Below are 42,225 nucleotides of genomic sequence, written 5' to 3'. Positions count from 1 at the left end.
ATTTGGACTTCTCCTCTGTGAACTGAATCGTTTCATCACTCTTCAGTTTGGCACATTTGATGCCGTAAGGGGAGGAGTCCATTCCATTGCCCTACATCCATGCATTTGCTGCTATGTCGGGTGTGCTGCGCGCGGACCATCTGCGTCATCATTCGCAAACGATGTGCATGGGCACCTTACACAGATCCATCATTTGCGACCAGCAAAAGCGGTACTGAGCCGCTTGATCAAATCACGGTTCATGGCCTTGGTATCCTTACTCCAATGCTTCATGGTTTGCTGGATTTCTGTGTAGAGCTGGTCGGCGATGCTTTGCTCGCCTGCTTGCAAAGCCCAGATCGCATATTCCACACGTATCTCCATGCTGCCAAAATGATGGTTTGCATGCGCAAACTCTGCACCTGCATCCTGCATGCGCCCGTCTTTACTATAAGCCTGTGCCAATAACGTCGACACCTGTTCCGGACTGAAGTCAGGGGTGCTTTTGCGTATGCCTTCCAGCAATTCAATGGCTCCCTGTGCCTGCCCATTGAGGATTTTTGCATGTGCCGCACCCAGGCGAATATCCGGTGCATTGGCAAATGGGCCTTGCAGACAAATATCATAATGATGAATGGCTTGTGCAGCGTCGCCGTTGGCCATATAGGCTTTTGCCAGGGCAACCTGATTTTGTGCTGTCGGGGTAAAGTCAAAGGCCTGCAATGCTTCACGCAAATCACGACCTGGATCAAGTGACTTTGCGGCGCTGGCAACTGTTTTGTTCAACTTATGCGTGATGCGGCTGTCCGGCAGATAGATTGCGAAGAAATAGACGATGCTTCCAAGGCCAGGGAAGAAAAATAGTATCATCAACCAGTAAATATCCCTGCCGCTACGCACGGCATGGATAGCGAAAAACAGGGCGATAAATAGGTGCAAACCTACTCCGATATAAGGCATGATTTGATTATTTAAGAGTAATGTTAAGGGCAGCGTGTGCAGGTTTGCACTAAGGCTGATACAGAGAGCAAAAGAAGGCAGTTTTCTTTCGGCCTGTGATTTTAACAATTTTCGGTCAGAATTGAAAATTTTTGTTACATGATGGGTGTTGATTTAATCCACCTGCAAATCAGCTGAGTTGCCAACGCAGATAGATAAAAGCGGGAGCAGCCAGCTTGTGACTACTCCCGCTTTTTTTCGCTTCGTGAGGTTTTTCGGCGATCACGACTAGCTATTCAGGATGCTATGCGCGTCAACGGAAATTAATTTGTGAGCGACATGAACAGCTAAAGCGGATATTTATTTATAAACCCCGCAGGCAAAATAAATATCATCCACTCTTTCCACATAAGTGCTTTTTGGCTCCAGTGCCTTGGTGACAGGGTTCACCCATTTATAGTCTACCCAGCCCTTGCCAGCCTTGCTGGCTGCAACTTCATTGATTTCCCTGACAAAGAATTTGCCGTCACCATCGCGCATTTCACCCAGGGATTTTCCCAGCAGTTTGGGGTTGCCGCCATGCGCCAGGGTCACGCCGCCGGGTTTGACTGCACCGGCAAACACATACAAATCCTTGTAGATAAACTGGCCCTTGGGGTCGTTGACTGCAGCAAAGGTTTTTTCAGCACCATTGGCTTTATAGTAGGCGATGACCTTCTTGATCATGTCGGTCGCTTCTTGCGCAGTGGCGCGTTCAGCCGCAAAAGCCATCCCCTGGCTGAACAGGGCCAGGGAAAAGGCTAGGAGTATGCTTTTGAAAAACTGTCTCATGATGTCTCCGGTAGGTGTTTTTATCTAGGACCAATTTTGGTTTATAGCAACAACACATCCAGAGTAGACTTTGAGCGACATTTTTGCAATACAAAGGCAGTATTTACTTTCCCGATTTATCTGATATCGAAGTCAGACAGCTCAGGCAGGTTTTTGCTCTGCACTAAATGCCTGGATATCCGTCAGCAAACCCGTCACTGCGGTATTAATGATTTGCTGGCCCAGTTCTATCGTCGCCAGGCTGGAATCTGCACCTATGCGGCCATCCGGGAAACGGGCGCGGTAGTCAAGTGCGTCGAGGATGGGGCCGGTAGGCGGGATTTTTGGTGTCAGCTCTACATGGCGTACCTGCTCAGGATAGGCGGCATAGGTCACGGCGATTTCTGAAGGTGTCGCATGTGAGCCATGACCCACAGGGAACATCTGGTTGCACAGCGTGATAACGCCAGGCAAGTCCCACCAGTTTTTCAGTTTCAGCGTCAGCGGGCAGGTCTTGTTGTTGTACGAGTAATGCGAATAAATCTGCGAGAAAGCCGCCTCAATGGTGGAAATATTGCCGCCGTGGCCGTTCAAAAAATAAATGTGGTCAAAGCCATGCCGCGCCAGTGACAAGACCCAGTCTTCAATTGCCGCCATGAAGGTTGAAGGCCGCAGCGAAATCGTGCCGGCAAAGCCCAGGTGATGCTGTGCCATGCCGATGTTGAAGGTGGGCGCCAGCATCATGTCCTGGCCGTTTTTCTGGGCGATTTTTTCGGCAGCGGTGGCGATGATCTCGGGGCACATCCAGTCCGTACCCAGCAAGCCCATGGGGCCGTGTTGCTCATTCGAGCCTATGGGGATGATGACGGTTTTGGAGTCGGCCAGAAAAGCCGTGATTTCGGGCCAGGTGGAGTAGGCGAGACGCATGGGGTTTCTTTCAAATCGGGGTTGGCAGATGCAGCTGATTCGTCCGCTGTGGGCGTGGTACGGACGACAAAATTCGCAGCCATCATCTTGCCGCAAATTTCGAAAATCGCCAAATTTTTTTATCTCAAGCCTCATCGCGGAGTTTGCGATGGGATATAGATTTAAGGAATCAATAACCAGGAATCAGGATTAAGGAATCAGCCGGATCAGTATGGTGCTGCTTTAGTACAAGTACAGTACACTTACAGTACTAGCACCAGAGCGCTCTGGTGCAAACTCAAGTTGATGTTTTTAAAGGTAAATTTCGTGAAAATTTATTTGGCCTGCTGAAAAAATAAAATTAGCCAGTTCAAAAATGGTAGACTAAAATTCTGCCACAGCAGCAAGTGAGCTTGTGCATTTTTTTGCTGCGTACGGCCCTTGAATCCACCCGTTTTATTCCTTCATCCAGCCTCGCCAAACCAGGAGTTTTAGCATGAAATATGTCGATGGATTTGTACTCGCTGTCCCCAATGCCAACCGTGAGGCTTACAAAAAATATTCAGAAAAATCCTCGCCGATTTTCAAGGAATACGGCGTGCTCAGTGTCGTCGAATGCTGGGGCGATGATGTGCCACCCGGCAAGCTGACCTCCTTCCCGCTGGCCGTGCAATGCAAGGAAGATGAAACCGTGGTGTTTTCCTGGATGACCTGGCCATCGAAAGAAGTGCGCAATGCCGCCTGGGAAAAAGTCATGGCAGACCCACGCCTGAATTCAGAAGACAATCCCATGCCCTGCGACGGCAAGCGCATGATTTATGGTGGCTTTGAGGTGATGGTGGATTTGTGATTTGTTGACGGGGGCCGGATGCAAAATAGGGCCGGCATGAGAGCGTAGATTGGGCCGCGAGGTGGTTGACTACGCGTCGTAGGTTGGGCTACGGTTTACCAGCCCAACACTCGGCCTCAGCCATCGTATACGTCATTTGAAGGCACAGTGTTGGGTCGGGCCTCGCTAGGCTGGTGAAGCGTAGCCTAGCGAGGCCCGGCTCAACCTACGAGACTACACATCAATAAGCAGGTAATCACCAAAGCTATCCTTGAGCGCGACAGCTCTTGCTATCAATGATTTGATACCCTCATTTTCCTTGATCAGGAGTTTCTTGCGCGTGATGTATCGATCGCTTTGATGGTAGGTGGCAAAGCTGAGATAGTGGACAAATAGTTGATCTCCCTCCTGTTGAAGCAGGGTTTCGTAATGAATTTCATAGCGATTGAAAATCAGGTAAATGTAGTTACCTGCCTTTGCTGTGCCTGCCCAACGTACTTGTGCCCATTCTGTGTCGCTAATATGGTTAAACAAAGTCTCACTGTTATTCTGAGCTTGCAACATGCCTGAAAGTGTTTTGCTGCCATAGCGTTCTTGCCATAGCTCTGGTTGCATCATTTTCACTGCAGCACACATCTTGAGAAAAGGCTGTACATCTGTGATGAGCAACTCATATTCCAGGCTTTTCTCTACCATTCTTTCCAGCGGCGTTGCGTCCTTATCACCTTGCAGGACCTGACGTACAAATGTCAATTGCCCTGTCACAATGTAACTATGCAAAATATCACTGGGCTGCTCGCTCCAGCCATTCATTTCGGTCACAGGCGGCTTCCACAGCACATGCGGGTTTTCTTTATAAGCCGGGCTATCATCTTCAGAAAAATAGACGTTAATGGTCTGTCCTGTTTTGGGCAGGATCTCTGAAAGCTTTAGCTGTTTTGCACCGTAATCAACATCAACAGGCCGGCCCCACAAGACTGGTAAACGAATTTTCGTCAGCTTATTTCTCCTTTCATTGCCACAGGCAAGACTCCAAACTTCTGCTCATACAAACCCACCAGCCAATCCACAAATACCCGCACGCGTGGTGATAGCTGGCGGCGGTAGGGGTAGAGTGCAGTGACTGGCAGGGGCGGGCTTTGCCAGTCGGCCAGCACTTCTACCAGGTGGCCATCACGCAAGGCGTCGGCGATGTGGAAGCGGGGCAGTTGTATCAGGCCGCAGCCGGAGAGGGCGGTGGTGACATAGTTTTCGGCATCGTTGACGGAGATCCAGCCGCCTACATCAAACTCTTTTACCTGGCCATCGATATCCAGCACGATGGGGTAGTCAATTGCCGTCGTGCTGGAAAAGAACCTGACAGCCTGGTGCAGCATCAGATCATCAGGCTGATGTGGTGTGCCAAATTTTTCCAGATAGGCCGGGCTGGCGCAAATCACTTGCGGCATCAGCGCCAGGCGGCGTGCGACCAAAGTTGAATCACGCGGGTTGCCACCGCGTATGACGCAATCGACACCTTCACGTACCAGATCAACCAGACGGTCACCACTGCTGACGACCAGGTCTATGCCAGGATAACGGTCGCGGAATTCGTGTATCCGCGGCAGCACCACTTGCGTGGCATGGGTGCCATGCATGTCTACCCGCAAGACTCCGCGCGGATTGGCGGCCACATGCCGCATCGACGCTTCTGCATCATCGAGTTCACTGATGATATGTACGCAACGCTCATAAAACGCCTGGCCGTCCAGCGTGGTGCGTACCTGACGGGTAGTGCGCTCCAGCAGACGCGTGCCCAGGCGTGTTTCCAGTTGCTTGATGGCATGGGTGGCACTGGCCCGTGGGACATCCAGCATATCCGCCGCCCGGCTGAAACTGCCGGTTTCAACGATGCGTGTGAATAGTTGCAGGGTATCGAGGCGGTCCATGATTGTTGAGCTGTATTGAATTATGTTCTGAGTTTATCAGTATTTATCTTGCTGGGTTGAATGGTTAAAGTGTATTCCATGCAGACATATCAGTCTGGATGTTCTTCACCAAGGAGAGAAAAATGAGTAAAGAAATAACTAAAACGGCCATCGTCACCGGTGGCTCGCGTGGCATAGGCCAGGCCATATCCCTGCGTCTGGCGGCAGATGGCTTTGCTGTTGTTGTCAATTACGCAGGCAATATCGCCAAGGCGCAGGAAACCGTCAGTGCGATACAGGCAGCGGGTGGCAAGGCGATTGCAGTGCAGGGCGATATCAGCAAGCCTGAAGACGTGGCGCAATTGTTTGCTACCGCCAAAGAAGTATTTGGCCGTATCGACGTGGTCGTCAACAATGCTGGCAGCATGACCATGTCTACCATTAATGGCAATAACCTGGATGCGTTTGACAAAGTCATCGCTACCAATTTGCGCGGTGCTTTCCTGGTGCTGGCGCAGGCAGCGCAGCATGTAGAAAAAGGCGGCCGCATCATTGCCCTGTCGACCAGCGTGATTGCCAAGTCCTTTCCTGCCTACGGCCCGTATATCGCCAGCAAGGCAGGGGTAGAGGGCCTGGTCCATGTGCTGGCCAATGAATTGCGCGGGCGCGATATCACCGTCAATGCCATCGCCCCTGGCCCGGTGGGCACAGAGTTGTTTTTCCATGGCAAAACCGAAGAGCAGGTCAGCAATATCGCCAAAATGGCACCGATGGAGCGCATAGGCACGCCAGACGAAATCGCCTCTGCGGTGGCCTTTCTGGCTGGCCCTGATGGTGTGTGGGTCAATTCACAAGTGTTACGTGTTAACGGCGGTTTCGCCTAATCTATTTTAAAGGAAATAATCATGCCATTTGCTAATTTCAAATTCCCTGAAGGCATCATTGATGCCAGCCGTAAAGAAGAAATCATCCACCGTACCACCGCCATGTTTGTCGAGTATTTTGGCGAAGGTGTGCGACCCTATACCATGGTGCTGGTGGAAGAAGTGGCCGATGGTGGCTGGGGCAGGGCGGATGAGACCTTGACGCTGGAGAAGATGGGGATGAAGGGGAATAACTCTTAGCTTGAGTTTTTTGTAGGTTGGGCCGGGCCTCGTCAGGCTACCAGTTGTAGGTTGGGCTACGCTTCATCAGCCCAACACTCGGCCTCAACAGACGTATACGTTATTTAAACGACCAGTGTTGGGCTGGTAAACCGTAGCCTGGCGAGGCCCGGCCCAACCTACGATACTGATACCTCCACAGCCTAACCTACGATGTTGATGCATTCTTGAATTCACCCCGGCTCATAACTAATCACCACCAGCGCCGACGCCTGCACTTTACCCACAGACCGCAAACGGTGCGGCAACATGGCATTGAAATAAATCGCATCGCCTTTCTTGAGCTGCTCGCTATGCTCAGGAAATTGTATCTCCAGGCTCCCCGTCAATACGTATAAAAATTCTTCGCCTGCATGGCCAGCGGCATGTGGGCCGTCAGACAATACGCTGGGTGGGTAGACCACAAATGGCTGCATGCGCTTGCTGCTGATTTCTGCTGCCAGGGCTTCGAGACTGCTGCCTTCGCTGGTGGGCCGGGTGATGCGCAGGCGTTCATCATGGCGCACCACAGACAACATATCGCTGCTGCTGACCGGGCTGAACAATTGCCCGACATCGACTTTCAATGCTGTTGCAATCTTGATAGCCGCAGCAATCGACGGCATGCAGACGCCACGCTCCACCTTGGATAAATAACTCTTGGTCAGGCCGCTGTCATCGGCCAGGTCTTGCAGGCTCATGGACATTTGCTGACGCAGGATTTTGATTTTTTCTGTCATTTTTCTTGTTGATGAAACTCTTGATGACAATTAGTGTAATATATGACACGGTGTGTCATTTCTATTTAATCAATGCATTTGTAAAATTCAAGCCTATATTGTCACTTGGGCTGGCGCAAAATTAATCTGACTGGATTTGTCTTTCAGCAACAGTGGTTTTGTGCAAGCACTATTCTTCGCCAGGAGCCAGCATGAAAACAGCCTTACTCATACACCACGTCGCTTTTGAAGATGCAGGCAGTTTTCTTGCCCCATTGAAAGAGCAGGACTTTGTCATCCAGGAAGTCAATGCCAGTACCGTCGGCTGGGAAACGCTGGACCCGCTGGCGGCGGATGTCTGCATCGTGCTGGGTGGCCCTATAGGGGCTTATGAAGATGATAAATATCCCTTCCTGCGGCAAGAAGTCCACTTTCTGCAACAGCGCCTGCATGCAGACTTGCCCACGCTGGGCATTTGCCTGGGTGCACAAGTGATGGCGCGGGCGCTGGGGGCCAGTGTGTATCCGGCTGCCAGGCAAGAGATAGGCTGGTATCCGCTGACGATGAGCAATGAAGGCAAGGACACGCCTGTACGGCATTTTGATGCACGTCACTGCAATATGTTCCACTGGCATGGCGACACCTTTGATCTGCCACATGGCGCGCAATTACTGGCATCGAGTGAAGCCTGTAAGAACCAGGTCTATAGCTGGGGCAAGCATGCGCTGGCATTTCAATGCCACCCTGAAGTTCTCGCTGCCGGGCTGGAAGCCTGGTATGTGGGCCATGCCTATGAGATGGCACATGAGAAATTGTCGGTGCATCATATGCGCCAGCAGGTAGCAGCACATGGCCTTGATCTGGCGCATCAGGCACGTTTGTTTTTTACTGAGTGGCTCAGAGTGTGTGAGGTGTGATGAGGACGAAAACGCAGATGCAGATTTCCAGTAGCATCATAGCTGAGATCTTTATCGGTCAGCCTTGCGCCTATGGTCCCAATAGTGAAGCCAGCGCCATACAAAAGCAAAGCATCAACCATGCTGTAAAAGTGACTACAGCAGGCTTGCATGGCGATGAGCAGGGTGACAAGTTGTACCACGGCGGGCCAGACAAAGCCGTGCATCACTACCCGGCAGAACACTATGCCCTGTGGCGCGCGCAACTGGGGCCAGATGCAGCATCCACTTTCCAGCCTGGCGGCTTTGGTGAAAACATCTCCACCACAGGCTGGACTGAGCACACCGTCTGCATAGGTGATGTGTTTGCCATGGGCACAGCCCTGCTGCAAGTCACGCAAGCCCGCCAGCCTTGCTGGAAACTTAATCTGCGATTTAACCATGATCATATGGCCAGCATGGTGCAAAACAGTTTGCGCACAGGCTGGTATTACCGCGTGCTGCAAGCCGGTGTAGTGGCACAGGGCGACAACCTGCGCCTGCTGGACCGCGTAGCTCCACAATGGCCGCTGGCGCGTTTGCTGCATTATCTCTACCTGGATACGATGAACCAGCATGCCTTGCAGGCCATGGCTGAACTGGGTGCGCTCACGCCATCATGGCGCAAGCTGGCCCAGAACAGGCTGGAGCGCGGCAGGGTAGAAGACTGGAGCCGCCGGTTGATGACACCTGCCGTTGAGTTTGCGGCATCATCAACGCAGGCTTGATTTTTTTGTAGGAGCGGCTTTAGCCGCGAATCGCCGATGCAGTGAAATAATGTTCGCGGCTGAAGCCGCTCCTACAGGCGTAGCAAATTTCTTCGGTTGTCAGGTGTTCGCACATAAACTTCCTTTTGCTTCCGCCTGCAACCACGTAAACACCTGCATGACAATATCGGCCCTGGGCTCGTTCACCATGGCAGACAAGTACCAGGTCTGCCCCGTGATTTGCGGATAGCCATCCAGCAGGCATAAGCTGCCATCCTGCAAGGCTTCATCTACCAGTAAACGTGGCAGGCAGGCAATGCCGCGACCGCGTTCAACTGCATCCAGCAAGAGGCGGGCATCATCAAATAGCGCCAGTTTGCGAAACTTGCTCAGCTCATGCAAAAACAGGGTCGCAGTTTTTTCATCTGTCAGGCTTTGTTCCAGGCATAGCAAACCTGCATGCAAATGATGTTCACTGGCTGGCAAGGCATTGAGGCGGCCCGCCAGCGTAGCATGGGCCACCACTACCCAGCCATCCTGCAACCAGGGCAGCTCAGTCAAGCCTTCCTGCAACAGGGGCCGGTCGCTGATGCTGATATCAACATCAACCTCATCAACAAAACGCGCTGTCATGTCGGTGGACAGCATCAGGCATAAATCAGGGCTTTGCTCTTGCAGCCCAGCCAGACGGGCTTGCAGCCAGCCTTGCGCGATATGCTCAGGGCAGGTCAGCACAACCAGGCCGGGGTCCAGATAGGTGGCGATCTGCCCCAGGCCGCTGTGCAATACCGTCATGGAGCGCTGCACGCTTTTCAGCAAGACTTCCCCCGCAACATTCAATTCCACACCCCGGCCAACACGACGGAACAAGGGTTGTTTCAGTTGCTCTTCCAGTTGTTGTACTTGATGGCTGATGGCCGATTGGCTAAGGTGAAGCTCATCAGCCGCCCTGGAAAAATTGCCGTGACGGGCTGCCGCTTCAAAGCCAGCCAGCAAGGTCAGCGAGGGGAGTTTCTGTTTTGACATGAGTAAGACATTAATAAGATATGAGAAAACTTGAAGGTATGAGAAAACTTGATTAATAAGCGCAAATAATATCGCTTTTTCTCATGGTTTGATTCAGAGACAATCCTGTTCATGCCCTGACCGGTGATATGTCTTGCTTTGATTGCATGTTTTTGCCGGTTTTATTGATTTTTTGAGAAGTTGTAGAAAACAAGACCAGAGAAAATGATGAATACCAAACGCAGAAATTTTTTGACCAGGACTATACACACCAGCGCCATTGTGCTCGCCCCGAGCTTGCTGTATGCCTGTGGCGGTGACGCCAGTTCAGAAGTTGCCAATACGCCTTCTGGCCAGACTGGGGGCAACAATAGTGCACCGAGCCAGACGGCTGAAGTCTGGCGCATGCCCGATGAAGCAGAGCCACATGCGGCAACCTGGATGGCCTTTGGTGCATCAGAAGCTATCTGGGGGCGCCGTTTGCTTAACCCTGTGCGTGACAGCCTGGCAGGCATCGCCAATGCGATTGTCGCGTTTGAACCTGTGAACATGCTGGTACGCCAGCAAGACCTGGCACTGGCAAGACAAAAATGTGATCCGCGCATCAAACTCATCGTGCAAGAAATCAATGACTTGTGGTTGCGTGATACCGGTGCTGTATTTGTACTGGGCAGCAATCGCAGCAAAGCAGGGGTGGGTTTCAATTTCAATGGCTGGGGCAAAAAGCAGGCCTATGCGCTGGATCGCCAGGTGGCTGCAGCCATGGCCAGACAGACATCCAGCAGCTTCATCCAAAGCAGCCTGACGCTGGAAGGTGGCGGCATAGAAGTCGATGGCAAGGGCACGGCCATCATCACCGAGAGTTGCGTGCTCAATGCCAATCGCAATCCGGGGGTGACAAAAGCAGAATGCGAAAAAGAACTCTTGCGGGTGCTCGGCATCAAAAAAGTCATCTGGCTGCCGGGCATCGCCGGGGCCGATATCACCGATGGCCACACTGACTTTTATGCACGCTTCGTGCGGCCCGGCGTGGTGGTAGCCAATCTGGATGATGATACTTCTTCGCCAGAATACCAGGTCACCAAGCGCCATCTCGACATCTTGCGCAATAGCCGCGATGCACAGGGCCAGGCCTTGCAGGTTTTTCCTATTCCCGTACCCAGATCAGTGCGGCCAGAATTTGAGAACAAGAATTTTGCCGCAGGCTATATCAATTTCTATGTCTGCAATGGCGCTGTCATCCTGCCAGAATTTGGTGATGCAGAAGCAGACAACTACGCCAAAAAACAACTGGCCGATCTGTATCCGGGCAGGCGTATCGTGCAATTGAATATAGACCCGATTGCTGCAGGTGGTGGCGGCATACATTGCACGACGCAGCAAGAGCCGCTGGCTTGATCGTAGGTGAGCAGCAGCATGTAGGAGCGGCTTCAGCCGCGAATCGTCGATGACTATGGCAGATTTTTCGCGGCTGAAGCCGCTCCTACAGAGAATCAAATTACCATGGCTGGCTGGCAAATTCTTCCACCAAAAAATCCAGCAAGGCCCGCACCGCGGGCGACAAGTGACGGCGTGATGGAAATAGGGCATAGATAGTCATGGGCGGTGCTGTCCATTCCGGCAAGATGATTTGCAAATCACCCTTGTCCAGATGATCGCCCATGAGATAAGTCGGCAGCAGGGTAATGCCTGCACTGGCCAGCACAGCCTGCAACAATACCGTCGCATCATTGGCACTGAAGTGGCTGGCGATATCGACTTGCACGCTTTCATTTCCACCCTTATCTCCACCCTTATCCCCACGCACAAAGCGCCAGGTATTGCGGCCATAATTGGCATGGCTTAAACAGCGATGGGCAGGGAGCTCTTGTGGATGTTGCGGCAAACCTGCGGTGCGTATGTAAGTGGGAGCCGCCACCAGCACAGAATCACAAATCGCCAGTGGCCGTGCTATCAACAAAGGATCAGGCTCGCTGCTGATGCGTATCGCCAGGTCTATGCGTGCCTCAACCAGGTTGACCGTGCCATCACCGACATGCAGATCTATCTTCAGCAAGGGATGTTGCGCGAGGAACTTGCTGATGACACGCGCCAGATGACCAAAGGCAAATGAGGTGCTGCAAGTCAGCCGCAATTGCCCGCGCAATTCTGCATCATCGCTGCGGGTCTCTTCTTCTATATTTTCCATCAGCGCCAGCATTTGCTGGCTGCGGCGCAGGCATTGTTCACCCGCATCCGTCAGCGTCACGCTGCGCGTGGTTCTTTGCAGCAGGCGGGCATTCAGCCAGCTTTCCAGCTCACTGACATAACGCGTCACCATGGCACGCGACATATCCAGCTTGTCAGCAGTCGCACTAAAGCTGCCACTGCTCGCCACCTCACAAAACACCCGCATTGCTGTCAGTCTGTCCATGATTTATCTGCCATTTGCTCGAATATTGAAATAGTAATGTGCATTTTACCGAATTTATCTGCTTGAAAATTGAAATTACACTGCAAGCACTGAATCAATACAGATTCAAAAACCTTTCATCTGGAGCTCACCATGCTGCGCACAACCATCCTCGCCACTACCCTTGCCCTCACTTTCGCCTCTGCCCAGGCAGCCACACTCTTGCAAGTCAAAGTCTATAACGCTGACGGCAATAGCTTTAATGTCAATTCCACCCTGGTCTATGGCGAAAAAGAAGCCATGGTCATCGATGCCGGTTTCACCCGCGCTGATGCCTTGCGCATCGCCGCCAATGTGCTCGACAGTGGCAAGCAACTCAAAACCATCCTGGTCAGCCAGGCTGATCCTGATTATTACTTCGGCGTAGAAACCCTCAAAGAAATTTTCCCGCAAGCCGATGTCGTTGCTACCCCAGCCGTGCTCGAAAAGCTGACAGCCAAAGTCGCAGGCAAAGTTGCCTTCTGGGGCCCAAAAATGGGCGCGAACGCACCTCGCAAACCTGTCCTGCCCAAAGCCCTGAGCGGCAATAGCCTGACTGTGGATGGCGAAGTAGTCGAACTGCGCGGTAACCAGGGCGTGCTGGCACACCGCCCTTATTTCTGGATACCTTCCATCAAAGCCATCGTCGGCAACATAGGCGTGTTTGGTAACCTGCACGTGTGGACAGCAGATACCCAAACCGTGGCAGAACGCAGCGCCTGGGTCGCACAACTCGATGAAATGGCCGCCCTGCAACCAAAAATCGTCGTGCCTGGTCATATGAAATCTGGTACTGCTGTTGATATCAGCGCCATCACTTATACCAAGGCTTATCTGCTGTCGTTTGAGAAGAATGCAGCGGCGACCAAAACAGGTGCCGAGTTGATTGACGCGATGAAAAAAGCCTATCCTGATGCGCCTCCAGGTTTGTCTTTGGACATTGGTGCCAAGGTGAATAAGGGTGAGATGAAGTGGTGAGATTTAAATAAACCACTACAAGCTTTGAGTAATTTAACCGTAGCTTGAACTAAAGTGCTTTGAAGGTGACCGAAGTTAAAAAAATATGGTGCCTTCAAAATACCTGTACTGCAATATTTAGTCTCTAAAGCTGCCTGGAGACAATACAAATGCTCATTTGATGATGTGCATTTGATTGTAATAGATTTGATTGTTATTAATTCTTCTTACCGTGACACAAGGAATTTTAAATTTGGCAAAATGCGCTGAATAGCTATTCCTTTGATCATGCCACTTGAGATATCACCTCCAATCACGAGCGCAACTATTTTACGATTGAAGTCAACTATCGGCGAGCCGCTACATCCTTGAAATTCATCATGACCAGGATGCGATTCGGGTAATCGGAAATAGTGAACTTCATCCTCTGAATGCGAATATATGAGTCCAGAGTGGGTGACCATATCGGATACGAATACATCATTTCCATGCTTTTCAGATCTTATCCTTCCTGAGAAGCCATAAATTTGCTCAACGTCGGGAATACCAATGCAAGTCGTATTAAATATCTGATGGGGTTTTTTATCAAAAAGACCGCGAGGTGTGCGATATTCGTACCAAGTTTGCAAATCGGGTGAAACTTGGGCTGCACATAAATCAAGCAGACGAATTTCACCTGAGGTCTTTCGAATCTCGCCAGGGAACGTAAAAGCTTGCGGACGGTAGTACTCAAGTTGGCCATATCCATCTTGCTGTATTACGGCGGCCCAACCCGTCGATTCACTATTTACCACGTGTTCAACACTTAGAATAAATCGATTTCCATGATGATCTATCATGGTTCCACTACCAAGATTTACTATAGTTCCGTGAGCATCAAATTGCACAAGTGGGATACTCGTGATGAGTATCCACTTGAGCCAATCACTACCTTCTTTTTCTGTGATGTTCATGTGAGTGCTGAAAAGATTTGAGATTCAATCAAGCTAGAAATTATCACGAGAATTTCTTATCTTAAAAAACATTATTTAAGTGATTTATTGATACGGTCGATCAAACTTGAAAATTGTTGTCTTTCTTTTTCAGATAGATCATTTGCTTCATGGTCCTTTGTCCAACGAATATATGCCTTTGCTAATTTATACTTTGAGAAACCAGAAACTTCTTTAGTGAAAATATCTATAATTGGCCGTGATGGATTTTGATTCGCAATTGTTGAAACATCTTTCCCAAAAGTGCCATTTACAATATTTATCAAGGTGGGCCTTAGTAAATCTTCAATCTCAGGTTTTAAGACATCGGCACAAAAATCTTTGGTTCGTAAAATATTTTTATTACCTAATGTATGGACAAGATTTTCTTGTTGAGCGGCTTGGTCACCTGCTGCGTCAGAATCTAACAGTGCTGCAACCTTTAGTTTATGGGCATGCAATATGGTTGCGTAATAAACTACTTTTCCTGCCGAATTTGCAAAAACTAAGGCAATCTTTTCATTCAAATCAGCAGTGTTTGAGGATCGAAGCAATTGTGCGGTCGACTCAATATACCAATAATCTGTAATTCCTTCTAAGATCAAATTTCTTTCTTGGGCAAACAAGCTACTAGCTAAGTCATAACCTAATGCTTCTTGAAGCGGTAACAAGCCAGCGGGGTCACTTGAAGAAATAGTTGTATGAACTTTGGTTCCTTCCGTGCGATTCTTCATTTCAACAACACGAACGATATCTAATTCGTCAGGCCCTACAAGAAATGGCGAGTGAGTCGTAAATATGGTCTGGTTTGTTGCTGCAAGTCTTGTAATTGTTTGTCGGAAATCTCTTTGTTTTAAACCATGCAAACTTGTGCCAGGTTCGTCCAGTAATAAGATTGAGTTAGAATGCTTGTCCTTTGCTTCAGCGAAGAAAACAACAAAAAAAGAAACCAACCATTGAAAACCTTCAGAGCGTTGGTCAAGTTCAACCTCAACGCCAAGATCGTCTTCCACGACAACTTTTAAATACTGTCCGTCACAGCGAACTTGTAATTTATCTGCTTCGGCTCTTTCAGAATTGGGATGCCAAACAGAACGAATCTCGCTAGTAAGTTTGAGACTCGCAGCATTCAGCTTATAGCTCCTAGTATCGAGTCGATCTCTATACACTTTAAGTGCATCGGAATCGTGTAAATCTGGAGATTTCGTGTTTCCTAGTTCTGATAATTCTTTTGCAGTAAATCCCAGCAATTTCAACAGACATAAATTTCCATAGTCATACGCTTCATCATCTAGGATTTTTTGCTCAATTCTTAAAGCTAAGTGTGCGAGATGAATTGATGGTTTAACCTTGAAGTAATTACTAAATAGGATGAATACCGGAACCCTTTTCCCCAGAATATCTAAGACACTATCTCGTTTTGCATTGAATTGAATTTTATTTATTAGATCCTCGAATCTTTGCTCTTCACTTTTATTACCCTCTTGAAGAAAATGATAGTGATTCTCCAGCCATTCCTTTAAGAAACCCGCAATAGGTCCAGAAATATCAGTCGAATCGGTTAATTTTTCCGTAATTATTTTCAGTGCTTCTGATGGTTTTTTCGAAGGATTCTCGCTGTCTTCTACAGTAAACTGCTTATCCATATGCGCAGAGAGTCTTAATAAATCTCCTCGCAATTTTGAATAAACAATTCTCTCAGGAGCATCTATTAGTTTATGGTAATGTTTATGGGGACCACCATATTTGCGCCATAACTGATATTTGCAAATATGAAATTCTGGCGGTATAAGAGCCTTATCGGCTTCGTCCAACGTAAATTGACCAGTCACAAAATTTACATTTTCTGGTTTTATTACGCCAGTCGTAATGTCATTGTATTTTGCTCGAGGGAAGTCTCTCAAAAGATCAAAATCAGGCACATCATTTGGTTTCTGAAGAAGTTGAATAGCTCGCAATAAAACCGTTTTTCCGGCTTCGTTAGGACCAACCAAAATTGTCTTTAAAGATTCTATGTCTATTTCGCCAGAATCAATAATGCTGCGAAAGTTCTCGACTCTTACTTGTGCCAGTCTCATCACGTCTTCCTTCCAATTGCTATAGATATTCTGAAAGCTTAAATCATAATAATTGCTGTCATTTTAATCATTTCAATTTAACATGAATTTTTAATGTCAAAATAGAACCACATAATTCCACAACAATATTTTGCAGTTTTTAGCAATATTGTTGCCAATTCGTTCTTATTCACAATAATTCGGTCAAAAGCGCAGTGACACTTTTGTCAGTGGCAACTATTTTTGCTCTGAAGATGCAGGTTTTTGGTTAGTTACCCCCACGCCGTTCACTCAAGCCCTGCATAATCTCATTCGCCAGACACTCCGCCGCAGGCGAATTATTTTTCCGCCCCTTGATGAGCACAATATCCAGCGGCGCTATCGGTTTCAGGCCTTCCGCTTTCCCCAGTCGCACCAGATGTGCAGGGGCGCTGCATTCTGCCAGTGCGGCGATTGCCAGGCCTGCTTCGACCATCGCCAGTATGCCCAGCAGGCTGGGGCTGCTGTAGGTGGAGTAATAGGGCAGGCCGCTTTTTTCCAGTGCGGCGAGGGTATGGGCGCGGGCGACGCAGCCCTTGTCGTACAGGGCGACTGGCAGCGGGCTTTTCTTCCATACGGCGTGTTTTTCTGACCCTACCCAGACCATGGGTTCGCGGCGTATGAAGGCGCCGTCGAGACCTTCATCACGGGTGACAAAGGCTAGGTCGATGGCACCTTTCTTTAGCAGCGGTCTGAGCAACAGGCTTTGCAGGCATACCAGTTCTATTTCTACACCAGTAAATCTTTTTGAAAACCGCTCCAGCACGGCGGGCAGTAACGAGGATACATAATCATCGGGTGAACCCAGCACCACCTTGCCCACCACTTGTTGCGTGCGCAAGGCATTCAGCGCTGCCTGTTCTGTCTGCAATAGCTGGCGTGCATATGGCAATAAAGTTTCGCCAGCCAGCGTCAGGGCGATGCGCCGGGTATGCCGTTCAAACAGGGGCTGGCCCAGGCTGGATTCAAGTTTGCTGATCTGCATGCTGACCGCTGCCTGTGACCTGTGCACGGCTTCAGCCGCGCTGACAAAGCTCAGGCGTTCGGCGGCCAGCACAAAGGTGCGCAACTGGCTGAGGTTGAGTTCAGATAAATTCATGATTCAGTTTTTCGAATGTATGACTTCAATTTAATCAGCTTGTCTGATGCATGGACAAAATTCATGATAGCGCAATAATCAACCTGAGAGCAAAATATGTCTGCGCCATCAGCCGCCATTCCATACAACCGCAAGGCCACACTGGCTTACATTGCCGCCATGCTGATGCTGGCAACCCTGGGTATCTTTATTCATGAAGCTGGCCTGGATGCAATTACCACCGTTTTCTTCCGCTGCCTGTTTGCCGCCATCGCGCTGGCGCTGTATTGCGCCTGGAAAGGCATGTTTGTCGCTGCTAATTTCTCATGCAAGAATTTGGGGCTGGCCGTATTTGGTGGCGTGCTCATGGTGGTGAACTGGGTCACTTTTTTTGCTGCGATACAGCGCATAGGTATTTCGGTTACCACCATAGTTTTTCATGTGCAGCCGTTTATTGTCTTGTTGTTGGGGGCAGTGCTGTTCCGTGAAAAAATCGCTGCCAACAAACTGGCCTGGATATGTCTGGGTTTTATCGGACTGGTATTGGCTTGTGGTTTGAAAACAGGAGGTATGCAAATGAGTGAACAATATCTGCTGGGTTTGCTGCTGACACTGACAGGTGCCTGCGCCTATGCCGGTGTGACCCTGACCACCCGCGCCATGCGCAATATGCCCGCGCATCTGATTGCACTGATACACTGCCTGGCTGGCCTGGTTTTGCTGGCCGCCCTGATCACTATCCCTGCTGATGGCATCAGAGTGCAGCAATGGGCCTGGCTAGTCGGTCTGGGCCTGATACCTACCGCACTGGCTTATGTATTGATCTATGGTGCTTTGCCAAAAATGCCAACCCCTGCCATTGCCGTGCTGACTTTTATCTATCCGGCGATGGCGCTGGGCATGGATTATCTGGTCTATGGTCAGCGCATCAGCTTGCTGCAAATGGCCGGTCTGGTACTGATTGTACTGGCCAGCCTGGGTGTCAATCTTGACTGGTCATGGCGGCCCGCGAGTCAAAAGACTGCATAGATGCAGATGTGCATCTGCTGCTTTTGAGAGATTCAGGAACGACGCTTGTTCAATACCGCCCAGGGCACTTCATGATCATGCCTGCCCGCCACCACGACATTACCATCGACATCGCTGACGCCGCACAGGCCCACCCCATGGGCTTTGAAGCCCAGTCTTTCCTGGTGTTTGCTGTAGTCAATGCGGTCATGGTGGTGGCCATGAAAAGTGCGGCTAACACGCATGCTGCGTGCCAGTTCATCAATCACACCAAAGCCATGCGGATGGGCGCTGGGGGCTTCGTGGGTGACGAGTATGTCGGCACGCTGGCTGGCGAGGTAGTTGTAATCGGTAGGGAAGATGGAACTGTAATGCTTGCGCGGCAAGCCTTCACGCCAGCGGTTTTCTTTACCGGCCTTGATGGCGTATTCCCTGTGCGTATGAAAATTCTTTGGCCCCGGTGGCATCCAGATATGGCCGCGAAACACGCCGCCCAGACCGGCTATCTTATAACCCGCTACCTCGGCCACGCGCCCATGCAGGTTGCGGTGGGCCAGGGCTGAGCCAAACAGGTGATCGTAATCGGCATCAGTATCGGTGTCATGGTTGCCGTGGATAAACCAGATCTCGGTCAGGTCCATGATGGCTGACAGTTCCACTTCCAGTGGCTGCCTGGCTTGCAAATCGCCCAGAAAAACGATGGCAGCAGGGCGCTTTTCCAGCACGGCATGAATCACATGCTGGAAATTACCATGGGTGTCACCGCAAAAAAAGATATCTGGCATTGGCAGTTTTGGTCACATGAATGTCATTTCAAGACAATACCTGAAATCATCTCTACACTCTACCAAAACCTGTTTGCGCATGCCCCCGATGCACCTGGCCTGAAGAAAATTTGTCTAATGTTTTTCAAGGATTTTATTTGCATCTCCCCGCCAGTCAATGTCGGATCTGGCACCTGACATGAGTACAGCCTTGACTTCAGTCAGTGTCGGTATCAGTGCATTATCAACAAGAACTTACATCTCATGAAAATTCGCCTGATTCCCGTATATTATGCTGGTTTGTATAAGCTGCAGTTTTTTTTTATGGGATGTCACTATGTTTTCCTGGCGCTGGCTCATTGTTGTCATCATCGTCATCTTCGCGGTACAGCACTGGCGCAACCGTCCCTTGCCTGTACCTGCTGGCAGCATTGCTCCTAATGATCCAGTACAAACCATGCTCAGCAAAGGCACGGTCTACGAGCAAAACAATTACAAACTGACAGCCCTGGCTGACTTTACGGTAGAGGCGCGGGTGCTGTCGAAGCAGACCTATTCTTCTGACCGCGAAGCACAACTTGCCCCGGTGGACCTGGCGCTGGGATGGGGTGCCATGTCAGATACTGCCGTGCTGGATAAATTGTCGATTGGGCAGAGCAACCGTTTTTACTTTTATCGCTGGGATACAGAACCACCCCGTCCAGCCTCAGAAATTGCCACACATAGCGCCAATATGCATTTGATCCCCACCAGCTCAGCGGTGGAAAAAACCTTGAGAGAGGTGCGGGTAGGCCAGGTTGTCAAAATACGTGGTCAACTTGTCGAGGCCACTGCCGCCGATGGCTGGCGCTGGCGTTCTTCCCTGACCCGTGAAGATACTGGGGCAGGTGCTTGCGAGCTCATAAGGGTAGAGTCAGTAGAAGTCCAGTAAATGCCCGACGGCAATTTCGCATGATTTGGTACTGTTTTTTAATACCTTGAGTCCAAAAATTTAATGCTTTGTCCAAAAATATAGCCGCTTCTGGCAAAAATGGTGACACTTTGCATTCTTATCGTTGCTGAGCCAGAAGATATATGCTGGCGTGGCAGGATTACTCAAGGATAGTTCACTATGCACGCTGCTGTTAATCTTACTGCTTCCGTCACTGCACCCGCCGCCGCCCCCGTTCGCTATGCGGCGATACTCGCTTTCCTGCTGGCATCACTGAGCCTTGTATCTGGCCAGGCGCATGCACAGTCCAGTGCATCTGCTGCAAGCGCATCTGCAGCCAGTAATACGGCCAGTAACATTGCAAGTGCGGTAGCCACTGAAGAGCCGCAAAGTGTAGAAGTCAAAGCCATCAGGGACCCGGCCATCATGCCGTACAAGACGGCTTATGAACTGATATCCAAAGTGCGGGCCGCCAGCAAGGACAAGGTTGAAATCATCATCCGCATCACCGCAGCCAAGACTCACGCCCCCATTCCCAACCTGGCGATTTATCTCGACACCAAGGACAGCCGCAAAAAACTGGAGATATCCGCCGCAGGTGATGTCACCGTACCGCTGGATGCTGTTGCCTATGCAGAGGGTGCAGAATTTGTCACCAACCAGAAAAAAGGCAGCATGGAAGGCCACATCATGTTGCTGCCCAAATTGCCCCAAGATGTGTTCAAGTATGCCGATGTCAGTGACAGCATAGAATCTGCCCGCCTGGCCGTTAAAGAACTGGTGCCATGGTATTTGCGCCTGTTCATGCCGTCCGTCAATGGTGTAGGGATTTGTTATCGCGAGCAAAACCAGACGGTGCTGGTCAAGGGCAATGAAGAGCAGCATCTGGCAGCCAACAACGATACTACGGACCCGATGAAAAACAAAATCCATTGCGCCAAGTTTGCCGCTGCGGATGTCGCCAAAGATAAAGAAAAGCTCATCATGCCTGCAACAGGCTGGCAGGCAATTTTTATGTAAGCTGCGATAGCTTTATTTTGTATTTTTCATGACCAGGGTCAGCAATATCAATGGCCCTGGTTTTTTTGCGTCCAATGTTCAACACCGCGGCAGCGTGCATCCTGACAAGGCCAGCATGGCAATCAGGGCGAGTGTGAAGTGGAGGGACTTGTTTTGTAAGAGGCCTGCAACTGAGGTCGCTGATGTGGGAGCTGATGAGGTAACAGATTTCCGGAAGTTCATGTTTATACAAAGATGGCAGTGAATATCATTGCCCCATGTTCTGAGGTAAAAATATCTTAGCATGGATAAAAACACGCTTGCCATGAGCTTGTAAGCGTTTGTTTCTAGAACTCATTTCATAAATAGGATGAGTGCGAACAAGACGATTTGGGATGCAGTGCAAGGCGTGACCTGCAGCTAAGGCTCCTGCCTTAGCAAAGGGCGCAACGCTGCAATGCGCCCAAATCGTCAGTTCCCGAAGGGTTTGCCTCATAACGCGCGCTGGACTGCGTTGGACTCGTTATCAATAGCACCGCTATTGATCGCCTCGCCCGCCTTGCCATCCCACGTTATGAGGCAAACGCATCTCACCCTATTTATGAAATGAGTTCTAGCCATCACCCCTATCAACACCATTCCCGCCATCAAGCCGCTTGTTGCCAGGCATCAGTATGCTCAAGCCAGTTTGATCAATGTATGTATGGTTGACGCAAGCATCATTAGACCCAGGCATATGCTGGCTGGTGGCAGTTTCTTTTGTGGGCGACGTGAAGATTTTTTATTGTTTGTCAGGATTCTCATTTTTATACCCCAAAAATAATGCGTTGCTGGTCAGGAAAGTGGAAATAAGTGGAAATTATCTACAGTGTGATCATGACGAGTATGATGCACCCATCCACTTGACATGGATGTAGGAAGACAGAACCAGCTTGCGTAGGAATTGACAGGAAGAAGTGACAGCAATGCCCCGGGCATCAGAGACAAGAACCAGATGAAGGTAAAAACACCCCCAATAAAATTGCCTGCCCCACTATCCATGGCAGAACTTGAAAAAAGTTCATTGCGGTAAGTGTAACGCTCTGATATCAGGTTAAAGCCAGCTAAGACGGTGGCAAAAGTCTCTGCCGCTTGAACATCTTTTTGCAGTACTTCACACACAGCGCATACTGGCTACATGCACCCTGGGTAATCTGCAACAGTCCCCACTCCTGCCGCCTGGCCCGGCTTTACCATGTCTTCATTTCTGGCCCACGTCGCCGCTGGCCTGACTTTGTATTTTTGTAAGCCTGTTGATAAAACACGAAGGCCGGGCCTGGCCTTGGGCTTGCCGGTTTTGCTGGTATGGCTGGCGATCGTGCCAGACTTTGATTACCTTGCCATCTGGTTCCTCCATGCACGCTTTGAGCTGCGTGTCACCCATACCCTGTTGTTTTGCTTTTTGATCAGCGGGATTATTTACTGGCTGACAGCGCGCTTGAAACCCGCATACGCTGCAGCTTCGGGGTATTGGGTGCTATTGCTGGCGGTGTGTTCGCATCTGGTGCTGGACCTGCTGGTAGGGCGCTCGCTACCCTTGCTGTGGCCGTTTGTTCCTCACAAATTCTCGCTGTCTATGGCCTTATTACCGGGAGTCTCGCATACCGGCGTTATCAGCTATGCCTTCTGGCGCAATCTGCTCATGGAAGCCTGTCTCCTCACGCCCATACTTGCAGCGATCATCATGCTGGCAAGGGGTTTGCCATTGCGTGCTTATCTGCCTGAGATTTTACTGGTGCTGGCGATGTGGTCAGGGCTGGTGTTTGCAAGCGGCAGACTGATGAGTAACTGATACGCACGGTGTATGGGGTTTGTCGCTGGATTCGTGGACTGAATTTTAAGTCTTTGTTTTACAAAGACTTTCCATAAGCAACACCACAATGAATTGCGCAATTCCATGTCAGGTTGTGTCTTATAATGGCAGGCTTGCATCAAGCAGTATCTACCTGGACGTTCAGATTCTGCAAGCCAGGAAAGCCAGACACTAATTACAATACCCATGAAATGCCCATGACAAATTCAACACCAGGCGAACGCATGCATCAAGCTTTTCTTCACGATACCGGTGCCATCGGCCAGCTGGTCGACAATTTTGACTGGAGCAAGACTGCTTTGGGCGATATCAATAGCTGGCCAGCCGGTATCAAGGCGGTGGTGGCAATGATGTTGCGTTCACCCGTGGCCATGGTGATGCTGATGGGTGTGGAAGGCGTCATGATCTATAACGAGGGTTATGCAAAATTCGCTGGCCCGCGCCATCCCCAGTTGCTAGGCATGACAGCGCTGGAAGGCTGGCCAGAAGTCGCTGAATTTAATGCCATGATCATCAGCCGGGTATTTGCCGGTGAACGAATCAGCTATACCGATCAGGAATTTTCTCTCAACAGAAAAGGCATACTGGAACAGGTATTTTTGAGCCTTGATTATTCGGCAGTCTCTGACGAGTTTGGCACCACCGCGGCTGTGCTGGTCACAGTGGTAGAAACCACTGAAAAAGTAAAGGCCGACCGCTGGGTCAAAGGCGAGCATCAACGCCTGCAGGCCATGTTTGAACAAACCCCGGGTTTCACCGCCATGCTGACCGGGCCGCAGCATACTTTTACACTGACCAACCGCGCTTACTCATCGCTGGTGAACAACCGTGAGGTATTGGGTAAAAGTGTAGCAGAAGCGCTGCCAGAGGCGGCGGAGCAGGGCTTTGTCGCCCTGCTTGATAAATTGTATGTGAGCGGCGAAATATTTGAAGGCCATGCCATCCCGTTTTCTTTGATGGATGAAATCAATGGTGGCACCAAGAATTGCTTTCTCGATTTTGTCTATCAACCATTAAAAAATGATGCTGGTGAAGTATTCGGCATCTTTGTGCAAGGCTTTGATGTTACCGACCGAGTGCTGGCAGAAAAAGCACGGGTTGAAAGCGAAACCCTGTTCCGCACACTGGCCCAGGCCGTGCCCAACCAGGTGTGGGCGGCATCGCCAGATGGCTTGCTGTACTGGTTCAATGACCGTGTGTATAGCTATAGTGGTACCAGACCGGGTGAGCTTGATGGCGACAAATGGGCCAGCATCCTGCACCCTGATGAAGTGGCAGAAGTGGCGGCTACCTGGATAGCCGCAGTCACTTCCGGCGAAGTTTACCAGACTGAATTTCGCATTCGCCAGCATGATGGCATTTATCACTGGCATCTGGTCAGGGCCTTGCCCATCCGTGATGAACAGGGCGAAATCCTGCGCTGGATAGGCACCAATACCGATATCCATGACCAGAAGAGTGCATCCCAGGTCCTGACCCATGAAAACCTCAACCTGACCCAGCAAGTCAGCCAGCGCACAGAAGAACGTGACCGCATGTGGCGGCTAGCGACAGACCTGATGCTGGTGGCCGATGTGGATGGCAATATCACCTCGGTCAACCCGGCTTTCACTTCTTTGCTGGGCTGGAAAGAGGCAGAGGTTGCTGGTATGCCGTTTATCAGCCTGATACATCCAGATGAGCAGCAGCGCGCAGGCGGCAAGTTATTTGCTTCTTCTGATGGCAACAACACGTTCAAGTTTGAAAAACATGTGCGCCGTGTTGATGGTACTTACAACCTGGTTTCGTGGACAGGCTCGCGTGATGCTGGCCTGTTCCATGCGGTTGGCCGTGATGTTACTGCTGAACGTGCCGCAGCCGCCGCCATGAAGCGCACCGAGCAGGCGCTTATACAATCACAAAAAATGGATACCATAGGCAAGCTGACTGGTGGTGTCGCCCATGACTTTAACAACCTGCTGCAAGTCATTTCTGGCAACCTGCAATTGCTGGCTGCCGAAGTCAAAGACAATCCGCGTGCGCAGCGCAAGATAGACAATGCACTTGATGGTGTCTCGCGCGGTGCCAAGCTGGCCAGCTATCTGCTGGCATTTGGCCGTCGCCAGGCGCTTGAACCCAAGGTTGTCAAGGTCAGCCGCTATATAGGCGCGATGGAAGACATGCTACGGCGCAGCCTGGGTGAAGCGATAGACATAGAAATGATCGCCTCTGGCGGCTTGTGGAATTGCCTGGTCGATGTACCACAACTGGAAAACGCCATTCTCAACCTGTGCATCAATGCCCGCGATGCGATGGAATCCAACGGCAAGCTGACCATAGAAATGGGCAATGTCGCCCTCGACGATGAATATGCAGCCAGCCACCTGGAAGTAGAGCGCGGCCAGTACATCATGATCGCCGTCAGCGACACCGGCAGTGGCATGACGCCAGAAGTCATGGCCCAGGCCTTCGAACCTTTCTTTTCGACCAAACCAGAAGGCAAGGGTACAGGTCTGGGCCTGTCCATGGTCTATGGCTTCGTTAAACAGTCAGGCGGCCACGTCAAAATCTATAGCGAAATTGGCGATGGCACCACTGTCAAGCTCTACCTGCCGCGCTCCATGGCAGCAGAAGAAATGACTACCATTATCGACAGCCGCGAAATTGTCGGCGGTGAAGAAACCATACTCGTAGTGGAAGATGATGTCGGCGTGCGCAAGACGGTCGTCGAGATGCTGGGTGGCCTGGGTTACCGCGTTTTGCAGGCTGGTGAAGCCGAAGGTGCACTGGCCATCGTACAAAGTGGCCTCGCCATCGATTTGCTGTTCACCGACGTCGTCATGCCCGGCCCGCTACGCAGCCCCGACCTGGCCCGAGAAGCACGCGGCTGCCTGCCCAACCTGGCGGTGCTGTTCACCTCCGGTTATACCGAAAACGCCATCGTCCACGGTGGCCGTCTCGACGCTGGTGTCGAGCTGCTGGGCAAGCCCTATACCCGCGCCGCCCTGGCACAAAAAATCCGTCATGTGCTGGCTAACCAGAAGCAGCGCAAACAAGCTGCGCCAACTCCCCCAGCCGCCGCAACAGCACGCGGCAAGCACATCCTGCTCGTTGAAGATGACGAAGTCATCCGCACCAACACGACAGAATTACTGTCCCTGCTGGGCCACAGCGTCCTTGCCAGCAGCGACGCTGAGCAGGCATTGACCTTGCTGTCGTCAACAAAATTTGACGTCCTCATCACCGATATCCAGCTCCCCGGCATGTCTGGCGAAACCCTGGCCTCGCAGGCTCGCAGCATGCTGCCTGCATTGCATGTGGTATTTGCCTCAGGCTTGCATCAGCAAATCAACTTGCCGGGGGCTGTCACCCTGATCAAGCCATATGATCTGGCGGCGCTGGCGGAGGTAGTGAATTAATAGATTTATTGTCTAATTTGTAAGAATATACTAATATTTTATGCTTGGTATGGAGCATCTTGATTTGCTACGATTTTAGATATGGCATAGCACTTCAATTTTCGATTAACTAGAATAAAGATTGAGTAAAAAATGTCCAATTCACATTTCGCCGAGCCAATTCCGGTGCTTGCAAAATTACGATTAATGCTTCTTAAGACACTAAATGTTCAGGATGGAGGAGGTGATTTCTCCGTTAAAAGAGGTCTTTTGGATTTGTACCGCCGTAATCCAACTCAGGGCAAGATGACCCATGGAATATTTAGTGTAAATGAGGATTGGGTGTTAGGTGAAAGTAACCTGCCAGCGCTGGAGACGGCGCTTACATCATTAGATGATCTCGAACGCTGGCCATTGCCTGATTTTAGTTTCTGCTCTGTTATTTGGGAAGGCAAGCCTTGTGGGGTGCTAGTCGAAAAAGATGAGTTGAAAGGTGGCGGGCTTCTTTTTGTTGCCACGCTATTTTTCATCTCTGACGAAGAGATGAAAATCTCACGAGCTGAATTCAGAGCAGCGAAATCTCAGCCTGAACCCTTTGCCTCATTAATGACGATAACAGATTGGATGAGGTATTCGATATCTGAGGTTGGAAATGAACCTATCGCCTCATTCCTGTTTCGGTGTATAGCTGGTCTGCACTCCTGCCAATTTAGGCGCATGAAAGCTTCGGATCTTAAAAAAGCTGATGTCAGTCTAATCGCTCCGCCTCGTGAGAACGATTTCTTACTAAATCTCTGTAAAAACGCTTATGCTGGCAAAGTAGTTTGTACCAGGGCTATTGTTCCAATGGAGCTTATCATACCAGACGATATGGAGCACGCCCTTGAGTTTCCTCTTGATGAAGTAAAACGCTTCATGCCAGCCCATATAGATAATGGCCAAGCTGTAACAGAACTGCTTTTGTACCAGTCTGATGGAAAGTTCATCATGGGTGATGATTATGTAGGATACCTTACCTATAAGGCGCTCCTCTTTAAAAAAGTCCCCGCAGTTATTCTTGGTGATTTCAGTTCGACCGAAGTCGAAATTTTAGAGCGAGGCGGTAGTGAATTAATACCTCCAATAATGGTCACAAAAGGACTGACGGAAAGTAGAAGCAGAGGTAGCGATAATATGCAGAAACTTCAAGAGAGACTTGCGAGCTTAGGGCCAAGTAAACCAACCATTGCAGGAGAATTCTCACGAATTTATCTTGAATTCTGCCATTTATTGAGACGTCGTCGAAAGCGTGAAGCTGATATCCATAATTTTCTTAAGAGATACCCCGTTATGATAGATGGTCATGCAGCAAAGGTACATAGTGAAGTACGCGTAGGTAACTATCGTGCTGACTTGATTTTTCAATATGAGCAGTCAGATAAACGAATTTTATTGATCGAGCTTGAAATGGATAACGTACCAATTTTCACAAAGAAGAATAGACTACGAGAAGGTTTTGATCATGCATCGCAACAAATTGAGGACTGGATTCAAGCTATACGAACTAATGCACCGCAAATGCCAGAATGGCTTAAAGGGGAGTACGTTGTTGAGGGAATGGTCGTTATTGGACGTTCAGCAAAATTAACTGATACCCAAAAGAAAACGCTTTTCACTATTAATTCCAATCGCCTTGTGAAAGTCATTACATATGATGATTTGCTTGAGAGATTTGGTAGGTTAATTGGTTCGTTTGATCAAGTCGAAATTTAAAAGCGCCGTAATGTTTAAGTGCCCCGAATTTATATCGCATACTTAATAGTGTAGCTGTAGTAAATCAAAATTTTTGTATCTCTAAGTCACAAGGCGAAGCGCAGCAAGCTTCGGGCAAGGCCTTGATACTTTATTTGTCAGCATGGTCAAGGCGAAAAGAGGAGATTGCCTTTTCCCACATGGTAAAACCTGGCCAGTTATTCTTGGGTGCTGGATCAGGTTTGCTTTCTTTAGGCGCAATGCCGTTTCTATTCAGACCTGCAAATTCTCCGATAAGCGGGAATAATCCCCGACCATCCGGTATCTCAATTTTTTGCGACAATACCACTTTGGCTAATTGTAATTATTGGTATTGTTAAGGTATTTAAGTTGTGATACCAATTTCATCGCTACGCCTCACAGTTTTTATTTTCCAAATCCTGACTCTTCCAATTGGACTCATCTTTTGTAACAAGATTTTGTTTCCAAAAAAACCACTTGACCGCCTCATATTTAAGCAACATCTTGGAATCGGTTTCGCACAAAAAAGAGACCACAAACCCGAAATGACCTCACAGAATCGGGGCATTTCTCTATCAACAGTTCAGGGGGGAATAGGATGAGACATAGAACTGGAATTCGTATTAATCACCTCATGCTCAGTCTGGTCGGCGGTATGCTGGCAGCCTGCGGCGGTGGAAGTAATACCAGCAATTTGACAGACACACCCAAGATAGGCGCGCATGTAGCAATGCCGCCAGCAGAGGTGCCCAGCAGTTGTGCAGTCTGGAGCAATACCCAGATTTATACCCAGGGCAATTGCGTTACCTACCAGGGCATCACCTACAAGGCCAAGTGGTGGACGCAAGGAAATGTGCCAGGAGCGGAGCAGTGGGGGCCATGGGAAGTAAGTACGGTCACGCCAACACCTACGCCGACTCCAACTCCCACGCCGACACCCACACCCACGCCAACGCCGACCCCTACACCTACGCCTACCCCAACACCAACTCCTACACCAGGATGCGCGCCTTACGTGGCGGGGACCAGTTATCTGGCAGGCAGTGTCGTCAGCAATGCCGGCGGCTATTATCGCTGCGATGTTGCTGGCTGGTGTTCTACTGGTGCTTCTGCTTATGAGCCTGGCGTAGGCTGGGCATGGACCAGTGCCTGGACTTCGGTGACTGTCAGTGCCTGCCCAACGCCGACACCGACGCCAACGCCAACGCCGACACCGACGCCAACGCCAACTCCGACTCCGACTCCGACGCCGACGCCAACGCCAACGCCAACGCCGACACCGACACCGACACCGACACCGACACCGACACCGACACCGACTCCAGTCGGTGGCCGCGAAGTTGGTTCTTACTTTGCGCAATGGGGCGTGTATGGCCGTGCCTACGAGGTGGCAGATATCCACACCACGCAGACACCAGTCAATGGCGTGCAGACCAGCATCGCTGATCAACTGACCTTCATTAACTATGCCTTTGGCAATGTATATGCAAAAAATGGCGGCTACGAATGCGATATGGTCACCAGGGCAGAGACGGGCAATAACAACCCGCCGCCTGCAGATGCAGGTACCGGTGGTGATGCCTTTGCCGATTACCAGCGGCAGCCCGCACGCACTGTCGATGGCAAAACCATCCCCTGGGATGCCAAGCTCACCGGCAATTTTGCACAACTGAAATTGCTCAAGGCGGCGCATCCTAACCTGAAGGTATTCATTTCACTCGGTGGCTGGACATGGTCAAGGTACTTCTCTGCCGCAGCGAAGACAGATGCCCTGCGCAAGCAATTGGCGAGATCTTGCGTCAAGCAATTCATTGCAGGTGATCTGCCTGTGCAGGATGGTCGTGGTGGCCCAGGTGCGGCGAAAGGCGTGTTTGATGGTATCGACATTGACTGGGAATATCCAGGCGGTGGCGGGCAGCCATACAACACGGTGGATGCTGTCAATGACAAGCATAACTTCACTTTGCTGATGGCAGAATTCCGCGCGCAACTCGATGCGCAAGGGGCTCTCGACAACAAGCGTTACGCCTTGACTGCGGCAATAGGCGCGGGCACTGAAAAGATCGCCCAGACCGAACCTGCCTTGTATAGCCAGTACATGGATTGGGTGAATGTCATGACCTATGACTTCCATGGCGGTTGGGAAAACACCACCAACTTCCATTCACCGCTGTACCATGACAGTGCAGACCCGTCCACGGGTGTGCTTGCCAAGTACAATAGTGATGATGCCATCCAGGCCCTGGTCACCGCTGGCATGCCACGCAATAAGATCTTGCTGGGTATTCCATTCTATGGGCGTGGCTGGAAAGGCGTCAGTGCCGGGCCAAATGGCAATGGCTTGTACCAGGCAACTGGTGGGCCTGCACCAGCCACTTATGAAGCAGGGATAGAAGACTACAAGGTCTTGAAAAACAAGACCGGTACGCGCACCCTGCACCCTGTGACCAAGCAGTTGATGCTGATGACCAATAATGGCGAATGGTGGAGTTATGATGATCCGGCTGTCATCGCCATTAAAATGAAGTATGTGCGTGACCAGAACTTGCGCGGCGCATTTACCTGGGAACTCGATGGCGATGCCAGCGGTGTCCTCGGTAGCGAAGTCTGGAAAGGGCGATAAGCCTGGTTAATGGAAAGCATAGTCGCTTTATAGTTTCTCTATAATCCATTAATAATGTAGGGCTGCGGATGTGATGACGATCTGCAATCACATCCGCAGTTTTTCAGCGAGAGGAAAGCAAATGAATGCACAACTTGGTTTGCATGCAGTAGCAAGTCAAACAGTTCAATCCATGAGCGATGACTGGCGTCGCTGGATCGCAGAAAATCTGCTGCTCGGCGCGCATCCGGCCACCCTGGAAAATGTCTTGCAACAAAATTCCTTCAGCCTACATACCGCCAGGCTGGAAATCAGTGCGGCTTTGTCCAGCCCTTATTTTCAAGGTGTGCAAAGACTCAAGAACCGTCTCGACAAGCGTGACTGGGTCTTGGCCATCGCTGCCAAACTCGATCAGATAGCACCGCTTGCACTGGAACGTCAACATCAATTATCTGGTGAACAGTTTTTGCGTGATTATTATCAGCAAAATCGTCCCGTCATCATTACTGGCATGCTGGACGATTGCCCGGCACGCAGCCGCTGGAACCTGGCCTGGTTCCGTGAGCATTTTTCTGAGCGCCAGGTGGAAGTGCAATTCGGCCGCAATAGCGACGCCAATTATGAAATGAACAGCATCGCCCACAAGCGCCAGATGCGCTTTGGTGACTATGTCGATCTGGTGGAAAAAAACGGCCACAGCAATGACATGTACATGACCGCCAATAATGATTCCAGCAACCGCAAAGCACTCAATGAATTGTGGGAAGACGTACCCTCATTGCCCGAATACCTGAAGACAGATCAGGGCAAGCAAGGCTTTTTCTGGTTTGGCCCGGCGGGGACGATTACGCCTTTCCATCATGACCTGACCAATAATTTCATGATGCAGATCATGGGGCGCAAACGCGTCAAACTTATCGCCCCATGTCACCTCGCCAGACTGCAAAATGAGCGTCATTGCTTTACGCCGGTAGATGGCCGCAATATTGACCTGACACGCTTCCCCCAGCTGCGCGATGTGCCTGTGCTTGAATGCGTGCTGGAGCCAGGCGAGATATTATTCCTGCCCGTGGGCTGGTGGCATTTCGTTGAGTCACTGGATATTTCTGTCACTATCGCCGCGACAAATTTTCGCTGGGATAATGATTTCTTCAGCAATTACCCGGCGAATCACGACTTTTGATCAGCAGTCTTCATAAGAAGAAAACTGCGCTTCCAGCGTATGCCGGAGCGCAGTTTTTTTATTAGTTGCCCATGCTTTGCCTGTCATTTGATAGGCAAAGCATTTCAACGCATTTCCACATCAAGGCAGGGTATTCAGGGCAGCCTTGGCAGGCACCGAGAAATTATAGCCATCATGCTTATCCCAATTGATAGACCAGGTCATGACACCTCTGAAACCAGGGTAGGCCTGTTTGGGGACGATGGTGCCGCAGTTCAGCAACCTGGTTAAACAGTTCAGCGCATTGCTGACATCTGCTGATGTGGTAAAGCCAGAATTGGCAGAACTACGGCCAGACGGCACACCAAAGGCAACCTGGTCAGGGCGCAAACCTGCAAAGGTATTGCTACCATAGGTAAAGCCCTCGATCAGCATTTTTGCCGTGCCCACCAGTTGGTCTGCCGACCCTGCCCTCAGTGGCGCAGCCTGGAAAGGTGTATAGATATCGCCATTGTTGTAGTACTGCGGATGTAGGATAGTCAGCTCATCACGCAGCGCATTGATGATGGGGATATATGCACCCCAGATAGAGCCGTAGGAGGTAAAACCACCTTCCACATATACCCATTCCGGTGCCATTGACAGGTAGAAGCTGGCGCCGACTTTGGTTTTCAGTTTCTTGACGGCGACCGGCAGATAAGTCTGGATAGCTGCACCCTGTGCCACACCGTTTTCAAGATCAAGGTCTATGCCGTCAAAACCATATTTGCTGATGATGCCATACAGGCTGTTGGCAAAGTTGGTCGCCTCCGCATCAGAACCCACCGAGACTGAACCATTCTGGCCACCGAGTGACAACACGACTTTTTTGCCTTGCGCCTGCTTGGCCTTGATATCGGCAATAAATTGCGCTTCGCTACCGGCACCAGGGTCCAGCGTGAAGCTCACATTGCCACCACCGGCATTGTCGCCAAACGAGACGACGATAACATCCCAATCATTGCTGACTTGCGCGATAGGGTAAGTGTTACCGCTGGGATTGGTAAAGTTATGCCAGTAACCGACCAGTGCATGCTTGGCAAGACCAGGGACTGGCGTAGGGGTGGGAGTCGGAGTCGGTGTTGGTGTCGGAGTGGGGGTGGGCGTTGGTGTCGGGCAGGCACTTGCTGTGACTGATGTCCATGCGCTGTTCCAGGCCCAGCCTACACCAGGCTCATAAGCAGATGCACCGGTAGAACACCAGCCCGCCACGTCGCAACGATAAAAACCGCCCGCATTGCTGACCACTCTTCCAGCAAGATATTGAGTGCCGGCGACATAGGGAGAACAGTTCGGCGTCGGAGTCGGGGTAGGTGTTGGAGTCGGTGTAGGTGTCGGGGTTGGTATGGGCGTTGGGGTCGGAGTAGGCGTCGGTGTTGGAGTGGGGGTAGACGTAGGTGTTGGCGTGGCATCACATGCACCTTTACCTGTCCAGGGTTTGCCACTGCCAGAGGCACCACTATTGGTTGCAGGGTTTTCATTGTGCGTCCACCAGTTTGCGACATAATTATTACCGCCCGCACTGACCAAAGCGCCGCCATTGTAGGCCGTTGCTGCATCCCATGCCGCATAGCAAGCTGTAGAAGCTATAGCAGGCGGGGCTTGTGGCGTGGTTGCCGGGCCAGTTCCATTGCCAGCACTGTCACTGCCACCACCGCATGCCACCAGCAAGCCACCACTGGTCGCACATAGCAGCATGTTTTGAATCAGGTTTCTTAACCTTGTATTTTGCATTACCGTCTCCCCCCATGATTTTGTGAATTCAGAAAATGTGTTTACTCCTAAAATGTGCCATTCTGAGATGCCCGTTCTTATTGCAAACCAGCCACTCAGAGATTCAGCATGTGGTTCAACAATGCGGTGGTCAACTGGTTTTATTAATATCTAGCCACTTAAATACCACTTGACTTTTGGGAAATGAAATACTGTTGAAATAAGACTGTCATGCCAATTTGCTACCGTTCTTTGATGGTGTTTGATCAGACCAGTGTGTGTTGTTAGCATCACTGGTATTACGAAGTTTTGATGAACATGTAGACAGTTGTAGGGCGTTATCGCCGTGTTGCTCCGTGAGCCTGGCAGACAGCTGTTTTCGGAATTGGTTTTCTGGCATGGCGAAAGGCAAAAGCGTGATAATGTCCGTTGCAAATAAAGACAGGTTTTATCGAATAGCCAGCATTCAGAACATCATGACGAACAATAACAATGAGTCTCCATCAATGACCACTCAAACCTCAACTTCATTCCCCGACTTGCCAGCAGATAGCGCAAGGGATCTCGTTCTTGCCATACTGGATAACTATGCGGTCAGTCTCAATACGCAAAATTTCCCGGCCAGCCTGTATGCAGAATCGCTGCTGTACATGATTTACTGGTTCCATCGCCTGCGTGACCCGGTGCGCAAGAATGGCATGGAAGATTGCATTGCCAGATACCTGGATGTCGCCAGCACGACGGCGGTCGTGAAAGCCCTGTTGTCGGATGAGCAGCTTCAAGCCCTGGCAAAACAGCGCATAGATCAGGGCGTCATGGTGCGTAAGACGGTTGATGTGCTGGTGATGCGTGACGGGCGAAGTGGGCGTGAATTTTTGACGCTGGACAGGACGATTTTCCCTGAAGGCATCGCTCTGCCAGGCGGCTTGTTGCTGGATGAAGATGAACACAACGGGCTCGGTATTCCAGCCAATATCTTCGCAGCGCTGCGAGTAACTGGCAGCAAAGTATTTGGAGCAGCAGCACCAGAATACGGGATTGCAGAAGCTGAGGGACGTAAATATTATTTTGTGCAGAGCGACGCAAAAAACGAGGCAAAAAACGAAGCCCGCATCTACATGGACAAAACCGTCACGCACGGATATCGCGACCATCTCAAAGAAATTGCCATTCCATCAGATCCACGTCATATCGTCGACACGATTGGGTTTCTGGTAGAAATTGTCGATACAACAGACACAGCGGGCATCCAGGGCAGGTGGTTGCCTGAGAGTGTGATGACAACGCCAAATGCAAAAGAAGGCTCATTCGCCTTTGGTCACCACAAGCAGATTGCCGCTGCACTGGTGGCAAAAAATTTCACTACGACCCAGAGTATTTCACATCATGAATGGATACGTGAATGGGTCAGGAACCCGGTTGATTTATACCGTGAACTTCGCACGCGATTTGCATCGAATGACAATAGCCTCAATACACCAGTGCTGGAACTATTGCCGGTGGTCGAGTATTTCCGCAGCCAGATGACGCTCTCGGCTATGGATGAGACCTGTCGCAACAATGCCGCACTGTCATTGATGCGTGACCAGTTGCTGCATAAATTCCACCACGTGACCATACAGAACGGTGCCATGTGCCCGTATGAGCCTACCCTGCGTATTCTGTTTGAGGCTGTCGGTTTCTTTGATGTGGCATGTCGCACCGGCAAGAACCTGAGTACCCACTTCCAAAAGAAATACTGGTATCGCTATGAAGAGCTGATGCGCCGTATGCCGGAAGTCATCATCATCCCGACTTTCGATAATATCTCTGCTACTGATCTCATGAAAATACGCGGTACACCTGTGTATTTTATCGGTGTATCAACCGAGCCTGTGTATGTCGATGAATTCTGGCAGTCGCCACTCGAATTTCTGATTCACGACCTTAATCATGCCTGGAAAATGATGGACATGGATGACAGGTTTTTCCAGCATAGCCCGGAGACCAGCAGGGATGCACTGATCAGCACATCCAATGCCTTCATTCGCGAGTACTTCCCGACTATCGCCATTCAAAAGACAGACACGGAAGAACAAAAGGAAATGAAGAAGCTCAAGAAAATACTCTTGTTCGAAGTGGGCCATGAAGACGCCCGGCCCCTGTTACCAGGTATCGTCAGCGAAGCCTTGCTGGAAGATGAGGGATATGAATTCCCGGATATCGTCGTTCGTTATGATGAGAGCGGTAAGCAGGCCTATCTGGAACAGCGCACCATCCCTGGCATCACTGCTCTGTCATATGTGAGGCATAAATTACAACATGGTTTTTTTGACCAGACTGATTCGCAAAACATCCAGATCGTCTCGCCAAAATATCGCAGCGTGGAATGGATAGTCAGGGCGACTGAAGAGTTGTTGTATGAAATGCAGGCGACAATACCGGCAACAGTGCAAGCCGAAGGTTTGACGGAATATCTGACCCGGCAGGCATGCTCCAGGGGGCCGACTATTCTTCATGCACCGGAAAACCTCGACCCGGCTGTAGAAGAATATGGAGATGGAACGGCGTCAAAGGAATAGGTGTTGTCGTTCACAGATAGTGCCAGCGCTCGGACTTGCACTACCTGTGGTTTTCAGAGATTTTAGGACAAGGCAGGTGTTATTGCCCCTTGATCACAATTAGCACCGCCTACTTGCTAGGATACCCAGCACCACTTGATGTTGATTGGCGTTGACTACTCGCGCTCAACTTGGCAAGGTCGATGCCGGGAACAACATCAAGCATTTGCTGTTCCCCCGCTTTTGCTGATCAAGATCATTCATCATTCATTTCTTCAGGGCTGAGTTGCCAGACGACAGGCCAATTGTTTTCATCCATGGCACGCCATTTCAGGTAACGCCATGCATTTCCACTGGCGTGCAACAAAGTGTTGGTGTCGTAAAGCCAGGCAGCGGCACCGCCTTCTATGATCGTACTGACGCGAAGTGTTTGCCCGGTGGCTAAGTCCCATAGGCGTATGGTGTTGTCGTCTGAAGCCGAGAGCACGCTATGCCCGTCAGGTGAAAATGCGCAGGACATCACCGTATCAGCATGTCCAACAAAATCGCGTAGCAGTATGCCGGTGGCGGTCTCCCACAGACGCAGCGTGTTGTCATATGAAGCCGAGAGCAGGCTACGCCCATCTGGCGAAAACACGCAGGACTTCACCGTATCCGCATGCCCGACTAACTCCTGTAGCACCGTGCCGGTGGCTACGTCCCACAGGCGCAGGGTTTTGTCATATGAAGCCGAGAGCAGGCTACACCCATCAGGCGAAAACGTGCAAGACATCACCCAATCCGCGTGTCCAACAAACTTCCGTAGCAGCATGCCGGTGGCTACGTCCCACAGGCGCAGGGTGTTGTCACGTGAAGCCGAGAGCAGGCTATGCCCATCTGGCGAAAACACGCATGAGCTCACTCTACTCGAATGTCCAACAAACTCCCGTAACAGCGTGCCGGTGGCTACGTCCCACAGACGCAGGGTGTTGTCATGTGAAGCCGAGAGCAGGCTAAGCCCATCTGGTGAAAACACGCATGAGCTCACTCCATCCGCATGCCCAATAAACTCCCGTAACAGCGCGCCGGTGGCGGTGTCCCACAAACACAAGGAGTTGTCATGTGAAGCCGAGAGAAGACTACACCCATCAGGTGAAAACGCGCAAGACATCACCCAATCTGCATGTCCAACAAATTCGCGTAGTAGCGTGCCACTGGCTACGTCCCACAGGCGCAGGGTGCTATCGTCTGAAGCAGATAGCAAACTCTGCCCATCTGGCGAAAACGCGCAAGACATCACCCAATCTGCATGTCCAATAAACTCGCGTAGCACCGTGCCAGTGGCTACGTCCCAGAGGCGCAGGGTGCTATCGTCTGAAGCAGATAGCAAACTCTGCCCATCAGGCGAAAACGCGCAAGACATCACCCAATCTGCATGCCCAACAAACTCCCGTAGCACCGTACCGGTGGCTACGTCCCACAGGCGCAGCGTGTTGTCATATGAAGCCGAGAGCAGGCTACGCCCATCTGGCGAAAACGTGCAGGACTTCACCCAATCTGCATGTCCAACAAACTCGCGTAGTGTTTGCCCGGTGGCTAAGTCCCATAGGCGCAGGGTGTTGTCACGTGAAGCCGAGAGCAGGCTATGCCCATCAGGTGAAAACGTGCAAGACATCACCCAATCTGCATGCCCAACAAACTCGCGTAGTAGCGTGCCGGTGGCTACGTCCCACAGGCGCAGGGTGTTGTCACGTGAAGCCGAGAGCAGGCTACGCCCATCTGGCGAAAACACACAAGACGTCACCGTATCCGCATGCCCGACTAACTCCTGTAGCACCATGCCGCTGGCTGCGTCCCACAGGCGCAGGGTTTTGTCGTATGAAGCCGATAGCAGGCTACACCCATCAGGCGAAAACGTGCAAGACATCACCCAATCTGCATGCCCAACAAACTCGCGTAGTAGCGTGCCGGTGGCTATGTCCCACAGGCGCAAGGTGTTGTCGTCTGAAGCCGATAGCAAGTTATGTCCATCTGGCGAAAACGCGCAAGACGTGACCGTATCCACATGCCCAATAAATTCCCGTAGCAGCGTGCCGGTGGCTACGTCCCATAGGCGCAGGGTGTTGTCGTCTGAAGCAGATAGCAAACTATGCCCATCTGGCGAAAACGCGCAAGACGTGACCCCAGACGTATGTCCATGTAGCCATGCTAATTTTCTTCGCGCCTCCACATGACGCCCGGGCGGTGCCCAAGCTGCCCGGATTCCAGGAGCCACCTGTGGCCGCATCTGAACACCATCCATCACTGCATCAGCCCAACTGCTATCCAGCAATTCACACTGCAGTACTTCAGCCTGCTCGCAAAGACTGTGATCAAACACGGCAGCACGCAAATCGACATTCCAGAACCTGGCGCGTCGCAAATTGCCATGGCTGAAGTTGCAGCCTGCCAGACTCAAGCGACGATGTGTCTGGCTGCTACGCAGAGGCTCTTCATTACGACTACCAAAGCGCCAGTCGCTCAGGTCTGCGCCCTGCAGGTCCATGCCATCCAGGCGCGGCATGGGCCAGCCTGAGGTGTGGGCGCGCAAGCCGTAGGCCAATTGCAGTTCACTGGCCAGCGCCAGGTAAGGGCTGCGCCATGCTGCCAGTGTTTGCAAGGGTGCTGGCCCGTCGGCATCCGGATCCCATTCAGCCAATAACTGGCCCAAAAAATCCAGGGTTTCGTCACTGACCATGGGCAGGCGCCAGGCCTCGCGCGCATCAGCGCTGCGACTGAGCAGTGCCTGTAACAAGTATTCTGCCAGGAAGAACTCTTGCAAGGAGGTGTGGGCGAATTCAAAGCGACTGTCTTTGCCCTCTACATCAACACGCTTCAGGAAGGTGGAATTGCGCAAATCTTCCTGCAATAGATCACGCGGTTTGGTTTGAAAGTCCTCATACGGGCCTTGTTGTGCCAACCATTGCCCCAGCCAGCTTTCCAGCTTTTTGGCTGTGATGCCTTTGAGTTGGTTGCGCCAGAAATGTGCTGCCAGTGCGCTCGCCAGCAACAGCTTGTCTTCTGGTTGAAAACTCTGTTTCTCTTTATCGCGGATCAGCCATTGCTTGGCTACTTCACGATATAAGGTGGCGCCTGTGACACGCTTACCCTGAGCGCGCCACTGTTCCAGCATAGGCACAAAGTTGGCCACCAATTTCAATGTGAAGGGCCGTCCGGCCAGCTCACGCAGGTTATGCACCGCCTCAATTTGCGCCATCAACTGATCAATATCGGTATTGGGGAATACCGCCATCATATAGCTGCGTATCTGCTGCTCTGTCAGCGGTTGTAATAACAAGGCGCGGTACTGGCTTTGATTTTGGCTACCTCGGTGTTCCCCAGTCAAGTGATTGTCTTGTTCGGCCAGCGAGCGAAAAAACTGGGTGCGACAGCTCAGCAGCACACGTGGTGGCTTGCTCTGGGCTTTGTTTTTTTGACGCTCACGGGCCTCGGGCAGCACGCGCAACAAATTGGCTGTAAAACTCAGGCCTTGTTTGTCGCCTATGCGTGACAGCACTTCATCAAGTCCGTCAAAGATCACCAGTGCACCACTATCTATGCTATCCACGACATCTTCATAATTGGGCAGTACACCATCGGTTTGCAGATAACCGTTGCGCAAACAGTCGCTGATGGTTTCTTGTAGTGTGGGTACTTTGCCGGGATGTAGCGCACTCGCAGCCAGCAAAGTGTCTACTTTACGCAAGTCAAAATATAGTGGGGCCGGACTATCGATGTTCAGTTTGCGTTGCTGCTGCAGGTGTGCTGTCACACGCTGTAGTGTGGTGGTTTTACCCATGCCGTATTCACCAAGCAGGGCATAGATGGGGCGTTCTTCAGGCTCACTTAACCAGGCCAGGATGTCATCAAATGCCACGACCTTTCTGGGGTCACTTTCTTGGCTTCCCTGGTGACCTGCAACTTCCAAAGCATGCAATTCTGCACGATAACCATATTGGCCACTTACCAGTGGCTTGCCGTCATCAATGACGTCGAGATGGGCGCGCTCAAGGCACTGACGACGTAAAGCCAATGCCGCCAGCTTGTCGGTGACGGCGTTTGTTGTTGAATGTGGGGGCTTTGTATCTTCGGTAATATCACCATACAGTTGTTCGTCATCGAGCATGGCCTTGATCACCATCGCCGCATTGGCTGCTGCAAGTTTTTGCTTATTCTCTTTACCTTCACCCTTATTGCCGTCGGCAAAGTCGCAGATGGCTTTAACGACTATCCAGTCCACCTTTGTGTCGTCAAGCGCTTTGGCTACGCCGGCGGCTTCCATTTCGCCACCGACGATGCCCGCTGGCCCTGCTATGGCTTTCAGTTTTTCGCGATAGTCATAATTGTCCACCAGTTTTTCGCCGGTCAGCATGCCGCCAAATTCCAGTGTGGGCCAATCAGGTTTGCTGTGATCATGTTTATTGCGAATATCAAGATTCTCAAGTGCGCGCAACAAACGACGTGAGGCGGGAGGGCGTTCACCAGCCAACGTGAAGTTGCCGTTTTTGCTGATGCGTGCTGACTCATAATCCACGATGAATTTGGAAACCAGCACGTTCCCTACTTTTTGCTTATGCTCGTCAACACCAAAGGCAATACCGACGCTGATAATGGCTGCGGGCTTGTAGACCTGATGCAAATCACTGGCGGTGCGCTGTGACTCTCTATTACCTTGGCGGCTGTGGTAGTGAAGCACGCGCACATTGCCATGATGCCCCAACTCATTGATGCTGACTGCTTGACCGGCGTGGTGTTTGTTGGTGACGGGTGGCGTACTTTCGCCCTTCCAGAAGGTCTTGCGCACTGCGGCAAACTCGTTCTCGTTATAGGTGATCAGCGCTACCACTGGGGCCTCGCCAACAGGCATGCCGGTCTGGCCTATGATGAGGCGGTTTTCTGGTATGGCACTCAGCCCCTCCAGTTCTGCAATGGCAGCTGGTGGTGGACCAGTGAACCATAGCCTGCGCTTGGCTGTGCCCTGGTCTTTGGCGCCCACATAGCTAAAACCCAGTAACATGCCCTGCGCCTGTGCAGCGTCGGTAACGGTGCGCAATAGCTTGGATAGCTGTGCACTGGCACCCTTGGTTTCGGCCATGGGGAACAACGTCGTATGCAGGGTTTTGACCACGACTGAGCCTTCATCATCGAGGCTTTGCAAGAGTTTATCGATCAGTTCTCGTGCCGCCGGACTGAGTTTGTCTTGCAGGCGGCGCACCGCATTATTGGCCTGCGCACGACTTAATTTGCGTAGATTGGCTGGCGAGCTTGCCTGATCTGCCAAGCCTTCTTGCGCGATGGAGGTCGAGTTTCGGGTTGTCATATGCGCCTTTGGGTGATGTTGCTTATTGGGGACGCTTAATCTTAGGACTATTCAATTCATTAATCAAGTAGTATTGGTAGTATTGGGTAGCATTGAATGATATCGATCGTTTTTTGTGTTTAAGATAGTTTATAAAATTATATCTTTGACGCTGCTGATGTTTTCTATTTGCTAACTGAGTAGATATGCGTTTAAAAAAGTAATTAGTAGTATTTCGGTATGAAAGAGATGTATTCGTGTGAGCAGCAAACATAGGCAAATATTTGAACCGGGCTTGTGGATCAGAAGTGGTCCAAGCCCAATGTCGGATCGGGAGTAGAAAGCCCAGGTAAAGCAGCGTATGGACCATGGTGTCATGGTGCGCAAGACGGTTGATGTGCTGGTCATGCGCGACGGTCAACATGGTCACGAATTTCTGATACTGGACCGTGCTATTTTTCTGAAAGCATCGCTTTGTCAGGTGTTTGATGGTGGATAAAGATGAGCAGAATGCCAGCGGTATTTCTTGCAATATCTTTGCTGCCCACAGGGGATATGAATTCCCGGATATCGTCGTTCGTTATGATGAGAGCGGCAAGCAGGCTTATCTGGAACAGCGCACCATACCTGGCATCACCGCTCTTTCCTATGTGAGACATAAATTACAACATGGTTTTTTTGACCAGACTGATTCGCAAAACATCCAGATCGTCTCGCCAAAATATCGCAGCGTGGAATGGATAGTCAGGGCGACCGAA

The 42,225-nt window shown here is 50.8% G+C and carries 32 protein-coding genes; 18 read left to right on the top strand and 14 right to left on the bottom strand.

The genetic code is table 11. The features are described 5' to 3' along the window. Positions 1 to 189 precede the first annotated feature (189 nt). The 3 genes from DFR42_RS26775 to DFR42_RS26765 all read right to left on the bottom strand — a co-directional run bounded on the left by DFR42_RS26775 (position 190) and on the right by DFR42_RS26765 (position 2,655). Positions 190 to 939: a tetratricopeptide repeat protein gene (locus DFR42_RS26775; RefSeq protein WP_110258137.1), complete on the bottom strand. Its 750-nt coding sequence runs from the start codon at positions 937 to 939 to the stop codon at positions 190 to 192. A gap of 339 nt (positions 940 to 1,278) precedes the next feature. Next, the gene (locus tag DFR42_RS26770; RefSeq protein WP_110258136.1) at positions 1,279 to 1,749 is read right to left on the bottom strand and encodes a cache domain-containing protein; all 471 of its coding nucleotides are present in this window, start codon (positions 1,747 to 1,749) and stop codon (positions 1,279 to 1,281) included. A gap of 141 nt (positions 1,750 to 1,890) precedes the next feature. Then, positions 1,891 to 2,655, bottom strand: coding sequence for a creatininase family protein (locus tag DFR42_RS26765; protein ID WP_110258135.1), 765 nt, complete (start codon positions 2,653 to 2,655; stop codon positions 1,891 to 1,893). A 475-nt stretch (positions 2,656 to 3,130) separates the two neighbouring features. On the opposite strand from DFR42_RS26765, the gene DFR42_RS26760 reads away from it, so the two are divergent. Further along, positions 3,131 to 3,484, top strand: a complete 354-nt coding sequence (locus tag DFR42_RS26760; RefSeq protein WP_110258134.1) for a DUF1428 domain-containing protein — start codon at positions 3,131 to 3,133, stop codon at positions 3,482 to 3,484. Positions 3,485 to 3,697: 213 nt separating this feature from the next. On the opposite strand, the gene DFR42_RS26755 is transcribed toward DFR42_RS26760, so the two are convergent. Both DFR42_RS26755 and DFR42_RS26750 read right to left on the bottom strand, forming a co-directional pair. After that, a complete protein-coding gene (locus tag DFR42_RS26755; protein ID WP_146218981.1) occupies positions 3,698 to 4,285 on the bottom strand; it encodes a hypothetical protein in 588 nt (195 codons plus the stop codon). A gap of 173 nt (positions 4,286 to 4,458) precedes the next feature. Further along, positions 4,459 to 5,391, bottom strand: a complete 933-nt coding sequence (locus tag DFR42_RS26750) for a LysR family transcriptional regulator (protein WP_110258132.1) — start codon at positions 5,389 to 5,391, stop codon at positions 4,459 to 4,461. A 122-nt stretch (positions 5,392 to 5,513) separates the two neighbouring features. Here DFR42_RS26750 and DFR42_RS26745 point away from each other — a divergent pair, with 122 nt between their 5' ends. Next, the gene (locus tag DFR42_RS26745; RefSeq protein WP_110258131.1) at positions 5,514 to 6,254 is read left to right on the top strand and encodes an SDR family oxidoreductase; all 741 of its coding nucleotides are present in this window, start codon (positions 5,514 to 5,516) and stop codon (positions 6,252 to 6,254) included. Positions 6,255 to 6,275: 21 nt separating this feature from the next. Then, positions 6,276 to 6,494, top strand: a complete 219-nt coding sequence (locus tag DFR42_RS26740; RefSeq protein WP_110258130.1) for a tautomerase family protein — start codon at positions 6,276 to 6,278, stop codon at positions 6,492 to 6,494. Between the two features lie 212 nt (positions 6,495 to 6,706). Here DFR42_RS26740 and DFR42_RS26735 read toward each other — a convergent pair whose 3' ends face one another. Beyond that, complete coding sequence (locus DFR42_RS26735) at positions 6,707 to 7,252, bottom strand: helix-turn-helix domain-containing protein (RefSeq protein WP_110258129.1); 546 nt, start codon at positions 7,250 to 7,252, stop codon at positions 6,707 to 6,709. A 191-nt stretch (positions 7,253 to 7,443) separates the two neighbouring features. Here DFR42_RS26735 and DFR42_RS26730 point away from each other — a divergent pair, with 191 nt between their 5' ends. Then, on the top strand, positions 7,444 to 8,148 hold the full coding sequence (locus DFR42_RS26730; RefSeq protein ID WP_110258128.1) for a glutamine amidotransferase: 705 nt from the start codon (positions 7,444 to 7,446) through the stop codon (positions 8,146 to 8,148). A 17-nt stretch (positions 8,149 to 8,165) separates the two neighbouring features. Continuing rightward, the gene (locus tag DFR42_RS26725) at positions 8,166 to 8,894 is read left to right on the top strand and encodes an MOSC domain-containing protein (protein WP_110258139.1); all 729 of its coding nucleotides are present in this window, start codon (positions 8,166 to 8,168) and stop codon (positions 8,892 to 8,894) included. A 99-nt stretch (positions 8,895 to 8,993) separates the two neighbouring features. On the opposite strand, the gene DFR42_RS26720 is transcribed toward DFR42_RS26725, so the two are convergent. Then, positions 8,994 to 9,899, bottom strand: a complete 906-nt coding sequence (locus tag DFR42_RS26720; RefSeq protein WP_110258127.1) for a LysR family transcriptional regulator — start codon at positions 9,897 to 9,899, stop codon at positions 8,994 to 8,996. A 207-nt stretch (positions 9,900 to 10,106) separates the two neighbouring features. On the opposite strand from DFR42_RS26720, the gene DFR42_RS26715 reads away from it, so the two are divergent. Beyond that, a complete protein-coding gene (locus tag DFR42_RS26715) occupies positions 10,107 to 11,276 on the top strand; it encodes an agmatine deiminase family protein (protein ID WP_211324433.1) in 1,170 nt (389 codons plus the stop codon). A gap of 100 nt (positions 11,277 to 11,376) precedes the next feature. Here DFR42_RS26715 and DFR42_RS26710 read toward each other — a convergent pair whose 3' ends face one another. Then, a complete protein-coding gene (locus tag DFR42_RS26710; protein ID WP_110258125.1) occupies positions 11,377 to 12,291 on the bottom strand; it encodes a LysR family transcriptional regulator in 915 nt (304 codons plus the stop codon). Between the two features lie 132 nt (positions 12,292 to 12,423). On the opposite strand from DFR42_RS26710, the gene DFR42_RS26705 reads away from it, so the two are divergent. Further along, entirely contained in the window at positions 12,424 to 13,287 is an 864-nt protein-coding gene (locus DFR42_RS26705) for an MBL fold metallo-hydrolase (RefSeq protein ID WP_110258124.1), read from the top strand. 206 nt (positions 13,288 to 13,493) lie between these two features. Here DFR42_RS26705 and DFR42_RS26700 read toward each other — a convergent pair whose 3' ends face one another. The 3 genes from DFR42_RS26700 to DFR42_RS26690 form a co-directional block, all read right to left on the bottom strand. Further along, a complete protein-coding gene (locus DFR42_RS26700) occupies positions 13,494 to 14,219 on the bottom strand; it encodes a hypothetical protein (RefSeq protein WP_110258123.1) in 726 nt (241 codons plus the stop codon). A gap of 71 nt (positions 14,220 to 14,290) precedes the next feature. Further along, entirely contained in the window at positions 14,291 to 16,315 is a 2,025-nt protein-coding gene (locus DFR42_RS26695) for an AAA family ATPase (RefSeq protein ID WP_110258122.1), read from the bottom strand. A gap of 247 nt (positions 16,316 to 16,562) precedes the next feature. Beyond that, a complete protein-coding gene (locus DFR42_RS26690; RefSeq protein WP_110258121.1) occupies positions 16,563 to 17,432 on the bottom strand; it encodes a LysR family transcriptional regulator in 870 nt (289 codons plus the stop codon). Between the two features lie 96 nt (positions 17,433 to 17,528). Between DFR42_RS26690 and DFR42_RS26685 the strand changes: the two genes are divergently transcribed. Beyond that, complete coding sequence (locus DFR42_RS26685) at positions 17,529 to 18,440, top strand: DMT family transporter (protein WP_110258120.1); 912 nt, start codon at positions 17,529 to 17,531, stop codon at positions 18,438 to 18,440. A gap of 32 nt (positions 18,441 to 18,472) precedes the next feature. On the opposite strand, the gene DFR42_RS26680 is transcribed toward DFR42_RS26685, so the two are convergent. Then, a complete protein-coding gene (locus DFR42_RS26680; RefSeq protein ID WP_110258119.1) occupies positions 18,473 to 19,204 on the bottom strand; it encodes a metallophosphoesterase family protein in 732 nt (243 codons plus the stop codon). A 316-nt stretch (positions 19,205 to 19,520) separates the two neighbouring features. On the opposite strand from DFR42_RS26680, the gene DFR42_RS26675 reads away from it, so the two are divergent. The 7 genes from DFR42_RS26675 to DFR42_RS26640 all read left to right on the top strand — a co-directional run bounded on the left by DFR42_RS26675 (position 19,521) and on the right by DFR42_RS26640 (position 31,879). After that, complete coding sequence (locus DFR42_RS26675) at positions 19,521 to 20,114, top strand: hypothetical protein (RefSeq protein WP_110258118.1); 594 nt, start codon at positions 19,521 to 19,523, stop codon at positions 20,112 to 20,114. A gap of 180 nt (positions 20,115 to 20,294) precedes the next feature. Beyond that, a complete protein-coding gene (locus DFR42_RS26670) occupies positions 20,295 to 21,134 on the top strand; it encodes a hypothetical protein (protein ID WP_110258117.1) in 840 nt (279 codons plus the stop codon). Positions 21,135 to 22,347: 1,213 nt separating this feature from the next. Further along, positions 22,348 to 22,944, top strand: a complete 597-nt coding sequence (locus DFR42_RS26660) for a metal-dependent hydrolase (RefSeq protein ID WP_110258115.1) — start codon at positions 22,348 to 22,350, stop codon at positions 22,942 to 22,944. Positions 22,945 to 23,162: 218 nt separating this feature from the next. Continuing rightward, positions 23,163 to 26,363 carry a PAS domain S-box protein gene (locus tag DFR42_RS26655; RefSeq protein WP_245937103.1) on the top strand — a complete coding sequence of 1,067 codons (3,201 nt, stop codon included), beginning with the start codon at positions 23,163 to 23,165 and terminating at the stop codon, positions 26,361 to 26,363. 132 nt (positions 26,364 to 26,495) lie between these two features. Next, a complete protein-coding gene (locus DFR42_RS26650) occupies positions 26,496 to 28,094 on the top strand; it encodes a Shedu anti-phage system protein SduA domain-containing protein (RefSeq protein ID WP_110258114.1) in 1,599 nt (532 codons plus the stop codon). A gap of 598 nt (positions 28,095 to 28,692) precedes the next feature. Continuing rightward, the gene (locus DFR42_RS26645) at positions 28,693 to 30,717 is read left to right on the top strand and encodes a glycosyl hydrolase family 18 protein (protein WP_281275200.1); all 2,025 of its coding nucleotides are present in this window, start codon (positions 28,693 to 28,695) and stop codon (positions 30,715 to 30,717) included. A 121-nt stretch (positions 30,718 to 30,838) separates the two neighbouring features. Then, a complete protein-coding gene (locus DFR42_RS26640) occupies positions 30,839 to 31,879 on the top strand; it encodes a cupin-like domain-containing protein (RefSeq protein WP_110258112.1) in 1,041 nt (346 codons plus the stop codon). Between the two features lie 120 nt (positions 31,880 to 31,999). On the opposite strand, the gene DFR42_RS29820 is transcribed toward DFR42_RS26640, so the two are convergent. Continuing rightward, complete coding sequence (locus tag DFR42_RS29820) at positions 32,000 to 33,631, bottom strand: chitinase (RefSeq protein ID WP_110258111.1); 1,632 nt, start codon at positions 33,629 to 33,631, stop codon at positions 32,000 to 32,002. A 485-nt stretch (positions 33,632 to 34,116) separates the two neighbouring features. Here DFR42_RS29820 and DFR42_RS26630 point away from each other — a divergent pair, with 485 nt between their 5' ends. Further along, entirely contained in the window at positions 34,117 to 36,171 is a 2,055-nt protein-coding gene (locus DFR42_RS26630) for a hypothetical protein (RefSeq protein WP_146218980.1), read from the top strand. A 235-nt stretch (positions 36,172 to 36,406) separates the two neighbouring features. Here DFR42_RS26630 and DFR42_RS26625 read toward each other — a convergent pair whose 3' ends face one another. Next, a complete protein-coding gene (locus DFR42_RS26625) occupies positions 36,407 to 41,488 on the bottom strand; it encodes a phosphorylase family protein (RefSeq protein WP_110258109.1) in 5,082 nt (1,693 codons plus the stop codon). Between the two features lie 340 nt (positions 41,489 to 41,828). On the opposite strand from DFR42_RS26625, the gene DFR42_RS29390 reads away from it, so the two are divergent. Both DFR42_RS29390 and DFR42_RS29385 read left to right on the top strand, forming a co-directional pair. Next, a complete protein-coding gene (locus DFR42_RS29390; protein WP_170133707.1) occupies positions 41,829 to 41,966 on the top strand; it encodes a hypothetical protein in 138 nt (45 codons plus the stop codon). Continuing rightward, a partial coding sequence (locus tag DFR42_RS29385; RefSeq protein WP_170133706.1) for a hypothetical protein occupies positions 41,956 to 42,225 on the top strand: 270 nt, incomplete at its 3' end. The genes DFR42_RS29390 and DFR42_RS29385, both read left to right, overlap by 11 nt.

It is taken from the genome of Undibacterium pigrum, assembly GCF_003201815.1.
Lineage (GTDB): Bacteria > Pseudomonadota > Gammaproteobacteria > Burkholderiales > Burkholderiaceae_D > Undibacterium > Undibacterium pigrum.
Note: the sequence above shows the minus strand (reverse complement) of the source record. Positions and strands in the feature narration are given on the sequence as shown.

Excerpts from the sequence above, each read along its gene's own strand:
- DFR42_RS26775 (WP_110258137.1), bottom strand. The coding sequence starts at position 939 with ATGCCTTATATCGGAGTAGGTTTGCACCTATTTATCGCCCTGTTTTTC.
- DFR42_RS26770 (WP_110258136.1), bottom strand. The coding sequence starts at position 1,749 with ATGAGACAGTTTTTCAAAAGCATACTCCTAGCCTTTTCCCTGGCCCTG.
- DFR42_RS26765 (WP_110258135.1), bottom strand. The coding sequence starts at position 2,655 with ATGCGTCTCGCCTACTCCACCTGGCCCGAAATCACGGCTTTTCTGGCC.
- DFR42_RS26760 (WP_110258134.1), top strand. The coding sequence starts at position 3,131 with ATGAAATATGTCGATGGATTTGTACTCGCTGTCCCCAATGCCAACCGT.
- DFR42_RS26750 (WP_110258132.1), bottom strand. The coding sequence starts at position 5,391 with ATGGACCGCCTCGATACCCTGCAACTATTCACACGCATCGTTGAAACC.
- DFR42_RS26745 (WP_110258131.1), top strand. The coding sequence starts at position 5,514 with ATGAGTAAAGAAATAACTAAAACGGCCATCGTCACCGGTGGCTCGCGT.
- DFR42_RS26740 (WP_110258130.1), top strand. The coding sequence starts at position 6,276 with ATGCCATTTGCTAATTTCAAATTCCCTGAAGGCATCATTGATGCCAGC.
- DFR42_RS26735 (WP_110258129.1), bottom strand. The coding sequence starts at position 7,252 with ATGACAGAAAAAATCAAAATCCTGCGTCAGCAAATGTCCATGAGCCTG.
- DFR42_RS26730 (WP_110258128.1), top strand. The coding sequence starts at position 7,444 with ATGAAAACAGCCTTACTCATACACCACGTCGCTTTTGAAGATGCAGGC.
- DFR42_RS26725 (WP_110258139.1), top strand. The coding sequence starts at position 8,166 with ATGCAGATTTCCAGTAGCATCATAGCTGAGATCTTTATCGGTCAGCCT.
- DFR42_RS26720 (WP_110258127.1), bottom strand. The coding sequence starts at position 9,899 with ATGTCAAAACAGAAACTCCCCTCGCTGACCTTGCTGGCTGGCTTTGAA.
- DFR42_RS26715 (WP_211324433.1), top strand. The coding sequence starts at position 10,107 with ATGAATACCAAACGCAGAAATTTTTTGACCAGGACTATACACACCAGC.
- DFR42_RS26710 (WP_110258125.1), bottom strand. The coding sequence starts at position 12,291 with ATGGACAGACTGACAGCAATGCGGGTGTTTTGTGAGGTGGCGAGCAGT.
- DFR42_RS26705 (WP_110258124.1), top strand. The coding sequence starts at position 12,424 with ATGCTGCGCACAACCATCCTCGCCACTACCCTTGCCCTCACTTTCGCC.
- DFR42_RS26700 (WP_110258123.1), bottom strand. The coding sequence starts at position 14,219 with ATGAACATCACAGAAAAAGAAGGTAGTGATTGGCTCAAGTGGATACTC.
- DFR42_RS26695 (WP_110258122.1), bottom strand. The coding sequence starts at position 16,315 with ATGAGACTGGCACAAGTAAGAGTCGAGAACTTTCGCAGCATTATTGAT.
- DFR42_RS26690 (WP_110258121.1), bottom strand. The coding sequence starts at position 17,432 with ATGAATTTATCTGAACTCAACCTCAGCCAGTTGCGCACCTTTGTGCTG.
- DFR42_RS26685 (WP_110258120.1), top strand. The coding sequence starts at position 17,529 with ATGTCTGCGCCATCAGCCGCCATTCCATACAACCGCAAGGCCACACTG.
- DFR42_RS26680 (WP_110258119.1), bottom strand. The coding sequence starts at position 19,204 with ATGCCAGATATCTTTTTTTGCGGTGACACCCATGGTAATTTCCAGCAT.
- DFR42_RS26675 (WP_110258118.1), top strand. The coding sequence starts at position 19,521 with ATGTTTTCCTGGCGCTGGCTCATTGTTGTCATCATCGTCATCTTCGCG.
- DFR42_RS26670 (WP_110258117.1), top strand. The coding sequence starts at position 20,295 with ATGCACGCTGCTGTTAATCTTACTGCTTCCGTCACTGCACCCGCCGCC.
- DFR42_RS26660 (WP_110258115.1), top strand. The coding sequence starts at position 22,348 with ATGTCTTCATTTCTGGCCCACGTCGCCGCTGGCCTGACTTTGTATTTT.
- DFR42_RS26655 (WP_245937103.1), top strand. The coding sequence starts at position 23,163 with ATGACAAATTCAACACCAGGCGAACGCATGCATCAAGCTTTTCTTCAC.
- DFR42_RS26650 (WP_110258114.1), top strand. The coding sequence starts at position 26,496 with ATGTCCAATTCACATTTCGCCGAGCCAATTCCGGTGCTTGCAAAATTA.
- DFR42_RS26645 (WP_281275200.1), top strand. The coding sequence starts at position 28,693 with ATGAGACATAGAACTGGAATTCGTATTAATCACCTCATGCTCAGTCTG.
- DFR42_RS26640 (WP_110258112.1), top strand. The coding sequence starts at position 30,839 with ATGAATGCACAACTTGGTTTGCATGCAGTAGCAAGTCAAACAGTTCAA.
- DFR42_RS29820 (WP_110258111.1), bottom strand. The coding sequence starts at position 33,631 with ATGCAAAATACAAGGTTAAGAAACCTGATTCAAAACATGCTGCTATGT.
- DFR42_RS26630 (WP_146218980.1), top strand. The coding sequence starts at position 34,117 with ATGACCACTCAAACCTCAACTTCATTCCCCGACTTGCCAGCAGATAGC.
- DFR42_RS26625 (WP_110258109.1), bottom strand. The coding sequence starts at position 41,488 with ATGACAACCCGAAACTCGACCTCCATCGCGCAAGAAGGCTTGGCAGAT.
- DFR42_RS29390 (WP_170133707.1), top strand. The coding sequence starts at position 41,829 with ATGGACCATGGTGTCATGGTGCGCAAGACGGTTGATGTGCTGGTCATG.